The sequence below is a fragment of the Cupriavidus sp. U2 genome, assembly GCF_009663685.2.
Classification (GTDB): Bacteria; Pseudomonadota; Gammaproteobacteria; order Burkholderiales; family Burkholderiaceae; genus Cupriavidus; species Cupriavidus necator_C.
Genome location: NZ_RCOG02000022.1, coordinates 115,344 through 167,723 on the forward strand (window position 1 = coordinate 115,344; position 52,380 = coordinate 167,723).

A 52,380-nucleotide genomic window follows, 5' to 3' on the forward strand; every position below is an offset into this window, starting at 1 on the left:
CGTTACAATTTCCGCGTGTGGCCAACCGGCCGCGCAAGAGCGGGACTACCGAGGAAGGAGCGAACATGAACAAGGTCTACGCCAGCGCCGCCGAGGCGCTCGCGGGCGTCGTACGCGACGGCCAGACGATCGCCGTGGGCGGTTTCGGTCTGTGCGGCATCCCCGAGGCACTGATCGCCGCACTGCGAGACAGCGGCGTCAAGCAGCTCACCTGCATCTCGAACAACGCCGGCGTGGACGGGTTCGGCCTGGGTCAGCTGCTGGCCACCCGTCAGATCAAGAAGATGATCTCGTCGTACGTCGGCGAGAACAAGGAGTTCGAGCGCCAGTACCTGGCCGGCGAACTCGAGCTCGAATTCACGCCGCAGGGCACGCTGGCCGAAAAGCTGCGTGCCGGTGGCTCGGGCATTCCGGCATTCTTTACCAAGACCGGCGTGGGCACGATCGTCGCGGAAGGCAAGGAAACCCGCGAATTCAACGGCGATACCTACGTGATGGAGCAGTCGCTGGTGTCCGACGTGGCCATCGTCAAGGCCCAGAAGGCCGACAAGGCTGGCAACCTGGTGTTCCGCCGTACCGCGCGCAACTTCAACCCGGTGTGCGCCATGTCCGGCAAGATCACGATCGCCGAAGTGGAAGAGATCGTCGACACCGGCGATATCGACCCGGATGATGTTCACCTGCCGGGCATTTTTGTGCACCGCATCGTGCTGAACACCAGCCCCGAAAAACGCATCGAACAGCGCACCGTGCGTGCCAAGTAAGGAGATAGATCATGGCATGGACACGTGATGAAATGGCCGCACGCGCGGCCGCCGAGCTGCAGGACGGCTTCTATGTCAACCTGGGCATCGGCCTGCCGACCCTGGTGGCCAACCATGTGCCGCAAGGCATGGAAGTGTGGCTGCAGTCCGAAAACGGTCTGCTGGGCATCGGCCCGTTCCCGACCGAGGACGAAGTGGATGCCGACATGATCAACGCCGGCAAGCAGACCGTCACCACGCTGCCGGGCTCGTCGATCTTTTCGTCGGCCGATTCGTTCGCGATGATCCGCGGCGGCAAGATCAACCTGGCCATCCTTGGTGCGATGCAGGTCAGCCAGCGCGGCGACCTGGCCAACTGGATGATCCCGGGCAAGATGGTCAAGGGCATGGGCGGCGCCATGGACCTGGTGGCCGGCGTGGGCCGCGTGGTGGTGCTGATGGAGCATACGGCCAAGAAGAAGGACGGCACCGAGGACGTCAAGATCCTCAAGGAATGCAACCTGCCGCTGACCGGCCTGGGCGTGGTGAACCGCATCATCACCGACCTGGCCGTGATCGACGTGACGCCGCAAGGCCTGAAGCTCGTGGAAACGGCGCCGGGTGTGTCGCGCGAGGAAGTCCAGGCGAAGACGGAAGCCGAACTGATCTGAGCGCCGCAGCCTCAAGCACGCAGCCTCGAACAAAAACCCCCGCCGGCGCGAGCTGGCGGGGGTTTTTGCTTTGGACGGAACCGAGATGCCGACTCATCGCCGGCTCATCGTCGGCTCAGGCGCCCATGGCTCAGGTCTTCGGCTTGTTGTAGCTGGAAAAGACCGAAGCTGCGCCATCGGATTTCACCAGCAGCACGTCGAACGGCTCCTTGCGCGGACCGTACTCCATGCCCGGCGAGCCCACCGGCATGCCCGGGACGGCCAGCCCGGCGGCTTTCGGCCTGGCTGCCAGCAGCTTCTTGATATCGGCGGCAGGGACGTGGCCCTCGACGCCGTAGCCCTGGATGACACCGGTGTGACACGAGCCGAATCGCTCGGGAATGCCGTATTTCTGGCGATACACGCCAGTATCGTCCACATCGTGCGTGGCTACGGTGAAGCCGTTGTCGCGCAGGTGCTTGGCCCAGTCCTCGCAACAGCCGCAGGTCGGGCTCTTGTAGACGTCGATCGCCAGCGCCTTCGGCGCCTGGGCCACCGCCATCAGCGGCGACAGCAGCAGGGCGCCTGCGCCAAGGGTGCGCAGGGCATGGCGTCGCGATTGACTACGCTGCATCGCTGCCTCCTTATTGCGCCACCCAGCCGCCATCCATGTTCCAGATCGCGCCACGCACCTGCCTGGCCGCTTCGCTGGACAGGAACACGGCCAGCGCGCCCAGTTCCTCGGGCGTGACGAACTGGCCCGACGGCTGTTTTTCGAGCACCAGCTCGCGCTTGGCCTGTTCCACCGGGATGCCTTCCTTCTGCGCGCGGGCTTCCACCTGTTTCTGCACCAGCGGGGTCAGCACCCAGCCCGGACAGATTGCATTGGCCGTGACGCCGGTCTGCGCGGTTTCCAGCGCGGTCACCTTGGTGAAGCCGACAATGCCGTGCTTGGCTGCCACGTAGGCCGACTTCTCGGCCGAGGCCACCAGGCCGTGGGTGGACGCCACGTTGATGACGCGGCCCCAGTTTTTGGCCTTCATCGACGGCAGGGCGAGACGGGTGGTATGAAAGGCGGAGGTCAGGTTGATGGCGATGATCGCATCCCACTTGTCGACCGGGAATTCCTCGATCTTGGCCACGAACTGGATGCCAGCGTTGTTGACCAGGATGTCCACGCCGCCGAAGTCTTTCTCGGCGTAGCGCATCATGTCCTCGATCTCGGCGGACTTGCTCATGTCCGCGCCGTGGTAGCCCACCTGGATACCGCTGCCGGCACGGGCGATTTCCGCCTTTGCGCCGTCGGCATCACCAAATCCGTTGACAATGATGTTCGCGCCCTGCGCGGCCAGAGCCTGCGCGATGCCGAGTCCGATACCGCTGGTCGAGCCCGTGACCAGTGCCGTCTTGCCTTTGAGCATGTAAGCCTCCGTCGGGAGTGTCAGGATGTGCTGTGGCATTGTACTCGCAGGGCGTACAATCCGGCTTTGGCCTGGCGCCGTATTTCGTCGCGTCCTGCCCGGTGTTTCATCGTGGGCAAGAAATTCCGAAAAAACTCGCACGCCGCAGGGGATGCGGTGGCACCAGCAGGGGAGTCCCAGATGTCTTCCAGTCCGCGCCTCGGGTTCGTTCAGTGCATCAGCCCGGCGGGCCTGCATCGCATGGCCTATCACGAATGGGGCGATCCCCTGAATCCGCGCGTGCTGATGTGCGTGCACGGCCTGACGCGCACCGGCCGCGACTTCGACGCGCTGGCGCGGGCGATGTCCGACGAGTATCGCGTCGTGTGCCCGGACGTGGTGGGCCGCGGACGCTCGGAATGGCTGGCCGACCCGCATCACTACGTGGTGCCGCAGTATGTGTCGGACATGGTCACGCTGATCGCCCGGCTCAACGTCGAACAGGTGGACTGGTTCGGCACGTCGATGGGCGGGCTGATCGGCATGGGCCTGGCTGGCCTGCCGAAGTCGCCGGTGCGCAAGCTGCTGCTCAACGATGTGGGGCCGCGCGTCACCGCGCAGGCGCTGGAGCGCATTGGCGCCTATCTGGGCCTGCCGGTGCGGTTCAAGACCTTCGAGGAAGGGCTGGCGTACCTGCAGACGATCAGTACATCGTTCGGCCGGCATACGCCCGAGCAATGGCGCGAGCTGAACGGCGCCATCCTCAAGCCAGTGCAGGGCGCCGAGGGGCTGGAGTGGGGGCTGCACTACGATCCCGCGCTGGCCGTGCCGTTCAAGGAGACGCCCCCGGAGGCGGTGCAGGCCGGCGAGCAGGTGCTGTGGCACATGTTCGAGGCGGCGCCGGGGCCGACGCTGATCGTGCGCGGCGCCCAGTCCGACCTGCTGCTGCGCGAGACGGTGGCGGAGATGGTGGCGCGCGGCAAGCAGGTATCGTCCGTCGAAATCCCCGATGTGGGGCACGCGCCCACGTTTATCGATCCGGCCCAGATTGCCATTGCCCGGGAATTCTTCCTGGGTACGTAACGAATTTTTTGCTGAGAAGAATCTGATATGAGCACCAACCCCCTGAAGCGCGCCCACGTGGGCAAGCGTCTGTCCGAATACGCGGTCTACAACGGCGTGGTCTACCTGGCCGGCCAGGTGCCCGAGGTCGACCCCAAGGCCGACCTGCGCGGCCAGACCCGCGAGGTGCTCGGTCATATCGACCGCCTGCTGGCCGAGGCCGGCAGCGACAAGACGCGCATCCTGATGTGCCAGATCTTTCTGACCGACGTCACCCGCATTGGCGAGATGAACGAGGTGTGGGACGAATGGGTGCCCCAGGGCAACACGCCCCCGCGTGCAACCGTGGAAGCCAGGCTGGCCAATCCCGACTATCTGATCGAAGTGGTGGTGACGGCCGCCCTCAATTGATGCAGGCGTTGTGACATGGTGACGTCAACGGAGCTGACGGGCCAGACCGCAGGCATTCCGGATGCCGGGCTCGTCGAACGCGCCCTGGCCTTTGTGCGCGACGTGGCAGACGGCGATAACCCCGTGCTGTTGCCGACCGGCGAGAGCGTGCTGTCGCACGCCGAAGGGATGCTGCGCATCCTCGACGGCCTGCGGGTGGACGATGCCGCGCGCGCGGCGGCCTGCCTGTTCGCGGCGGCGGCCTTCGTGCCCGACGCCGAGGCCCAGATCGAACCCAGATTTGGCGAGGAGGTGGTGCGCCTGGTGAAGGGGGTGCGCCAGCTGCTGCGTATCGGCGCCATCGCGGTGACCCAGGCCGACGTGTCGGAGGCGTCGAAATCGCAGGTGGCCGCGCGCCACGAGCAGGTCGAGGCGTTGCGCAAGATGCTGCTGGCGTTTGCGCAGGATATCCGCGTGGTGCTGGTGCGGCTGGCGTCGCGCCTGCAGACCCTGCGCTGGCTGGCGCAGACCAAGACTCCGCCGCTGTCCGGCGTGGCCCGCGAAACGCTGGACATCTATGCGCCGCTGGCCAACCGGCTGGGCATCTGGCAGGTGAAGTGGGAGCTCGAAGACCTGGCGTTCCGCTTCGAGCAGCCCGATACCTACAAGCGCATTGCGAAGCTGCTGGACGAGAAGCGCATCGAGCGCGAAGGCTATATCGCGCAGGCCATCGCGCGCCTGCAGTCGGAACTGGCTTCGGCCGGCATCCGCGCGGAGGTGACGGGCCGGCCGAAGCACATCTACAGCATCTGGAAGAAGATGCGCGGCAAGGAACTCGATTTTGCCGATCTGTACGATGTGCGCGCCTTCCGCGTGATCGTCGACGACATCAAGGACTGCTACACCGTCCTGGGAATCGTCCACCATATCTGGCAGCCGATTCCACGCGAATTCGACGACTATATCTCGCGGCCGAAAGCCAACGGCTACAAGTCGCTGCATACCGTGGTGATCGGCGACGACGGGCGCGCGTTCGAAGTGCAGATCCGCACGCAGGAGATGCACCACTTTGCCGAATACGGCGTGGCCGCGCACTGGCGCTACAAGGAGGCCGGCGGCAAGGGCTACAGCGGCCAGTTTGCGGCCGACAATACCTACGACGAGAAGATTGCCTGGCTGCGGCAGCTGCTGGCCTGGAAGGACGAGGCCGACCACACCGTCGCGCACGAGGATTCGCCGTGGGAGCAGCTCAAGCATGCCGCCATCGACGACCATATCTATGTGCTGACGCCGCAGGCGCGCGTGGTGGCACTGCCCCAGGGCGCGACGCCGGTGGACTTTGCCTATTACCTGCACAGCGATCTGGGCCATCGGTGCCGCGGGGCGCGCGTGGACGGATCGATGGTGCCGCTGAACACGCCGCTCAAGAACGGGCAGACCGTGGAGATCGTGGCGGTCAAGCAGGGCGGCCCGTCGCGCGACTGGCTGAACCCCGAGCTTGGCTACCTGGCGAGCAATCGCGCGCGGTCGAAGGTGCGAGCCTGGTTCAACGCGCTCGATTCGCAGGAAACGCTGGCGCAGGGCCGGGCGCTGATCGAAAAGACGCTGCAGCGCGAGGGCAAGACGGCCGTCAACCTGGACGACCTGGCCACCCGGCTCAACTTCAAATCGACCGACGATCTCTACGCGGCCGTGGCCAAGGAGGAGTTCAGCCTGCGGCATGTGGAGCATGCGCTACGTCACCCGGAGGGCGAGGCGCAGCCGCAGTTCAACGAGGAAGAGGCCGTCACCAAGAAGAGCCGCGCCACCAGCGTGGCGCGCGGCGCCAAGAGCGGCGTACTGGTGGTAGGCGTGGATTCGCTGATGACTCAGATGTCGCGTTGCTGCAAGCCGGCGCCGCCTGACGAGATCGTCGGGTTTGTCACGCGCGGCCGCGGGGTGTCGATCCATCGTCGCAACTGCAGCACGTTCCTGCAACTGTCGGCGCGGGCGCCGGAGCGCGTGATCCAGACGGAATGGGGCAAGCGCAGCGACGCGGTGTATCCGGTGGATATCCAGGTGGAAGCGGTGGATCGCCAGGGCCTGCTGCGCGATATCTCCGAAGTGCTGTCACGGGAGAAAATCAACGTGACCGGCGTCAAGACGCTGTCGAGCAAGGGCGTGGCGCGCATGCAGTTTACGGCGGAAGTGTCCGAGGCCACGCAGTTGCAACGGGCGCTGCAACTGATCGAGGAAGTGCAGGGGGTGTTGCACGCCAGGCGAAAATAAGGTTATACTCTGCGCTTCGCTAGGCTCGTAGCTCAGCTGGTTAGAGCACCACCTTGACATGGTGGGGGTCGTTGGTTCGAGTCCAATCGAGCCTACCAACGAACATGCAGTACAACGCCGGAAGCGCACCATGAACATGACAACTCGAACTACTACCGCTGGTTAGCGACAGTAGTCGAGGTGCGCCTTCGACCCGTGCAGGATGCGGGGAAACACAGAAAAACGCGGCCTTGGCCGCGTTTTTTTTCGTCTGTCGTTTGCCAGCGTACTGCTAAGCTGCCGCGTCGCCCGAAGTTGGGCGCGGGTCAGTCCGAGAGATTTCCGTTGCCGGTGTTGTCCGATGCGCGCGTGCGCCGCATCTGGCGGCCCGGCGCCACAAAAGTTGCTTTGTCCGCCCGCCTGGTGCCCAGACGCCGGCGCGGCGGCATCCACAAGAGGTGCAATGATGATCGCAATCACGCTGCCGGACGGTTCCCGTCGCGAGTACCCCGGCCCCGTCACGGTGGCTGAAGTGGCGCAGAGCATCGGCTCGGGCCTGGCCAAGGCTGCGCTTGCCGGCAAGGTCGATGGTCGCATGGTCGATACGAGCTTCACGATCGACCGCGATGCCTCGCTGGCCATCGTCACGGACAAGGACGCCGACGGCGTCGACGTGATCCGCCATTCGACGGCCCACTTGCTGGCCTACGCCGTCAAGGAACTGTTCCCCGATGCGCAGGTGACGATCGGTCCGGTCATCGAGAACGGCTTCTACTACGACTTTTCCTACAAGCGTCCTTTCACGCCCGAGGATCTGGCCGCCATCGAGAAGAAGATGACGGAGCTGGCCCGCAAGGACGAGAAAGTCACGCGCGAAGTGTGGAACCGCGACGAGGCGGTGGCGCTGTTCGATTCGATGGGCGAGAAGTACAAGGCAGAGATCATCGCGTCCATTCCGGCTGACCAGGAAATCGGCCTGTATCGCGAAGGCAACTTCGTCGATCTGTGCCGTGGGCCGCACGTGCCGTCGACGGGCAAGCTCAAGGTCTTCAAGCTGATGAAGGTGGCCGGCGCCTATTGGCGCGGTGACTCGAACAACGAGATGCTCCAGCGCATCTACGGCACGGCCTGGGCCAGGAAGGAAGACCAGGAAGCGTACCTGACGATGCTGGAGGAAGCCGAGAAGCGCGACCACCGCCGGCTGGGCAAGACGCTGGACCTGTTCCACCTGCAAGAGGAAGCGCCGGGCATGGTGTTCTGGCATCCGAAGGGCTGGAGCGTCTGGCAGGCCGTCGAGCAGTACATGCGCGGCCGCCTGACGGAAGCCGGCTACCAGGAAGTCCGGACGCCGCAAGTGATGGATCGTTCTCTTTGGGAGAAGTCGGGCCACTGGGAGAACTACAAGGAAAACATGTTCGTCACGGAATCGGAAAAGCGCGACTACGCGATCAAGCCGATGAACTGCCCGGGACATGTCCAGATCTTCAACCACGGCCTGCGCTCGTACCGCGACCTGCCGCTGCGTTTTGCCGAATTCGGCTCGTGCCACCGCAATGAGCCGTCGGGTGCGCTCCATGGCCTGATGCGCGTGCGGGGTTTCGTGCAGGATGATGCACATATCTTCTGCACGGAAGAGCAGATCGTCGAGGAAGCGAAGGCTTTCAACGAGCTCGCATTCTCGGTGTATGACGATTTCGGCTTCAAGGACGTCAAGGTCAAGCTGTCGCTGCGCCCGGAAAAGCGCGCCGGCTCGGATGCCGTCTGGGATCACGCCGAAGATGGCCTGCGCCTGGCGCTGCGCGCCTGCGGCGTGGAGTGGGAGGAGCTGCCGGGTGAGGGCGCCTTCTATGGCCCGAAGGTGGAATACCACATCAAGGACGCGATCGGCCGTTCGTGGCAGTGCGGTACGCTGCAGCTCGATCTCGTGCTGCCGGAACGCCTGGGTGCCGAATACGTGGCGGATGACAACGGCCGGAAGCGTCCGGTCATGCTGCATCGCGCCATCCTGGGTTCGTTCGAGCGATTCCTGGGCATCCTGCTGGAAAACCATGCGGGTGCGCTGCCCGCCTGGCTGGCTCCGGAGCAGGTGGTCGTCATGAATATCGCCGAATCGCAGTCGGAATATGCCGAAAACGTCGTGCAACTCTTGCAAAAACAAGGGTTTAGGGCCAAGGCGGATTTGCGTAACGAGAAAATTACGTATAAAATCCGCGAGCACTCGCTCCAGAAGATTCCCTACCTGCTAGTGGTGGGCGACAAGGAGCGGGACGCCAATCAAGTGGCCGTGCGTGCCCGTGGCAATGTGGATCTGGGTGTCATGCCCGTTTCCGCGTTTGTGGAACGTCTTCAGAACGACGTTGCCAGCAAAGCCTGAGGGTGTGAAGCACGGCTTGTTTTTTTGTCTTCTTGAGGTAACGGAACATCGCTACAGACAAAGGTCACCGTATCAACCGGGAAATCAGCGCGCCTGAGCTGCGCCTGGTAGGGGTTGATAACGAGCAGCTCGGCATCGTCAAGTTCATGGACGCTCTGCGCATGGCCGAGGACAAGGACTTGGATCTGGTGGAGATCGCGCCTAACGCGGCTCCTCCCGTAGCCCGCATCATGGACTACGGCAAGTTCAAGTACGAGGAAGCCAAGCGCGCCCATGAGGCCAAGCTCAAGCAGAAGATCATCCAGGTCAAGGAAGTGAAATTCCGTCCTGGCACGGATGATGGCGACTACAACGTAAAGCTGCGCAACCTGCGACGCTTCCTGGAGGATGGGGATAAGACCAAGATCACGCTGCGTTTCCGCGGTCGTGAGATGGCCCACCAGGAAATTGGCGCGCGCATGCTCGAGCGTCTGAAGGCTGACCTGGAAGAACTGGGTCAGGTCGAGCAGATGCCGAAGATGGAAGGTCGCCAGATGGTGATGGTGCTGGCTCCCAAGAAGAAGAAGTAATTCCTGTGTGGGGCGGCGGCCGGGATGCCGGGGGTATCCCGGCGTCGCCCTGCGCGGAAATCGTGCGTGGTGTACGGGGTTTGCGCCCCGGTGCCGCGTACAAAAACAAGTGGATGCGGGTTTTGCAAGTGATGGCGCCAGTCATCCACCTGCATGCATGTCATAGAGCTGGAGTTATTCATGCCTAAGATGAAGACCAAGAAAAGCGCCTCCAAGCGCTTTACGGCGCGCCCGAACGGTTCGTTCAAGCGCGGCCAGGCCTTCAAGCGTCACATCCTGACGAAGAAGACCACCAAGAACAAGCGTCAACTGCGCGGCACCCAGGACGTCCATGAGACGAACCTGAAGTCCGTTCGCGCGATGATGCCTTACGCATAACCCCAACCGATAACGAAAGGAGTATTACATGCCTCGAGTAAAGCGTGGGGTCACTGCACGGGCCCGTCACAAGAAGGTTATCGACGCTGCCAAGGGTTACCGCGGCCGTCGCAATAATGTCTACCGTATCGCCAAGCAGGCGGTCATGCGTGCTGGCCAGTACGCATACCGCGATCGTCGCAACAAGAAGCGCGTGTTCCGCGCGCTGTGGATTGCACGTATCAATGCCGCGACGCGTGAGCATGGCATGACCTACAGCGTGTTCATGAACGGCCTGAAGAAGGCTTCGATTGAACTGGACCGCAAGGTGCTGTCGGACATGGCCATCCATGACAAGCCTGCCTTTGCCGCCATCGTCAACCAGGTGAAAGCCTCCGTTGCCTGATGGCCGTTCGGGAAGCGCGTAACGCGCTTCCGGGCAAGCACCGACCGCAAGGTCTGCTGAAACGGGGCTCCTCACCGAGCCCCGTTTTCATTTCGAATGCCATGCCGGACCGGGGCTTTCCCGGGCCGAGGCGGCATCCGAAATGACAATGCATCGCCGCGTGCGACCTACCGTGTATCGCGTATCGCGCCCGGCGGCAGTGCCTATCCTTCCTATGCACCATCCACGTACCGTCCACGTATAGCCGTCATGTCCCTGGATCTGGATCAAATCGTCGCCGACGCACAGGCCGCCTTCGCCGCCGCCAACGACAACGCCACGCTGGAAAACGAGAAGGCCCGCTTCCTGGGCAAGACCGGCGCGCTGACCGAACTGCTCAAGGGCCTCGGCAAGCTGGACCCGGAAGCCCGCAAGACCGAGGGCGCCCGTATCAACCAGGTCAAGCAGCAGGTGGAGGGTGCGCTGCAGGCGCGCCGCCAGGCGCTGGCCGATGCGCTGATGAACGCACGCCTGGCCGCAGAGGCCATCGATGTGACGCTGCCGGGCCGCGCCGTGGCGCGCGGCAGCGTGCACCCGGTGATGCGTACGTGGGAGCGTGTCGAGCAGATCTTCGGTTCGATCGGCTTCGATGTGGCCGACGGCCCCGAGATCGAAACCGACTGGATGAACTTCACCGCGCTGAACAACCCGGACAACCATCCGGCACGGTCGATGCAGGACACGTTCTATGTGGACGGCCGCGACAGCGACGACAAGCTCCTGCTGCTGCGTACCCATACGAGCCCGATGCAGGTGCGCTACGCCCGCATGCACGTGCAGAAGTACGCCGGCAAGCCGATGCCGCCGATCAAGGTGATCTGCCCGGGCCGCACCTATCGCGTGGACAGCGACGCCACGCACTCGCCGATGTTCAACCAGGTGGAAGGCCTGTGGATTGGCGAGGATGTCAGCTTTGCCGACCTGAAGGGTGTCTACACCGATTTCCTGCGCAAGTTCTTCGAACGCGACGATATCCAGGTGCGCTTCCGCCCCTCGTACTTCCCGTTTACCGAGCCGTCGGCCGAAATCGACATGGCCTTCGGCAATGGCAAGTGGCTGGAAATTTCCGGCTCCGGCCAGGTTCACCCGAACGTGCTGCGGAACATGGGCCTGGACCCCGAGCGTTATATCGGCTTCGCGTTCGGCTCCGGCCTGGAGCGCCTGACGATGCTGCGCTACGGCATCAACGACCTGCGCCTGTTCTTCGAGGGCGACGTGCGCTTCCTGCGCCAGTTCGCCTGATCGTCGCAGGCCGCTGCCCGCATATCGTCAAAGACATCACAGAATACCTACCGGATCAGAAGCGCCATGCAATTCTCGGAATCCTGGCTTCGCACATTCGCCAATCCTGAAAAGATCTCGACCGACGCGCTGTCGCACAGCCTGACGATGGCCGGCCTCGAAGTGGAAGAGGTTGGCCCGGTTGCGCCGCCGTTCAACAAGATCGTGGTGGCCAGCGTGCTGGCGACCGAACGTCATCCCAATGCCGACCGCCTGAACGTTTGCCAGGTGGACGCCGGCACCGGCGAGACGCTGCAGATCGTTTGCGGCGCGCCCAACGTGAAGCCGGGTATCAAGGTGCCGTGCGCGCTGGTGGGCGCCGTGCTGCCGCCGGCCGAAGAGGGCGGCAAGCCGTTCGAGATCAAGGTGGGCAAGCTCCGGGGCGTGGACAGCTTCGGCATGCTGTGCTCGGCCCGCGAACTGAAGCTGTCGGAAGACCACGGCGGCCTGCTGGTGCTGCCGGACGACGCGCCGGTGGGCCAGGACATCCGCCAGTACCTGGACCTGGACGACCAGGTCTTCACGATCAAGCTGACGCCAAACAAGGCGGACTGCCTGTCGATCCACGGCGTGGCGCGCGAGGTGTCGGCCCTGACCGGTGCCGTGCTGACGCTGCCCGAGATGTCGCCGGTGGCCGTGACGCTGCAGGACAAGCTGCCGGTCAGGATCTCGGCGCCCGACCTGTGCGGCCGTTTCTCGGGCCGCATCATCCGCGGCGTGAACGCCCGCGCGGCCACGCCGGCCTGGATGGTGCAGCGCCTGGAGCGTTCGGGCCAGCGCAGCATCTCGGCACTGGTCGATATCTCCAATTACGTGATGCTCGAACTGGGCCGTCCGTCGCACGTGTTCGACCTGGACAAGATCCACGGCGGGCTGGACGTGCGCTGGGGCCGCAAGGGCGAACAGCTCAAGCTGCTGAACGGCAATACCGTCGAGGTGGACGAGCAGGTTGGCGTGATTTCCGACGACAAGGAAATCGAAAGCCTGGCGGGCATCATGGGCGGCGACAGCACTGCCGTGTCGCTGGACACCACGAACATCTATCTGGAAGCCGCGTTCTGGTGGCCCAATGCCATCCAGGGCCGCGCGCGCCGCTACAACTTCTCGACCGATGCCGCCCATCGGTTCGAGCGTGGCGTGGACTACGCCACCACGGTCGAGCACATCGAACGCATCAGCGCGCTGATTCTTGAGATCTGCGGCGGCCAGGCCGGCCCCGTGGACGACCAGATCGTCAACCTGCCGCAGCGCAAGCCGGTGGCCCTGCGCGTGGCGCGCGCCGAGCGCGTGTTGGGTATCGAACTGTCGTCGGCCGAGATTGCCGATGTGTTCCAGCGCCTGAAACTGCCGTTCACGCGTTCGCAGGGCGCGGATGGCGAGGTGTTCGAGGTTACGCCGCCGAGCTATCGCTTCGACATCGAGATCGAGGAAGACCTGATCGAGGAAGTGGCACGGATCTACGGCTTCGAGCGTATCGTGGCCCGTCCGCCGATCGCCGAGAGCGAAATGCGCCCGACCAACGAAGGCCGCCGCTCGCAGCACGTGGTGCGCCACGCGCTGGCCGCGCGCGACTTCAACGAAGTGATCAACTTCGCCTTCGTGGAAGAGCAGTGGGAGCGCGACTTTGCCGCCAATGACAACCCGATTCGCCTGCTGAACCCGATCGCGAGCCAACTGGCCGTGATGCGTTCGACGCTGATCGGTGGCCTGGTCGACAAGGTGCGCTACAACCTCAACCGCAAGGCGGCGCGCGTGCGCCTGTTCGAGGTGGGCCGCGTGTTCCATCGCGACCCCAGCGTGGCCGATGGCGGCCTGACCGTGGCCGGCTACCGCCAGCCGATGATGGCAGCGGGCATCGCGTACGGCCCGGCATTCGAGGAGCAATGGGGTGTGGCAACGCGCCCGGTGGACTTCTTCGACATCAAGGGTGACGTGGAGGCGCTGTTCCATCCGCGCACGCCGCGCTTCGAGCCGGTGGCGCATCCCGCGCTGCACCCGGGCCGCGCCGCGCGCGTGATCGTCGATGGCAAGTCCGTGGGCGTGGTGGGTGAAATTCACCCGCGCTGGCTGCAGGAGTATGAGCTGACCAACGCGCCGGCGGTGTTCGAGCTGGAACTTGACGCGCTGCGCGACGTGGGCCTGCCGGTCTACACGGAAATCTCCAAGTTCCCGGCCGCCGTGCGTGACCTGGCCGTGGTGGTCAAGCAGCAGGTGCGCGTGCAGGACATGATCGATGCCATGCGCGCGGCGCTGGACAAGGCCGGCTCGGGCCACTTTGTCCAGAGCCTGGTTCTGTTTGACGAGTTCCGTCCCAAGGCGGCGTCGGCGTCAATTGGCGCCGACGAGAAAAGTCTTGCCTTCCGGGTAACGTTGCAAGATACTGGGGCGACCCTCCAGGACGAGACAGTCGACAGCGCGGTGCGTTGCATGGTCGATGCGCTGACAGCGGGCTTTGATGCCCGCCTGCGCGGCTGAGCCACCATCGCAGTTGGAGCGCCCGGGCACAGCTCCCGGGCGGATCGCCAGACAGATGCAAGAGAGCGATCAAGGATGAACGATCGAGACGCGATTTCCATGAATGCTGCAGACCTGGGTGAGGCAAGCGACCGGCATGCTGCCTCCTTCGACGATGCATCGCCGGAAGCCCGCGCTACCGAGGTGCCTACCCTGACCAAGGCCGAACTCGCAGAAATGCTATTCGACCAGGTTGGCCTGAACAAGCGCGAATCGAAGGATATGGTCGAGGCTTTCTTCGACGTGATTCGCGAAGCCTTGGAGAAGGGCGACAGCGTGAAGCTGTCCGGCTTCGGCAACTTCCAGTTGCGCGACAAGGCGCAACGTCCCGGCCGCAATCCCAAGACGGGCGAGATCATTCCGATCACCGCGCGCCGTGTGGTGACGTTCCACGCCAGCCAGAAGCTCAAGAGCCTGGTCGAGGAACGCGCCGACGTGGCGCTTCCGGGCTGACGACGTGGCAGCACTGACGCCCCGCGCGTCAGTTGCCTGCCGAACGATGATCGTCGCGGCGCACAGACACCTGTATCAATTTGCCACATCGGTTGGATTGCCCGGGGCGGTGGCTATCTGTATCCTGCAATGCCGCGCGCGCGTCGCGCCAACCGCGTCTGGCCCCCGAGGGGGCTGACATCAGCTTCTCCATCGCATGACGGAAAAATCCAGCGAGCGCGTCTCGCTGCCGCCGATTCCCGCAAAACGCTATTTCACGATTGGTGAAGTCAGCGAGCTTTGCGCCGTCAAGCCGCACGTCCTGCGTTACTGGGAGCAGGAGTTCACGCAGCTCAAGCCCGTGAAGCGCCGCGGCAATCGCCGCTACTACCAGCACCATGAAGTCCTGCTGATCCGGCGGATTCGCGAACTGCTCTACGAGCAAGGCTTCACGATCAACGGTGCGCGCAATCGGCTGGACGAAGGGCGTCATCATGGCGTCGGAGCAGCCGTGCCGGACGAAGCCGTCGCGGCGCAGCCCGACGCGGCAGTGCAACCGCCGGTGCTGTCGGTCGACCTGAACACGCTGCGCGGCGACCTGGTGGAAGTCCAGCATCTGCTGGCGCAACTGAAGCAAATCGCGAAGCCCGAATAAATTCACTGCAAACCACTAGCCATTACGGTCGGCTCTGATATAATCTCGTTCTTCTTCGGGGCGTAGCGCAGCCTGGTAGCGTACCTGCATGGGGTGCAGGTGGTCGGAGGTTCAAATCCTCTCGCCCCGACCAGAATAAAGCCCGCACAATCAACAGGTTGTGCGGGCTTCGTCTTTTTTGATTCCCGCCTTTCGATGCCGAATATTGGACGGTGTCCAATATGATGTCCCGTGCAGCCTATGATCGAATCCCAAATTGGTCACGTTTGAGGGTGTGATGAAAGCGGAATTGCTTCGGCCAGTCGACCTTAAACTAACGCGCGCTGCCGTTCAATTGGCTGTTCTCGCCGATTCTATGCAACGGTGGGCCGCCGGCAGCCAGTTAGCGCACAAGGGTGAGCTTCTGGATGGCCGATTGGGCTTTCGCATAACCATAGCGGAGTGGGAGGTTACGCCTCCGATCGAAGAGTGGGGCCTGCTCGTAGGCGAATTGGTGCACAACCTTAGAACTAGCCTCGACAACCTCGCCTACGCACTTGCCTGTGTGCGACAGAATCCACCGGCGCGACCATGGGAACTTGCGTATCCAATTTTCGGCGATCAGGCTGACTTTGATCGCAGAGGGCGGCGTGGACTTAACCTGTTGCCGGACGCAGCAGCTCAGTTGATCGAGCATATTCAGCCTTTTCAGCGCGAAGTGTGGCCCTGGGATGTACCAGAATTCCATCCCCTGATGATGCTGCAGCGGCTGAGCAACAGTGACAAACACCGACTTCCCAAAATTGCTGTGGTAGTGCCACAGGAAATGAAGCCCCGTTGCACTTTGGAGTTTCACTCAGACGAGGAAGCGCGCGCGCAGGATATTGAGGGTGGCACTACCATTTGGGGCGGACCGATCGAACCTGGCGTGGTGCTGTTTGAGCTTCGGACTACAGCACCGATCAAAAAAGTGGATTTTCAGTTTGAAGGGAAATTCGCTGTTTCGTTGGAAGAGGAACACCGTGCTCCCGCCCCGGAGGTATTGGGCAACATACTGAGCCATATCCACGAGGTGGTGGGCTTGTTCAGGCATCATTTCGCGTAGACCACAACAGTAATTGGGCGCTATGCCGCCGGTAACGTTAGCTTGACGGTGGACAAGGGCACGTCCCGCTGCTTAATGTACCCCTCGGTCGTTGCCCTATCGGCGTGGGCACCGGCCACCTGCAAGGCCTCAATGTCGTAGCCCGCGCGCTTCGCATCCGTCAGCGCCTTCGCCCGAATATCCTTCACCACGTAGTCCTTGTCGCCCAGCTTTGCGCGCTCCAGCGCGTCGCGCCATGCTTCGCGGCAGGCGGCCGCTGTCTTCGGCTTGCCCTGGCGGTTCACCACCACATAGTCGTCGGCCGTCAGGGTGCGCACCTTGGCCCCGCGCGCAACCGTCTTGGCGCGGCGCAGCACCCGTGCGATCTCGGGCGTGATCGGCCAGTCTACGGCTTGGCCGGTGCTTTTAGCCGTCTTGGTCGGCTTAAACCGGATCACGCCTGCCAGCTCGTCCACCTGCGACCAGCGCAGCTCTCGGATGTCGGTCGACCGCTGGCAGGTCAGGTAGCACAGGTCGACGAAGACCTGCATCTCCGGCCCGGTTGGCACCTTCGCCTCGACCTCCACCTCCTGCCCGTCTTTCATCCGTTTGTACCTGTAGACCGACAAGGCGTCACGGATGGCCACGAAGTGTGCGTGCGGGATGTACACGTCCCGGCCCTTGGGCTTCGACACCTTCACTTCCCGGCATGGGTTGGCGGTGGCATGGCGCCGGCGTACCGCCCATGAGAAGAAGGCCGACAGCCAACCCTTCATGGCTGTCTGGGTCGCTGGCTTGTCCGACCATTCGGCGATCAGGAAGTCCTCGATCACGCCGGCGTCGACCTGGGCGATGTCGTAATTCTGGAAGGCGGTGCGGCACTGCGCGCCGCGGCGCTCCCATTCGTCCCGGAACGATTCGGCGTAGCCGCCCTTGAACTGCTCGATGTAGACCTTTACCAGGCGGGACATGCTGCCCTCCAGGCCGTCCGCCTCCACCTTCCGCTTCTCGATGGTCAGGCGTTCGAGCATGCGCGTCTCGCCTTCCTCCACGCGGCACAGCTTGATCCACTTCTCGTCGGTGTTCCGGACCCAGAAATAGCTGTTGCGGCGGATGTACACCCGACTGGGCAGACCATCCAGCTTTGTGCGACGACGTGCGTTCATGCTGCCTTCCGGAGAGGGACCAGGGCGGGGCGCTGGTTGGTCTCGGCCGTCGGCAGCACGCCGGCGCGCTTCGCCTGCAGAGCTTCGAATGCTGCCCAGGTCATGATGATGCGCCGGTCTGCCCGCTGCACCGGCGTCACGCCAAAATGGCGCTCGAACCACAGCATTTGCAGCTTGGGCCGCTTCAGGCCGGTCACGTCACGCAGGTCCTGCTCGCTCATCAGTCGGTTGTCCATTTGCTGCTCCCAGAGTCGCCGGGTCGTTTCGATAATGCGCGCTGCTGTTTCGGTCAATTATTGGTTCTGAATAATTTGGGATAAAACGTCGGCCGGCACTTCGAAGAAGCCCAGGCGACCGGCCAGCGGCGTGAAGGGCAGGGGCTGGGCGCCGCGCAGGGCGAAGCCGTGGCAGCCCGGCATGTGCCAGTACGAAGTCCGGCGTTCTGGCGGCACGCAGCCGGCGACCTCGGTCATGCCGACGATGCCGCCGCGCTGCAGATCCTCCAAACGGGGGAAGTGGGCTCGGATGCCGGCCTGGTCAAACATCAGCAGCGCCGCGCTGTACTCCAGCCGGGTCATGCCCTTGGCCGCATGGATCAGCACCGGCCCACGGAACCGCGTGGCCCACGACCGGTTCTCGATGTCCTTGCGGCCGTTGACGATCAGCCAGGCCCACGGCTGGCGGATGGATAGGGCTTTGGTGGGAAGGGGACGAGCCAGCGTCATGCGATCAGCTCCATCTGGGAACGCTCTCGCTCGAGTGCGGCGGAGCATGCCGGGTTGATCCAAACCACTTCCGTGCGCGCGCGCCCGCCGTCGGCCATGTGCCGCCGCTCGTGGCGTTCCCAATCGGCAAATAGCTCGTCGTCGTACAGTGCGCTGGGGTAGCCGGATAGCACCACCATCGCAGTGCTCGCACGGAGTACTGCGGCCAACGCGCGATGGTCGTCGTCGGTCATCTCGTGCCGGTAGCCGTGGGTCTTCGCGGACCGGCCCATGATCGCGGACCTGGTGCTGTGGGCGTAGGGTGGATCCGCGTAGATCAGCGCATTTGGGTTGTCCATCCGAGCGATCACCTCGAGTGCGTCGCGATTCTCCAGCAGTACTCCCTGCAGCCGACGGGTGAACGAAGGGATTGCATCGGCCCAGCGCGACCATTCTGCCGACGGCAACCCACGGCCATCCGTCAACTTCGAGCGGAAGCCGGTGCGGCAGCCGCGCGTGGCGCTGTCGCTGCCGTGGCCGAAGAACGAGCGCACGATCATCTTGTGGGCGCTGTCGATATCGTCGACGGACGGTTCGTACGACCAGTCGAATTCATCCCGCGAGAACGGGGTTAGGGCGACGCGACGCTGTAGCTCGAGTGCTTTGCCCTGCTCGCGCAATACACGGAAGACGTTCACCACCTGGCCGTCGAGGTCGTTGTAGCACTCGGCTGGCACGCGGTCCTTCTGCAGCAGGATCCCGGCGCCGCCGCCGAACGGCTCTACGTAGCACGAGTGGGCGGGAAAGAATCCCATCACCCACGGCGCCAGGCGGAACTTGCTGCCGTGGTAGCGAAGAACGGGGCGTGTCACCGTCATGCTAGGATGCCTCCAAAAAAGGAGACCCTATGAACTGGGAGCCGGAGTTTCAGTACAACTACACGCGAACCAAGGGCGAGCGCTTCACATACGACGTCAAGATTGACGTGTCCGAGGTGGAAGGACTGTCGGGCCACTTTGTGACACGTACGTGGATATTTCGCGACGGGAACTACAAAGGCAGCGGCGTCAACTACGGGACGGTCATTGTCGGGAGCCGAACAGAGGCTGCAGATCATGCGTTCAGGCACGCGCAGCGTGACATTGAACTGCAAGTGGGCATGTACGAGTAGCATCACGCGGCCTCCCCGAACAGGCCGCGCTGGATCGGTGCCGCCATGCGCTCCCAGAAGGTCAGGGACTGCCGCGATTCAATCCGCTCGCGCATGACCGCTGCGCGCGATTCCTTGCTGGCCGGCGTGTAGGTCCCGCGCCAGGCGCTGTCGATGCCCACGTTCTGGGCGATGTTCGTGCTGTCGGCGCTGGCGAAGGGGAAGCGGCTGAAGACTTCCGGGTCAAGCATGCGCAGACCGTGCAGTTTGCAGACCGGCCGGCCGTCTCGGTCGCACACCGCGTCCATAGCCTCGGCCATGCGGGTCCACCAGCGCAGCGTGCCGATCTGGGCGAACTCGCCGGAGCTGCCGAGGCAGACGCGAGGCCACGCCAGCGACAGACGTTCCAACCGTTCCAGGCTTTCGTGCAGGTGCCAGACCGGCGCACCTACCCACGGCGCCCGCTCGCGCCACGGCCATTCCGCCACCAGGACGTCGTTCGCCGCCTCGTCGCCGTCGATAACATCAGGGATCACCGCAAAGTCGAAGGCTGGGTAGCGGTGCAGTTCGGCCACCCAGGCGTAGTACTCGCTCCAGTCCGTCACCGGCGCGCCAGAGCGCCAGGCGCTGAAGGCGCCGTTATCCACGGCGAAGGACTGGGCAACGTCCAGCACGATGCCCAATTGCTCGGGGTAGCGAAAAGAGACGAACGCGTGGCCGGAGAACACCGCCTTAGCGGCGGCCGTGGTCGGCGTGATCGGCATGCCGTGGTAATGGATCATTCGCAGAGTCCATACGACGACGAGCAAGCAGTCGGCTCGTCGAGTTGATCGAGAAGGTTGTATTGCCGGCCGCCGCGCGTGGTCTTGCTCCACTCCACCACGGAGTGGATGGTCGATGTCTGCCCGGCATGGCCTTGGGTGCCGAGATGAAAGAACGAGACCGGCGATCGCGGCCGGCATACGCCGGACACCAGGCGCTCCCATTCGGCAATGCGTTCGATGTGCTGCGGCCACCGGCGCGCGATCTCGCGCAACTCGGCCTTGCTGCAGTTGATGCAGGGCATGCACCCGACGCGTGCCTGACCTTGCAGATAGAGCGGATTGGGACGGATCCCGGCGAGTTCGTGCGCCTGGAAGACATCGGGTGCCAACCACCGAAGGATGGGCCGGTAGTTGTAGAGGCCGCCGCCGACCTCTTCGAAAGCGCTTACGCAGGCGCCAGTGCCCTGCAACAAGCGCCGCCGGCGTGGGCTCTCTTCGAGGCGAACGCCTTGCCAAGACCAGACGGCGTAGCCAGAGTCGATGATGTCGATGGCATATGCCGTCAGTGGCTCCGTCTTCAGATATTCGGTGCAGTACTGTCGGTTCAAGGAAGGGAAGCCGCCCTTGAGCAAGCACATATCCAGATATGGGATGCCTGTCGGGTGAAGCAACTCAAGCGCTCGCGCCGCTGCCTCTGGCGTCCACTGATACATGAACTTGCGGCGGCCATAGACGGCAGTCTCTGGCTCCCCTGCGGCCAACCGAGCCAGATTGGCGCGCTTCGTCGCGAATTCGTCGGTAAAGTCGGCTCTCACCACATCCACTCGGATGCCGAGCGCCTGGGGCAGATAGTCCAGCGCGTACTCGACCGTCGCTTCATGCTCGTTGCCGGTGTCGGCGAAGACGAAGCGACAGGCCTCGCGGCCATGCTGCTCGATAGCGAGGATGGCGGTGGCGGTGCTGTCCTTGCCGCCGGACATGGAGACGACGTGAATGATGCTCACGCGCCCACCTCGCCACCGCTATTCACCGCAGAATTTGCGGAGATTACGGCCGTATTCTCCGCACGGCCCTCGAACAGGGCTTCTATTTCGGTGTTTGGGGCGGTGGATATGGCGGCCATCTGGGCATCAATAGCGGCGCGGGGAGTGCAATACCACGCGCGCTGCGATTCGTCGAAGCCTGGCCAATACAGGTGATACCGCTTTTCGCCTTCACCGTTGGTGATCGTGTCAATGATCGCGCCATCCTCAAGAAGGAAGTCCAGTCGCTTCACGTCCCGCGCATCGTTCGATCCTTGTGCCGAGGCGGCGAGAATCGCGCGGACTGCAGCGATGAATGCAGGCTCTGCCTTCGGGTCGTGCCCGGGGCGGAAGTGCTGACGACCAATTGCCAGAATCTGCTCATCCGTCGGCGCCATACCGTCACCGGTGATTGCCGTCGATTCGTTGTCCTTTTGGCGATTGATGCTCTCCAGCACGTCGCTCTGCTTCCATTCCGTTTCACGGTCGAGGAAGCTACGGCCGAGCGGGTGGCCGGCGCCCAGGCCGTCGTTGAAGGCCAACTGCCAGGCCTCGTCCCACGCGGACTTGGCGACCTCGGTCAGCGCACCACGTGCGTCATTGGTAGTCATCACGGTTTCCTGTAGGGTGGGCGGGCCGGCGACTGTCCCAATCAGGAGATGGCGTCGCGCGCTGTTTTTTGGGACTCGGCGTTGTCCCGCCGCCGTCCGCCCATTGAAGGGTGGGGTACTCGCTGCACCGTCCTCACCTGAGGTGTTCCGCCTGCGGCCGACGACGCTGTGGCGGGCTCAGGATCGGCGGACGGCATCCGCTTTCCCCCGTTGATCAGTCGATGAGGTCGGCCTGCTCTTCGCCTTCATTCAGGCTGGCATGGACCTCGGTCTTCTCGATGTGGATCAGCGCGTCCATGCTGTTGTCACCCAGCAGCGACTGGAGCAGGAACTCGATCGTCGTGGACCCGCCTTCCATCGGGTGGATCACGAACTTGCTGACCTTGGCATCCGCGAACACGATGTCGTCGGCCTCGCGCACGCCCTGGTGGAAGCGGAAGTCGATGTGCTCGTGCTTGTCCTTCCACTTCAGCGGTTCGAGCTTCGGGTTCTTGATGTTCGGCAGGTGCGACGGGTCGCGGATGATGTCGCCCTGGACGCTCTCGTCCAGGTAGTAGAGCGACGATTTCAGCGTGGGCGAGAAGTGCGCCAGCACATCGTTGGTGGTGCGGTAGACGATCTTGATGTCCACGGCCGGCACGTCCTCGTCACCGTGCTTTTCGATGCGGTGCTTGACGTGGGCGATCTTGACCAGTTCTTTTTCGAAGGTGAGCATTTGCTGGGCTCCGGTGGTGGGTGAAATAGATCAGGCCGCGCGGGCCGACATGACGGCGTCGGGGTAGGCCTCGACGCCAGGCAACTTCATGGCGTCCTTCTGAGCCTTGGCCAGCTGGTTGATGGCGGACTGGTTCACGTCGAGCAGGTGCTGGTGCTCGGGGTGTGCGGCCACGAACTTGATCAGGGCCATCTTGTCGGTCAGCCGAGCCTTCCAGTTCTGGCGGGTGGAGAGGCCTGCCACCTTCGGCGCGGCCGTGGCCACCGGCACCGGCGCCGCCGTGACCATTTCCGCTTCCATGGCGATGGTCTCCGCCTGCGCGGCGCCGTCGGCGGCGGTCTGCTCGGCCTGTTGCTGCAGCTCGGCGGCCTTGGCGGCGTCTCCGGCGGCGGCAGCGTCGGCCGCTTCCTTGGCAATGCGGTCGGCTTCTTCCTGCGCCTTGCGCGCGGCCTCCCGGGCCTCGGCTTCGATCCGCTGGCGTTCCTCGCGGGCGACGCGCTCGGCTTCGCGGCGGGCCTCGTCGGCCTTGCGCTGCTGCTCGCGGTCGTAGGTGATCATGGCGCCCTTCAGCGCCGTCTCGGCCGTGGCCAGGAAGTCCTTCGGCGCGCGGAAGAGGTCGTTCACAGCCTTCACTGCCTGGTTGAGCGGGCCGGTGATGGCCGTGCGCTTTTCCTCGACGTCCTTGGCCAGCGCCTTGACCTTCTGCAGGTCGCCGGCCGCCAGCTCATACATGGTCGGGCTGTCGATGACGAACGCCTGCGCGGTGGCCAGCAGGCGCTGGGCCTTGCCCGCGAGCAAGACGGCGTCGCTGGCGTCGTAGGCGACGCTGCCCTGGGTGTTGGTGGTTTCGGTCATGGTCGGAATCTCCGGAGGAAGGCCGCGCTCAGGCGGCGTGCTTGTTCTTGAAACGGTGCAGGGCGAGGCAACCGAGGAAGACCTGCCAGTCCTCCGGGTCGGTCATCTCGTGCAGGCGGTAGGTGCCGTCGTCGCGCAGCTCGATCGCGTAGCGGCCCTCGACGCGCTTGCCGCTGGCCTTCTCGACGGCGTTCTTGTACGCAGCGGTCTGCGGGCCGTAGCTGGGAAACATGGCGCCCGTCTTCAGATCGAAGATGCAGCGTTTGCCGTCCAGCATCACCAGGCGGTCGTAGGTGCCGGCGTAGCGGTGGGCCGGGTGGAACACGCGCTCTTCCATGCCCAGGATCTCGAACGGCAGTTCAGCGCGCAGCCGGATCCAGCCATCGAGGTACGGCTGCACCAGCGGCGAGACGGTGCTTTCGTCCAGCTCGCCCAGGTCGTACAGCTCAGTGGCCTTGTGCACGGCGGTGCCGAGGTCGCGCTTGAACTGCAGCACGTCCGGCTTGATGAACGACAGGTCGTTCAGCGGCGCGAGGATCTGCGTCACGCTGGGCACGCGCACACCGTTTTCGGTGTAGGTGTGCGTCGCCTCGTCGAAGTGCAGGGCGGACATCAGCAGTTCTCCTGAATGTAGTCCTGCAGCGCCACGAAGCCGTCACGGGTCAGACCGTCGAGCGTGTCCGGGGTGGAAAGGCCCAGCGTGTCGAGCGCTTCCTGCAGCGGGATTTCTGCGCCGGCCAGCTTTGTCCGCACGTACTGCTTCTCGCCATCGGTGGCCAGGTCGGCACCATCCGCCGGCTCGCCGCCCGTCGGCGCGACGTCCTGCGCGGCTTCCTTGGCCTGCTGGCGCTGGGCCACGGGCTGACGCGTGCGCTGTGCCGGCTGCTCGACGACGTCTGCCGGTTGTGACGCGACCTGCTTTGGCCGGGCCTGCGGCATGGCCACCCGGGATGCTGGCTGCGCCACGGTCTCGGCGGCGCCCATGTCGCGCTCGACGATGCGGTCGGCCTCGTCCTCGTCGTAGATGCCGGCGAAGCCGAAGGCGATACGCGCCCCCTGGATCAGCACCTTGTGGCGCAGCATGCGTTTCGTGTGGCTCTGCCACGGACCGTTGATCTTGTTCTCGCCGCGCGGGCCCTGGTACGTCTCGTCAAGGTATTCGCGGACGATGGTCGGCCGGTCGCGGTCCTTGCGGTAGATCAGTATCTCGCACCACACCGGGCAGGCCTTGCCGGCCGCCGGCGTTTCCATTTCCTCGGAGTACCGGAACTCCAGGCCGTTGAAGGCGGGGTGCTCGTTGATGATCCGGGCCCAGCCGTCGACGCTGACCACCGGCACGATGGCGCCCTTGTCCTCGTACGCGAAGATTTCCTTCGTGAACGGGTTGAGCTTGTACTGGTCGGCCACGATCAGCAGCGCGGCCATCTGCTCGTCGGTGATGTCGCGGTTGTTCCTCTGGCGGAATGCCGTTGCCTTCAACGTGGCCAGAAGCTTGTTCGGGTCGATGTTGTAGCGGCCGGCGAACTTCGCGACCAGACTTTGGTTCGGGGCCGGGCGCTCGGCAACGGCAGTAGACATGCGGGTCTCCAGTAGAAGGCGGATTACAGGGCGCCGGCGCGCAGGGCGACGGCCAGGTACCAGACGAGGGGCGCGGCGATGACGAAGCCGGCGGCGCACGCGTATTCGATCGAGCGCTTGCGCTTCGCGAGCGCCAGCAGCTGGTTGCTGTCGGGGTCGTAGGTCATGCCAGCAACTCCCACAGGACTTCCACCAGAACGAACCCGAGGGCCAGCCAGGTCAGGTCGGCAAGCCAGTGGTTGTTGCGGTTGATGGCGGTGTCGTTGCGCGGCTTCATTGCGCCACCATCGACAGGACGGCGCCGGCCAGCACCACCAGCGGCGGCGCGACGCAGATCAGCAGGGCCGTGTAGAAGAAGTCGCGGCTCATGATTGCGCTCCCGTTGCGCGGGCGATGACGGCTGCCCGTTCGTGGAACCGGGTCGTGCCATCGCTGTCGTTGCCGCTGGCAACGTTCAAGAATGCCCAGTCGGTCCTCTGGGCTGGAGTCATTAGCGAAAGAGCGTTCCGCACAATCTCGTGTGCCAGCTGCAGCTCTCGCAGCAATTCGGCGTTGACCTTCCCTTCGGCAGTTGCGCACACGCGGCGCTCTGCGGCCGCCGATTGAGCCGGCTTGGCCATGCAGCTGCCGTCGCACTGCCCGGTCGGGTAGTCGCAGCCGGACGCCGCGTGCTTGCAGGTGCCGGCGCTCATGCTGCCCTCGCTACGCGGGTCGCCGTTTGTGCTGCGGCCTGGGCGTTGCCCAGCAGCAGGCCGGCGTATTCGATGACTTGCTCACGGTTGATCGCGCCCCAGCTGACGCGCTTCTGCGCGGCGGCCACGTAGTTCGAGAGCAGCATGGCGGCCTGCGGCTTGCGCGCCAGGTCGTCGATGAACGCGATCTCGGCGCTGGTGCCGTAGACGTTGAGGGTGTTGTCGGTCGTCGTCATGGCGTCCGGCCCTCAGTTCGAGTTGTAGTAGCGCAGCAGGCTGACCCACTCCTGGCCGTCGAGCCGGGTGGACTGCACTGCGGGCGAGCGGTACGCGTCGATGCCGTTGGCGTGCTGGCCGGCGGCCTGCTGCACGGCTTCACGGTTGGTACCGCGGAATTCGATCTCGACGATGGAGCTGCCGAGCGGGCGGCGCAGCGTGCGCTGGCGGACGCCGGCCGGCATGACCGGGCGCCGGGGCAGGGGAATGTCGACGCGCGGGGCGCCGAGGCGGATGGCGCTCATTTGCGGCTCCCGAACGGGCCGCCGCATACGCCGATGCCGAAGAACACGACGGCGACGTACAGGAAGATTGCGAGGGGCAGTGCCACTGGGACCTCCATCGGTGAGTTGATGGAGTCCATTAAACATGACGTTTAAGAAAACGTCAAACAAAATGTTTAATCACGGGCGAAAAAAATGCCCGCGCTGTGGCGGGCGTGGTCTCAGGACCGGGATTCGTACCGGGATGGCTCAGGCGGCGGTTCAGGTTTCACCGTCGTGCACCCCTTGTCATAGGCCGCGACTTCGAGCTGGTAGTACCGCTGCTGGGCGCTCTCGATGGCGGCCGAGCGAGCGGCGGAGTTGCCGATGCCGAAGTCCCCGAACGCGGCAAGGACGTCGCGCCCGTCGAACTGGCTCTGCTTGTCTACGTGCTGGGCAAAGCCCATAACCTTGGCCTGTTCCATCTGGATGTCGCTGCAACTGAGGTTCTGCCGCTCGTAGTCGGTTAGCGGAGGCTGAGTGCCGAAGTTCTTCGTTGCGCATCCCGTCAGGGTGAATGCCAAAGTCATCAGGAACAGTCGTTGCATGGTTTGCCTCACAACCTTGTTTTGATCTTGCGGGCTGGCACGGGGTGGGCCACGTAGTACATCCAGGTCACGGCGTCCGGGTCGAACGTGAAGACCTCCGGGTCGTTATAGCTGCCCAGGCGAATACCCTGGCGGCGCGATAGCAGGCGCTTGATCATGGTCTCGCCAGTGTTGAGGCGGACCAGCACGTCGTCTTCCAGCTCCGGCTCGGTGCCCGGCTCCACGAGCGCAAATTCCCCTGGATTGAAGCGCGGAATCATCGAGAGCCCGACCACGGGTGTCAGAAAAGCGAGCGGGTCGGCGCTGGCCGCTTCCGCGAACTGCTGTGTTGCTTCCACCGGATAGTCTCCATCCGTCCAGATCCGCTCCGGCAGGCCGCCCTGGGCGCGCCCGATTACCGGAATCTCACGGTACTTTGCCACGTTGGCCTGGTAGGTGAGAGGGGTAGCGTCTGCTGGTTCGGGATCTTTCTTTTTCGGTTTTGCTGTCTTAAGCGGTACGGGGCGTGGACGCGGGTCATCGTAGACCGCAGCGCGGGGCAATCCCTTGCCCATCACCAACCACACGGCGTTGAAGCCGAACGCCTCCTGGATGCCCACCGCCTGATCCAGCGAGATCGTCTTGATGCTGCCGGATTGCCATTGGCTGACTGTCTCTTGCGTCACCCCTGCAGCCTTTGCCAACGCGGCAGGGCGTACGTCCGGCTCTTGAAGCAAGAGGTTGATGCGCTCACTCAGGCCATCGGCCGAGTCGTTCGCGGTCCGGATTGACTCGTCGTAGGTCATCGACCCCTTGCCAGTCTGCAACCAGGTCGCGCTGCAGCCGATGTGCTTCTGCGCCTCGATCATGCCCGGCCGCGACATGCCGCGGCGCTCCCAGTTGTTCACGGTCTGCTGGGATTGGTTCAGCGCCCGGGCGACGTCGGTAGGCGTCTCAAGGTTCTTGAGGGTACGTGCGGCCTCGTAGAGGCGGACCATGGTTGGATGCATGCGCGCGATGGTCTCACAGGTAAACGGCCCGTTGATAAACAGGGTGTTTGCCTTTTCGTTAAACGTAGTGTTTAATGTGGTCATGGAACCCGACGCCTCTATCGCTATGGACCGTGAACTCATTGATCGCCTTGGCGGCCCCGCCAAGGTTGCTGAACTGCTTGGCTTCGACAAGAAGGGAGGCGTTCAACGCGTCCACAACTGGAAGGAGCGGGGAATTCCTCCTGCCGTGAAGCTGGCCTATCCGGACATCTTTCTAACTCCGCCGAAGGCCGACGAGCCAGCCGTCCAGGTTTGATCCAAAGGCGTCTTCTCGACGCCTTTATTTGAGTCTTCCGCCAACTGTGGAAGCAACTGTGGAATCGATTGAATTTTCCAATCAGGAGAAGAAGAAATGCGGGTAGCCGAACAGCCGGGAACCGGCGCCGGTATTGGGTCTCAGGGATTTTTCGATAGTGGCAAAGGCCGCTTTCTGTCCGATGCCGAGATTGCTGGCTGCGGAACCTTCCGCGATGCCTGCGCGCTGGCCTGGGATCGCCGCGCGCAACCCGGCCTGACCCTCCAGGCGCTGGCCGCTCTGGCCGATCTGTACCCATCCCACGTCAGTGACTATTTCCAGCGCGAGGCCCTGAACGCGAAGGGCAATCCGCGTCGCTCCCTGCCGGCCGAGAAGATTGCCGACGTCGAGCGCGTGCTGGGTAACCGGGTCCTGAGCCAGTACCTCATGCACCGCGGCGCGCTGACCATTTTTGAAGCGATTGTGGCAGCGAGGGGTGCATGACGTATTTGGAAGCGATCGAAGTGGCCACGAAAGCCATGCAAGACGCGGTGGGGAAGAGCGGGGGAGACGACATCCAGCTGACCAAGGCCATCGCCGAGGCGCAGCAGGACCCGCACATCGCTGAGGCGTTCGCGACGGTGGGTCTGCACGACCTGCTGGCCGAACAGAACACGCAGCACTGAGGCAACCATGGACACACAGCAGGCACTCCAGGCCCAGCGCGCCTACGTCAACGAACTGCTGCACCGGATCACGGTGGCCGAGACGCGCGGCGCCCGGCTGCACCTGGTGGCCGAGACGAAGCGGGCGATCGACGAGCTGGAGCGCATGCTGCTGGCGCGCGCAGCAGGGACGCACCCATGAATTTCTACAAGCGCCATATCGGCGACTACATCAAGGACGCTGCGCACCTCACGCTGCTCGAGCACGGAGTCTACGCGCGCTTGATGGACGTCTACTACACGCGTGAGGCTGGCATCCCCGATGGCCAGGCCGCGCGCCTCATCGGTGCCCGTTCGAAGGACGAGCAGCAGGCCGTGCAGAACGTGCTGGTCGAGTTCTTCCACCTGACCGATGGCCTCTGGCTCCAGAACCGCTGCGAACGTGAGATTGAGGAAGCCAACGCACAAGCGGACAAGAACCGAGCCAACGGTAAAAAGGGTGGTCGGCCAAAGCGAAACGAAACCGAACAAAAACCCACTGGGTTTTCTTTGGGTTCCGATTCGGAAACCCAAAAAAACCTTAGCCAGACACCAGACTCCAGACACCAGACTCCAGAAGAACCCATAACCACCACTGACGTGGTGGTCGTCGACAGCGCTCCCGCTGCCGACCTGCTGGACGCCAGACCGGCAAAGCCGGGAAAACCCGACTGCCCGCACCAGGCCATCGTGGCGCTGTACCACGAGCTGCTGCCGACATGCCCGACCATCCGTGACTGGACGCCGAGCCGAGCACAGGCGCTGCGAGCCCGATGGAACGAAGACCCGATGCGGCAGGATCTGGGCTACTGGCGCAGGTTCTTCGCCTACGTTGCCGAGTCCGAATTCCTGACCGGGCGGAGTGCCAGCGCCGGCCGCAAGCCCTTCTTCGCCAGTCTGGACTGGATCGTGAAGGCCGAGAACTTCACAAAGATTCGTGAAGGCCGCTACCACGAGCAGGTGACCGCATGAACGCGCCCGACGACTTTCCGCAGGCGCGCGTGCTGCACAGCATCGAGGCCGAACAGGCCGTGCTGGGTGGCCTGCTGCTCGACAACGATGCGATCGACCGCATCAGCGGGCTGGACGCCGCGCACTTTTACCGCGACGACCACCGCGTGATCTACGGCGCCATCGTGCGCCTGGTGTCGGCGAACAAGCCGGCCGACGTGCTGACCGTGTTCGAGCAGCTGCAGGTCGAGGGCCGCGCGGAGCGGGTGGGTGGGCTGTCGTACCTGAACGCCGTGGCGCAGAACACGCCCAGCGCGGCCAACATCGCCCGCTATGCCGAGATCGTACGCGACCGCGCGCTGCTGCGTGACACCGCCGCCACCGCGCGCAAGGTGCTGGAGCTGGTCGAGACGCCGGGGCCGATGAAGGGCGCCGAGATCGTCGACAAGGCACAAGGCCTGCTGGGGCAGCTGACCCAGGTCGGCGTGCAGCGCGGTCCGAAGATGCTGTACGACCTGATGACCGATTTCGTGGAGCGCGTCGACGAGCGGTACCACAGCCGCGTCGAGCCGGGCGTCCCCACCGGCATTGGCTCGCTCGATCGCGCGCTGAACGGCGGGTTCCACGACGGCAACCTGATCATCGTGGCCGGCCGCCCATCGATGGGCAAGACGGCGCTGACCACGGACATCGGCCTGAACATGGCCGACGCCGGCCGCAGCGTGCTGCTCGATTCGATGGAGATGTCCGACCAGGAGCTGGTCGCCCGCGCGGCGGCGAACCGCGGCGGGATTCACCTGTCGGCGCTGCTGAGCGGCCGGCTGGGCGACGGTGACTGGCCGCGCCTGACCCACGCCATCCAGCTGATGGGCGACATGCGGTTCGCCATCGATGACACGCCGGCCATGACGCTGCTGGAGGTCCGGACCAAGGCCAAGGCGCACAAACGCAAGTTCGGCCTGGACGCCCTGATCGTCGACTATCTGGGCCTGATGTCCGGCGGCGAGGAAAAGATGCGCACCCAGCAGATCGGCGCCTACTCGCGCGGCCTGAAGTCGCTGGCCAAGGAACTGAACATCCCGGTGATCGCGCTGGCGCAGTTGAGTCGCAAGAACGAAGAGCGGCCGGACAAGAAGCCGATCCTTTCCGACCTGCGCGACTCGGGCGACATCGAGCAGGACGCGGACGTCGTGATCTTCGTGCACCGCCCGGAGATGTACGACCCGAACAACGACGAGCTGAAGGGCTACGCCGAGCTGCTGATCCGCAAGAACCGGAACGGCGCGCTGTGCGACGTGCCGCTGCTGTATCGCGGCGCGGTGACGAAGTTCGACGAATGGACGGGCCCGCTGCCGATGCTCAGCCACGGCCCAGCCGTCCGCAAGCGCGGCATCGCCGCGGACCTTTGATTCGAAACGGAAACCACACGCAGCAACGGGTACGCCATGACCAAGATCGTTCTGACCCTCCCATACCCCGTGAGCGCAAACCGCTACTGGCGCACGTACATGCCGAAGGGCTTCAAGGCGCCGGTGACGACGCTGAGCGCCGAGGCCAAGGCCTATAAGTCCGAGGTGGGCTGGCTCGCCAAGGCCGCCGGCATCCGCGCGCCGCTGGTAGGCCGCGTGGCGGTCGCCTACACGCTGTACCCGAACCGGCCGCAGGACTGGCAGAAGCGCATGCGTCGAGACGGTGCCGCCTGGGACGACACCGTGCAGTGCATCGACCTGGACAACGCGCAGAAGGTGCTGATGGATGCACTGAAGGGCGTCGTGTTCGAGGACGACCGCTGGGTGCGCCGGATCACGGCGGAGCGGGCCGAGCCGGATGGGGAAGGGCGCCTGGTCGTGACGGTGACGGCGATCGAGTCCGATCTGGTGCAGGCCGGCTTGTTCGCGGAGGCCTGAGCCATGGCCGCACGCTGGACACCCGAAGAGGTCGAGAAGCTGCGCGAGCTGTGCGCCACCGGCCAGTCCTACCGCATCATCGGCGCGCACCTCGGCCGGTCGGCCGACACCGTGTTCCACAAGGCCAAGGCGCTCGGGCTGGGGCCGAAGCCGCTGACCACCGAGCGGTCGACCACCTGGCTGGCCATCCAACGCGTCTGCGCCGACGGCGTTGCGCGAACGGTGCACGAGCTGGCGGCCGTGACCGGCGCGTCGCGGCACACGATCGATCTGTTGCTGGCGGGCCGGCAGAAATCCGGCCAGGCCCACGTGAAGCGCTGGCGGACTGGCCACGGCGCGCCGGCGCCGTACTGGCTGACGGTGCCGGGCAAAAGCGCGCGCCGGCCGAAGCCGCTGACCCGGGCCGAAATGTCGAAGCGCTTCCGCGACCGGCTGCGCGAGAGCGACCCGATTGCATACCGCGTCTACCTGGCGCGCAACACCGCGCGCGCTGCGCTCAAGGCTGGCAAGCCAAAGCGCCAGCACGATGTCGTGCGCGCGCTCTTCGGAATGGGAGGGACCACATCGTGATGAGCGACTGGAACGGCTACTGCATCCGCTGCGGCGGCTTTGGGCACCGCGCGTCGAGCTGCACGCGCTGGAAGGGCGTCCGTCTGGCGAGGCCGGCATGAGCGCGCACCCGAACGGAAACTGCCTGAGGTGCCGGAAGCCATGCCAGGTGTTTGGCTGTCGGTGGTGCGCGGCCTGCTACTACCCCGGGATCGATGAAACCTATCGGCGCTACCGCGACATGATCGAGGAAGGCTATACCCGCTACCAGGCCAAGGTTCAATCCGGCTGGGGCGATCCGGACGAGGCGCGGGAGGACTGACCGATGGCGCTGTACCGCGAGTTCACTCTGAAGTCGCCGGGCATCTGGCCCACTGTGCTGGCCTTCATCAAGGCCAATGCCGCGGCCTGCGCGGAGAAGGGCACGCCCATCCGGCTGATCGTCACGTCGGAAGAGCGCCGCCGGACGAAGGAGCAGAACGCCTACTACTTCGGCGTGGTGCTGCGTGACATCGCGGAGCAGGCCTGGGTGGACGGCGAGCAGTTCGGCACGGCAGCGTGGCACGAGCACTTCGCCGAGCAGTTTGCACCGCGCGAGGAACTGCGCCTGCCCAGCGGCCGGCTGGTCACCCACCGCAAGTCCACGAAGGATTTCACGGTGGCCGAGTTCGGCGAGTACCTGACCAAGGTTCAGGCCAGCGCGGCAAACGAGTTCGGCGTGTCGTTCGATGGGGTGCACGGGTGATGGCGGCACAACCCATGCGTTGTAAAGCGGGAATACAACCGATTCGTTGTGAGGTGATCGCATGACGCTGCCGGCCTACATGTACCGCGACCCGGCCGAGGTCTACGAACAGAACGAGGCGCGCAGCTGCAAGGGCTGCATCTACGAGAAGACCGCCCGCCTGATGGGCACCACGCACACGGTATGCACGAAGCTGCTGCCGGGCGGGAAACGAAGGAATCACGGCAAGAGATGTCCGTCTTACGGGGAAAAGCAATGAAGGTATCTGAACTGGAAGGGGCGCTGCTCGATTACTGGGTGGCCAAAGCTGAAGGGTATGAGGCAGAGCTCTGCAGGGACGACCAAGGATCGTTCTGCGTCCGGACGAAGCGCTATGCCGGCGAGGGTGGGCAGTTTCGCGGGCCGTTCTTCCCAAGCAGGGAGTGGGCTGACGGCGGTCCTATCCTCGCGCGAGAGCGTATCGGCTTGATGCCGGCCATTGAAGGCCGTAGGGAGTTTTGGATTGCGGCCCATCCGAGTTATTCGTGGCCCAGGCGGGGAAACACGCCGCTGATCGCGGCGATGCGTGCATACGTCGCGTCCAAGTTCGGAGCCGAAGTCCCGGAGGTCGCCCATGGATAAGCCACTGTTCGCAGACGTCTCGCACGCGCTGCACGTCTCCTACCTGGTGCTGTCCCTGCCGCCGCGCCAGAAGGCACCGTTCCGCAACATGCTGATCCAGCTGCTTGAGGCGCTGGACGAGCCGACGCTGGCCCAGGAGCGCTGGCTGGTGGAACTCCGTGGCGAGGTCTCGGAGCGGGGCTATGGCGGAAGCCTGTCGATGGACGAGTACCGGGCCCAATGCGCCATGATCACCGACGCGGTGAAGACCCGGCTGCCCAGTCCCGAGTATGCGGCGGTGCTGGCGCGCTTTGGCCACGGGCCCGAGAAGTTGGCTGGGTGCAAGCGCCTGGCGACCTACGCGCGCCGCTCCAGTGGGATTACCGCGCTGACGCTGCTGCTTGACCTGACCGCCCGGCATTACCTCCCCAAGCAGCAGCGGCAGGACCTGACATTCCGCGCCCTGGCCGACAAGCACGGCGGTTCGCCGGCAACGCTGTTCCGCGCCGCCCGGTGGATGGACCAGAATTTTCGGAAGCTGGAGGCGCTGGCCATCGAGCGGCTGGAGCCGTCGTTCGTCGCCCACGGCGTCGTCCCGGACCGTACAGCATGCGATTCGGCGCAATCTGTTGCTGCGTAAGGACTGGCGGCTTTTCCGACCTTGCTTTCTTGAAACAAGTGCGCTAAATTCACCTCATGCTACGGCAAGCCCCGCCCGGATCACTCCCGGCGGGGCTTTTTCATGGACATGCGGCCTTACTCTTCTGCAGGATCTTCGCCCATTGCGCTGGTGAAGGCTTCGGCCGTAGCAAATATCTGCTCGACCGACTTCTCAAATGCCAACTGCACTTTGATCCACTCGGGGCCAACGTTCTCGACACCTGGCGGCACAAACTCCAGCACCTGAGCTATGAGGGCGTCGCGCATGTCGGGGAGTCCGCCGGGGCGTCCCTTGACCGCGCGGTACGACCAAGCAACTGCCATGGCCATGCATGACCGAAGCGCCAGTAGTTCGCCGGTAGTTTTCAGATGTTGTTCGTCCATATCACTTCTCCTAGATGATGTGGCGATTATGACACCGGCTGTATGCCGCGGATTTCCAGCCCTCCAACGGAGCCTCCCATGTCGTCGAAGATCATGAACGCCCAGGGCAACCCGTTTGTGCTGGCACTGATCGATGCGCTTGGCCTGCCGAAGCACACCATTTCCTTCGAGATGCGGTGCGCGGTGGACGAGGTGGTGACGATCCGGTGCGCCTACCACCCTCAGGCCGACGCCGCTGAGGGCTTCGACGCCCGGCCGCTCCTAGCGAACTACAAGCTCGTGCCAGCCAGCGCCGTCACGGCGGGTGACCCGGCGGAGGCATTCGCTGATGAAGGTCCCGGCGGCGCTGTCAAGGTGGTCCAACACATCAATTTGGCGCCCGGCACCGATGCCGCCGCCATTGCTGAAGTGATGCGCCAAGCGAAGGACGTCGCGGTCGCAGATATCAAGGCGAACCTTGCGCGGCCTGCTGTTCCCGACCCGCGCCCGTTCATTCCCCAGCCGCAGCCGCTGCGAGACCGGACAGCTATCTCTGCTGCCGCTATCGGTTGGGGCGTCTTCGGTATGGCGTGCGCTGGCGCTGCACTGGCCTACGCCTTCGGGTTCCTGCCGTGACCAAGCGCGGGCGCCTGCCTACCTTGGGCGCCAGGGTGGCGCAGGCCGGCAGCCGTACGCCCACCATGCAGCCTGGCTCGTGGCGCACCAGTGCCCAGACCAGCAGCCAGCGTGGGTATGACTACCGCTGGCAGAAGGCTCGGGCGGCCTTCCTGCGTGACCACCCGTTCTGTGTGTACTGCCTGCGCGAGCGGCGGATCGCCGCCACGTTGGTGGCCGAGGTGATCGTGGAGTGCGCGGCGCGCGGTATCCCGCTGCCCTACGGCAACGTGGTCGACCACATCGTGCCGCACCGGGGCGACCGGACGCTGTTCTGGGATAAGGCGAACTGGCAGACCTGCTGCGCCACGCACCACAGCCGCGACAAGCAGCGGCAGGAGAACGCACCATGATGCCGCCCCTGAAGACCAACCACACCAACGTCATGCTCGGTGCCCCAGTGGACTGGGACCCGGCAGTGCATGGCGAGTGCATTGGCTTGCCCGTGCACCGTGACCAGCAGCAGGGCGTCTGGCTCTCGTGGTACCAGCCCACCGAGCAGGACATTGCCAACATCCTGGCAGGCATGCCCATCCGGCTGTCCGTGTTCGGTAATGGACACCCGCCCGTCGCGATCTCGGTCACGGCAGGCACCGAACCCCTGTGAAAGTGCGCGTTTCGGCGCTCATTGCTCAGAAAATGGGCAGAAATGGGCCGAAACGAGCACAAGGGAGGGGTGGGTCGAAAGTCTAGGTGACCTTTTCGGCCTAGACCGCCCGTTCCCCCACGCAGAGGTTTTTTTCCTCCGGCGGAATTTCAGCCCGACCGGGTTATTGCGCAGAATTCGAAATATGGCGAGACCGACATACAAACCGACCGTGGCGACGCGGCGGAAGGTCGCTATTGCCGCCGGCGCAGGCATGTCGCACGAGGAAATCTCCATCGGCTTGGGCATTTCCCGCAACACGCTGGAAAAGCATTTCGAGGCCGAGCTGTCGCATGGCGCGTATGCCAAACGGCTCGAAGTCCTGGTGGCCATGCACGCCGCCGCGAAGAAGGGCAACGTGGCGGCGCAGAAGGCGTACACCGCAATGCCCATGCCGCGTGCCGCTGCTACGCCGCTGCCGCCTGACGAAGCAGGCGCGCCCAAGCCGAAGGCACCGACCAAGGGCAAGAAGGAGCAGGCGCAGGCTGAAGCGCTGACGGCGCAGGCCGGCACCGACTGGCAAGACTTGCTGCCAGGCTCGGCGGCGCTGCAATGACGTGGGATCTGTCCTGCCCCGACTGGGAAGACCGCCTGCGCACCGGTCGGCCGCTGGTGCCGGACCTGCCGCTCAACCAGGCCGAGGGCGACCGGGCGGTGGCCGTACTGAACAAGCTGCGGCTCGCGGACGTCCCGGGCACGCCGACGCTGGCAGACGCCACGGGCGACTGGTTCCGCGACCCCACCAGGGCGCTGTTCGGCTCGCTGGATCCTGTCACGCAGGCGCGGCGCATCCGCGAACTGTTCCTGCTGGTGCCGAAGAAGAACAGCAAGACGACGAACGGCGCGCTGCTGATGCTGACGGCGCTGCTGCTGAACCGCCGGCCGCATGCCTCCATGATCATGACGGCGCCCGTACAGGACGTCGCAACCCTCGCGTTCGACGCGGCCCACGGTGCGATCGAACTGGACCCAGTGCTGCAGAAGAAGCTGCACGTGCGCGAGCACCTGAAGAAGATCGTCCACCGGGAGACGAAGGCCGAACTGGAGATTATGTCGTTCGACCCGTCGGCGCTGACCGGCCAGAAGCCGGTGGCGGTCCTGATCGACGAGTTACACGTGGTGGCCAAGATGAGCAAGGCCGCCAGCGCCATCCGGCAGCTGCGCGGCGGGATGCTTCCATTCCCGGAAGCCTTCATGGCGTTCATCACCACGCAGAGCGAAGAGGCGCCGGTGGGCGTCTTCAAGGCCGAGCTGATGAAGGCCCGGGCGATTCGGGACGGCCGCCAGCGCGGCGCCATGCTGCCGGTGCTGTACGAGTTCCCGCCGGCGATGCAGAAGGACCCTTCGCAGTGGCAGAACCCGGCGAACTGGCCCATGGTCACGCCGAACAACGGCAAGTCCATCACGGTCGAGCGCCTTCAGGAAGAGTTCGAGACTGCCCGCAACACCGGCGAAGAAGAGCTGCGCGCGTGGGCGTCGCAGCATTTGAACGTCGAGATCGGCTTGGCGCTGCGGTCTGACAGCTGGGCCGGCGCCGAGCAGTGGGAGAAGCAGGCGGCGCCGAAGCGCTGCACTCTCGCTGCGTTGCTGCGCCGCTGCGAAGTGATCGACGTGGGCGTGGACGGCGGCGGCCTGGACGACTTGCTCGGGCTGGCTGCCGTGGGCCGATGCCGGGAAACCGGGGACTGGCTCGCGTGGTGCAAGGCCTGGGCGCACCCGATTGTGCTGGAGCGCCGCAAGTCGGAAGCCGCGAAGCTGCTCGACCTGGCCGGTTCCGGCGACCTGGTGATCGTCGACGCGATCGGCGACGACGTCGAGCAACTGGCGCAGGACGTCCTGCAAATCTACGAAGCCGGGTTGCTGGACAAGATCGGCGTCGACCCGAGCGGCATCGGCGCGGTGCTGGATGCGCTGTCCGCCGCCGGCATCCCGGAGAAGAACGCCAACGGCGAGGACATGATCGTCGGCATCACGCAGGGCTACAAACTGAACGGCACGATCAAGACGACCGAGCGAAAGCTGGCCGAAGGCACGCTGTGGCACGGCGGCAGCGAGCTGATGAACTGGTGCGTCGGGAATGCGAAGGTGGAGCCCAAGGGCAACGCGATCCTGATCACGAAGCAGGCCAGCGGCACGGCGAAGATCGACCCGCTGATGGCGCTGTTCAGTGCGGTAGCGCTGCTCTCCCTCAATCCCCAGCCGGCTGACGACCTGGCCGACTTTTTGGCGAATCCGATCATCGTATGAACCAGACCAAGCAGAAACCGCCGGGGCGGGTGAAATCCGCCATCGCGGGAGCGCTCGCTGGTTGGATTGGCGTGCCTCTCGGCCTCGAATCGTGGGCATTCTGGGCTGCCTGGTTCGGTGGGCGCAATTTCACCGGGGAATCGGTGACTGTGAACTCGACGCTACAGCTCAGCACCGCCTGGGCCTGCGTCCGCCTGCTGGCCGATACGCTGTCCACGCTCCCGCTGAACGTCTACCGGGAAAGTGGCGACACCAAGACCCTGGCGAAGGATCACGAGCTGTACAGGTTGCTGCATACCCGCCCCAACGCCGACATGACGGCAGCCGTTTTCTGGCAGGTGTATGTCGCGTGCCTGATGCTCTGGGGCGCGGCGTACGTGGAAAAGCGCCGGAACGTGACCGGCGGCCTGACCGCCCTGGACATCCTCCAGCCGGCGTGCATGAAGCCGCCCCGCGTGCGCGAGGACGGCAGCGTGGAATGGCGGTATGCCGATCCTGTCCTGAAACGCGAGCGCGTCATCCCCGAGGACGACCTGTGGTACCTGCCGGCGTTCACGCTGGATGGCCTGAACGCCCTGTCGCCGGTTCAGATGGGCGCAAACGTATTTGGCGGCGCCATTGCTGCCGATCGGGCCAGTGCTGCGACCTTCAAGGACGGCATGAAGTCGGCCGGCCTGGTCACGATGGATGCGGTGCTCAAGCCGGGCCAGCGTGATGACATCCGCAAGCACGTGAAAACCGTCAGCGACGAAGGCGGGTACATGGTGCTGGAGAAGGGGGCAGGCTTCCAGCAGCTGAAGATGAATCCGCAGGACGCGGAGCTGCTGGCCACGCGCGGCTTCAACGTGGAAGAGATCTGCCGGTGGTACCGCGTGCCGCCCTGGATGGTGGGCCACACCGAGAAATCGACGTCGTGGGGGACTGGCATCGAGCAGCAGATGATCGGGTTCGTGACCTTCAGCCTGCGGCCGTGGGCGGTGCGCATCGAGCAGTCGATCAGCAAGGACCTGGTGCGCGTCCCCGAGCGTGACGTGGTATCGGCGGAATTCGCTCTGGAAGGCCTGTTGCGCGGCGACAGCGCGTCCCGTGCCGCCTTCTACTCGCAGATGACGCAAAACGGCATCTACACGCGGGACGACTGCCGCAAGAAGGAAAACATGCCGCCGATGGGCGGGAATGCGGACGTGCTCACCGTCCAGTCCAATCTGGTGCCCATCGACAAACTGGGCGAGAACAATCCGGCCACCACGGCGAAGGATGCCTTGGCCGCCTGGCTCACCTCGGAGAGCAGCGATGCAACGTAAATCCGCCGCGTTCAAGACACGCGCGTTCGAATGGGACACCAAGGCCGTCAAAGATGACGGCCTTTTTTCTGGCTACGGCTCCGTGTTCGGTGTGGTCGACAGTTATCGCGAAGTGGTGGCGCCCGGGGCCTTCAAAGCCAGCCTGGCCGACCTCGATGCGAAGGGCCGATCCTTGCCGATTCTGTGGCAACACCGCACCGGCGAGCCGATTGGCGACTGGACTTCGCTCGTCGAGGACAGCACCGGCCTGAAGGGGGACGGCGCCCTTTGGCTGGACGACGCGCCGTACGCAAAGATCGCCTATCGGGGCATGAAGGCGAAAGCCATCACGGGCCTGTCGATCGGCTACTACGTGCGCGACGACAGTTTCGACGAGAAGACCCGGGTGCGGACGCTGAAGGCGGTGGACCTGGTCGAAGTGTCGATCGTGACTGTGCCGGCCAACGACGCCGCGCGTATCGACGCCGTCAAGTCGGCCATCGCGCACGGCGCCCTCCCATCCCTTTCCGACTTTGAAGGGCTCCTGCGCGAGGCAGGCTTTTCGAAGTCACAGGCTGCGGTCATCGCCAATCGTGGCCTGAAACACCTGCTCCAGAGCGAGTCTGGCAGCACGGCGAACGATGTAAATCGGCTGCTGGACAGCCTCAAATCCCTATCCTTCTGAGGACACGATGATGAAACGAAACTATCTGGGCACTTTCTGCGCTGTCGCCGGCGCGCTGATGGCGTCGATGCTGACGATCGACGCGCACGCCGCGACGACCGTGGTATCGAGCGTGCTCAACCACGCCGACATCCTCGGTGCGCTGAGCGATCACGGTCTGGGCCTCGCTGGTCTCGGCGCGGCGGGCACCGTTGCATCGATGGCACGCAAGAGCGGCACGGGCGGCGATCCGTCGCCCGAGCAGGTGATGGAGCAGGTCACCGCCGAGCTGAAGCGGATCGGCGACGAGGTCAAGAAGTCGGGCGAGCTGGCGCTGAAGGAAGCCAAGAGCGCTGGCGAGGTGAGCGCCGAGACCAAGGAAGCGGTCGACAAGCTGCTGGTGAAGCAGGGCGAACTGCAGGCGCGCCTGGACGACGCCGAGAAGAAGCTGCTGCGCCGCGGCTCGAACGACCCGGAAGGTGCCAAGTCGGTCGGCTCGGAGTTCGTCGAATCGGAGGGCTACAAGGCCTACGTGGCCGAGGGTAACTACAAGAAGGGCTTCAGCCACCAGGTGAAGGCCGTGGTTACCATCACGTCGGACCCCGCTGTCGCAGGCGACACCATCGCCCCGGACCGCCTGCCGGGCATCCAGACGCCGCCGCAACGCCGCCTGACGGTGCGCGACCTGCTCACCCCGGGCCGCACGGCATCGAACCTGATCCAGTACGTCAAGGAAACCGGCTTCCAGAATATGGCCGCGACGGTCGCGGAAGGCGCGAAGAAGCCGCAGTCGGACCTGACGTTCGACCTGCTGGCCCAGGCGGTGGTAAAGATCGCGCACTTCGTGAAGGCATCGACCGAAATTCTGGCCGACGCCCCGATGATGCAGAGCTATATCGACGGTCGCCTGCGTTACGGCCTGGCCTTCAAGGAAGAAGCCCAGCTGCTCAACGGCTCCGGTGTGGGCAACAACCTGAACGGCATCTACACGCAGGCCACGGCCTACGTGGCGCCGATCACCATCGCCAACCCCACCCGAATTGACGTGCTGCGCCTGGCGCTGCTGCAGGCTGAGCTGGCCGAGTACCCCTCGACCGGCATCGTGCTGCACCCGTCCGACTGGGCCGCGATCGAGCTGACCAAGGACACCACCGGCGCATACATCTTCGCGAATCCGCAAGGCATCGCGCAGCCGGCGCTGTGGGGCCGTCCGGTGGTGGCGACGCAAGCCATGACGGTGGACACGTTCCTGACGGGCGCGTTCAAGCTCGGCGCCCAGATCTTCGACCGCCAGCAAGCTTCGGTGATGGTGGCCACCGAGAACGAGGACGACTTCGTGAAGAACATCGTCACGATCCTGATCGAAGAACGGCTGGGCCTCGCTGTGTACCGTCCGGAAGCCTTCGTGAAGGGCGACATCACGCCGGCGTAACAGCGCCGTCCGCAACGCCCCCGGCTACGGCCGGGGGCCACGGAGACCCATCATGATCACAGTGAAAGCACTGACCCGCTTCGTGCATCACGACATCGACGCACATGCCGGCGACGAGGTGCAGATGAGCGAAGCGCTGGCCAAGGACCTGGGCAAGGTCGGACTGGTCGAAGCCCCGAAATCGACGTCGACCGACAAGCCGGCACCGGCCGAAAAGGCCGCGCCGACGCCCGCGAACAAGAAGGCGCCGGACCCGAAGAACAAGGGAGCCTGACATGCCGATCCTCGCTCTCGACATGGTGAAGTCGCACCTGCGGGTCACGTGGGCGGACGAGGATCAGCTGATCGGCCTGTACCTGGCAGCGGCTGAAGGCGCCGCCGCGTCGTTCCTGAACCGTCAGTTCTACAAGACCACCGAGGAAATGGCTGCGGCCGTCCTGGCGGGCACGGCCGGCGACGACCCGATGGTGGCCAACGCCGAGATCCAGGCCGCCGTCCTGCTGACTGCTGGCCACCTGTACAGCAACCGCGAGGACGTTGTGGTTGGCGCAACTGTCGCCGAGCTGCCGCGCGGCGCCCGCGACATGCTGCAGCCCTACCGCGTGGGGCTGGGTGTATGAGGGCCGGCCAGCGCAGCGAGCTGGTGCAGATCCAGCGCCCCGCCGACGGCCAGGACGATCTCGGCCAGCCTACCGTTGGCTGGGCCACGGTCCGGCCGGTGTGGGCCAACATCCTGCACCGCTCCGGCATCGAAGCAATTCGCGCGGACGCGCCGGCATCGATCGTGCAGGCCAGCGTGCGGATTCCGTGGCCTGCGGCTGACGGCGTGACCACGGCCATGCGCGTCCTGTGTGCCGACGGCACCGCATACGGGATCAAGGCGATCTTGCCGGACCGCGTGAAGCGCCAGTTCGTGGACCTGGTGTGCGAGACAGGGGCGTCCGATGGCTAATTCGGCAGAAGCGATTGTCGTCGGGGCGCTGAAAACCATCACCGGCCTGAAGATATTTCCAGACGTGGCGCCCACGGGAACGGCCGGGCCGTACGTCACCTATCAGGCCGTCGGCGGCCAGGACGTGAACGGGCTGGACGGTCCCGCCGACCTCGAGAATCAGCGCATGCAGATCACGGTGTGGTCCGCCACGCGCTCGGCGACGGTCGACACGATGCGCGCTGCCCGCGCGGCTCTGGTGGCTGCCGGGGGCATCCCGATTGGCGCTGCCGTGAGCCAGTACGAGGAAGACACCAAGCTGTACGGCAGTCGGCTGGATTTCTCGGTCTGGTTTCGGCCCTGATTCACTGATTTTCCCTCGCCCGCCCTGCGCGGGCTTTTTCATCTGAAGAGGTCAACATGCCATCTACCGCAATCTCCGCGCAGGGCTCGAAACTGGAAATCTCCAGCACCGCTGGCTCGGCGAAGACGCTCACCGCCATCGCGCTGGGCTTCCCGACCATCCTGACGTCCGCCGCCCACGGCCTGACCAACGGTGACGTCGTGACCCTGGCCGGGCTGACCGGCGCTGATGCCGCTCTGCTGAACGGCCTGACGTTCGTGGTCAAAAACAAGACCACTAACACGTTCGCAATCGACGTCGACACGACCGGGAAGACGGTGACGGCCGCCGGTACTGCCACGCCGCTGAACTGGGTCAAGATCGAGAACTTCGTGTCGTTCAAGGGCTTCGATGGTCAGGCCAGCGACATCGACGTCACGGATCTGGATTCGACCGCGAAGGAGTCGATCAGCGGCCTGCAGGACTGGGGCAACTTCAGCTTCGACGTGAACAAGGACTTCACTGATCCGGGCCAGCTGGCGCTCGACGCGGCCAAGCGCGCGAGCCAAAAGAAGACCTTCAAGCTGACCCTGCCTAACCTCAAGACCAAGACGTTCGACGGCAACGTCAAGAACACGCCCCTGGAGGGCGGCGTCGACCAGGTGCTGAAGGCCACGGGCGTGAACATCAAGATTTCTGGCGACGTGGTGGACGCATAACATGCCGATTCTCTCCAAAAAGGCGATTCTCGAAGCGGCGGACCTCGAAACCAAGGATGTCGAGGTCCCCGAGTGGGGCGGTAGCGTGCGCGTGGCTGTGATGTCTGGCCGCGATCGGGACGAGTACTACGCGCGCCAGGGCGAGGGCAAACTGCCCTACAGCCTGTTCTCGGCGAGCATCCTGGTGGCCACAGTGGTGGACGAGGACGGCAAGCCGCTCTTCACCGCCGAAGACATCGATCCGCTGCGGGCGAAGAGCCAGGCAGCAATGGATCGGGTGTTGGCTGTGGCGCTCAAGATCAACGGGCTTGGTCCCGGCGCCATCGAGGAAGCGGAAAAAAACTCCGACGCCGCCCCGAGCGGCGATTCTGGTTCCGCCTCGCAGCTCTCCTCGGCTGCCCAGTAGCCGAAGCGCAAATGCGGGTCTCGGCGGCGGAGTTCGTCGAGTGGATGGCCTTCTATAGCATCGAGCCGTGGGGCAGCCACTACGACGATCTCCGAGCCGGCACGATCGCATCGATGATCGCCAACGTGAACCGCAACCCGAAGGCTGCGCCAGACCCATTCAGGGCATTGGACTTCATTCCATGGAATGACAGCTCGGGCGCCCGCGAGCCGGAGCCCGAGCCGGTGCTGCTGGACGACCCGGAGGCGCAGTCGAGGCTGATCGAGCAGGTGATGTTCCCGAAGAGATCGTGATGGCATCCCGCAAAAACTTCGAAGTCGTGAATGGTGACGCGCTTCGGAACGTCCTGCTCGCCGCCGAAGAGGTGGCCAGCGAGTCCGTTCTGCGCCAGGCAGCTGTCGCCGGCGCGCGCGTCATCCATGCCGAGGTGCAGCTGCGCGCGCCGGTGGCAACAGTCCTGTTCGAAGGGCGGAAGCGGAAGCATCCACCCGGGTTCCTACGCAAGAACATCATCATCGCGTATGACGACGATGAATCGGTCCCCGGAAAGCTTGCGTCCTACTTGGTCACCTGGACAAAGGAAGCGTACTACGGCCGATTCGTTGAATTCGGCACGTCGAATATGGCTGCTCAACCGTTCCTGCGGCCCGGGTTCGAAGCGAAGAAGAGGGCGGCGGCAGCTGCTGTCGACGAGGTCATCCAGAGGAAGGCCAAGGAGCTGATGAGTGGGAACCGCTAACAACGAAACCGTCGTCCGCGTCAGTGCAGACGCCAGCGGCTACAGCGCAAGCCTCGAAGCCGCCAAGCGCAGTGTCGATAATTTCCTGAATGCCCAGGAAGCTGCCGCGCGCCGGACCAAGGCAGCGCAGGACGCGATCGCCGAGGCGGCGAAGAACGGTTCGGACGCCAGCGCGCGCGCCATCAACACGTTCGTGCAGCAGGTCGCCCGCATGTCCGATACGGCCGGCAAGACCCGGTCGCAGTTGCTCGAGCAGAAGGCCGCGCAGTTGGGTGTCACCGAGGCGGTGTCCGATTACCTAAACAAGCTGAAGGAGGTGGAGCGCAGCGCGGCCGGCGGCAGGAAAGTGCAGGAATCGCTGGATGCAGTCGGCGTGTCCGCGCGCCAAACCGCTGCCGCCATGCGCATGGTGCCCGCGCAGATGACGGACATCGTCACGCAGTTGGCTGGCGGACAGAGCCCTCTTCTGGTCCTGACGCAGCAGGGTGGCCAGCTGAAGGACATGTTCGGTGGCATCGGTCCGGCGATCCGAGCAACGGCAACCTATGTCGGCAGCCTGATCAACCCGCTGACGCTGACGGCGGCAGCAGCTGCGGCCCTGGCATACGCCATGTCGCAGGGTTCGAGCGAGTCGAAGGCCTACAACCAGGCGTTGATCATGACCGGCAACTACGCCGGCACGACCTCTGATCAGTTGGCCACTATGGCGGCCACTGTCAGCCGCAGCATCGGGACGCAGGGCAAGGCGGCCGAAGTGCTGGCAGAGATTGCGGCCACGGGCAAGATCGCCGGCGACCAGATGGTTGCTATCGGTGTCGCGGCCGAGGCAATGGAGAAGGCCACCGGGACAGCGGTCAGCAAGACCATCGACCAGTTCGTGTCCCTGGCCGACGAGCCAGTGAAGGCTTCGCTGAAGCTGAACGAGCAGTATCACTACCTGACAGCGGCTGTCTACGACCAGATCGTCGCGTTGGAGGAGCAGGGCAAGAAGGATCAGGCGGCGGCATTGGCCCAGCAGACGTACGCTGAGCAGATGAAGGCACGCGCCGACAAGGTGATTGCGAACCTGGGCTACATGGAGCGCGCGTGGAATGCAGTCACCGGCGCTGCAAAGGGCGCTTGGGACGCCATGCTCGGGCTCGGTCGGGCCGCTACGCTGGATGACATCCGCGGCGCGATCACGCGTACCCAGCAAGAGATTGCAAAGCTGGAAAGCTCTCCCACAGCAAAGGAGGGCGGAAGCAACTTCAATCGTGCGGCCCTGACACGTCTTCGCCAGAACCTCGAACAGCTGCAGGCCCAAGCGAAGACGCTGGAAACGTCGAACGGACAGCAGACCGCCAGCGGGGAGCAGCAGCGCCAGCAGGATGCCATGATTGCGGCCAAGACACGCCTGGATGCGCAGGCTAAGGCAACGCGATCGCGGGCCGAGCAGCGCAAGGACGAGATCGACCAACTGAAGCGGGATGCTGCAACGGTTGGCATGGCCGCCGACGAGTACAACAAGCGCGCCGCTGCGATCGAGGAAAGGTACAAGGACCCGAAGGTCGCCAAGCCGAAGAAGGAAAAGGCGTACCAGGACGACGCGGCAACCCGGTTCCTGCAGCAGCTGCGCGACCAGGACGCCGCCACGCGCACTGCGTTGGAATCGTCGGAGAAGCTGACCGGCGCCGAGAAGCAGCAGGCCGAATTCCTGCAGAAGATCGCCGACCTGAAGGGCAAGGACATCCTGACGGCGGACCAGAAGAGCCTGCTGGCGAATCAGGACGCCATCAAGACCCAGCTCGCGCAGAACGTCGAGCATGAGAAGGCGCTGAAGTACAAGGAAGAGATCGCCAAGCTGGAAGAGCGGTCCGCCGCGGTGAACGCCCAGATCGGCAACTACCAGAAGTCGCAGGCCGAGCAGTACCAGCGCCAGCTCGATGCCATGGGGCGGGGCAGCGACGCGCAGCGTCAGGCCGAGCAGGTCAAGTCGATCTACACCCAGTACCAGAACCTGCAGTTGCAGCTGGAAAAGGCCACGCCAGACGCCGCGCGCGGATCCGAGAAATACCTGAAGGCGCAGCAGGACATCCGGGACGGTCTGCAGCAGTCGTTGGCCGACTATGACACCTACTACGCGACGCTGAAGGAGAAGCAGGCGGACTGGGTCAACGGCGCGACCGAGGCCATGGCCAACTACGCCGATTCGTCGCGCAATGCCATGGCGCAGGCCAGCAGCGCTGCGACGAACGCGTTCAAGCGGATGGAGGACGGCATTGTCGCGTTCGCCACCACGGGCAAGTTCAACTTCGGCGACTTCGCCCAGGCGGTGATTGCGGACCTGATCCGGATTCAGGCTCGCGCGGCGCTGTCGGGCCTGTTCTCGCAATTGGGCGGCCTGATCATGGGGGCGGTCGGCGGCGCGGCCGGGGCTGATACCGGCACGGCTGGGATTTCGAGCACGTCACCGGTCGACATGTCTTCGGTGCAGGGGATCGAACTGCGCGCGGCGGGCGGGCCGGTGAGTGCCGGACAGCCGTACATCGTCGGCGAGGTGGGCCCTGAGCTGTTCGTGCCTCCGGCCTCGGGCAGTATCGTGCCGAACCATGCCCTGGCTGGCGCTGGTGCGGCCGGTGGCGGCGATGTCACTATCGTCCAGCACATCAACGTCGACAGCCGCTCGGATCAAGCGTCGATCGTCCAGGCGATGAAGGCGGCAAAGGACGCGGCCGTGGCCGAGGTGAAATCGAACATGGCCCGCGGTGGCGACCTGAGCCAAATGGCCAGGAGGTAATTGATGGCAACAATCGATTGGCCAGAAAGTCTGGTTCCGGCGAAGGCGACGTGGGGATTGCAGTCCAATACCGAATCCTTCACGTCGCCCCTGAACCGGACGGTTCAAACGGTCGAGCGTCCAGGCGCCCGCTGGAAGGCGAACCTGGAGTTTCCCCCGCTCGACATGATCCAGGCAGGCCGCCTACAGGCATTTCTTGCTTCTCTCGGCGGCATGGCCGGCCGGTTCACGCTGTGGCCACATGGTCGGCCGGGGCAGTCATCCTTTGCGCCGCTGGTGAATGGTGCCATGACGGATTACCGGATTCTCCCCACGAGATCCTGGCCAGCAAGCACGCTCGTGCTCCGGGCTGGTGACTACGTGGCGGTGGGCAGTGAGTTGAAGATGGTGACGGCTGACGTCACGAGCACTGCAGGCGGGCTCGCCAGCGTCCCGGTGGCCCCGCCGTTCCGAAACGCCCCGGCCGACGGCTCGGCGCTGACACTGAACAAGCCGCGCGCCACCATGATGCTGTCGTCCGATGAGTTCGCGATCGCCACTGTCCCTGGACGCATTGCCGAAGCGGTCGTGATCAGTGCAGTAGAGGTGCTGCTATGACGATCCGGCCGATGGACGCGGGCACGGCGGCGGCCGTGATTGCCGGACACGTTCCGTACATCTTCTTCGTGCGTCTCGACTTTTCGCAACCGCTGTGCGTGTGTAGCGCCGCTTACAACGTCTTCTGGTACGGGATCGAGTGGACGGGCCTCGGCAACCTTGGCGGCATGGAGCCGCTGCAGGAGCAGGCCGGGCTCGAAGCGATCGGCGTGCGCCTGACGCTGTCTGGCGTGCCGAGCGAGATGATTGCGCTCACCCTGGGCGAGCAGTATCAGGGCAAGCCATGTCAAATCTGGTTCGCGCCACTCCGAGATGATCTCCGACTGCTGGTGGACCCGGTCCGGCTGTTCTATGGCCGGATGGACACGATGAACGTCGAGGTCGGCGATACGGCGACCATTACGGTGTCCGCTGAATCACGGATGGCCACGTGGGACCGCGCGAGGGTGCGGCGGTACAACAACGAGGACCAACAGAGCCGGTATCCCGGAGACAAGGGCTTCGAGTTCGTGCCGCAGATGGTGGAGAAGAACCTGCAATGGGGACGGTAATGCAGCGCTTGCCTGACTGGCCGACGCGCCTGGCCGCGTTCATCGAAGCCCGCCGCGAGCGGGCTTTTTCATGGGGTGATTCGGATTGCTGCCTCTTCGTCTGTGACGGGATCGAAGCAATGACTGGAACGGACCCCGGCGAGCGTTGGCGGGGGCTGTACCAGTCGGAGCGGGGCGCCCGTCGCGTGCTGCGCGACAACGGCGGCGTTTCTGGCCTAGCCACCCTGATCCTCGGGCAGCCCGTGCAGTCGGCTTTGGCGGGGCGTGGGGATGTGGTGCTGATCGATACGCCAGCGGGCGAGGCGCTCGCATTGTGCGTCGGAAACACGATCGCCGCACAGGGCGGCCCGGGAATCGAGTTCCATCCGAACAACGCGGCAAAGGCCGCATGGAAGGTATAGGAGAGCCAGATGCCAGCAGCAGCTGCAGCCGCAGTCGCCACCGCCATTCTGGCCGCTGGTTCTAGCGTCGCAGTGGCAACCGCTGTGGGGATGCTTGTCTACGCGGTCACGGCGTTTGCGATCTCGTTCGCCATCGGCTCCATCATGGGAGCCATCTTCAAGCCGAAGTCGAACAACGGCTTTGCCGCCGAGGCGCAAGGGCGGGCGCAGGTTGTGCGTTCCAATGTCCAGCCGCGCAACCTGATCTACGGGCGCGCCATGACCTCCGGCCCGCTGGTATTCGCTGAGAGCACTGACGGAAACGGCAAGAGAAACCAGTTCATGCACCTGGTGATCGCGCTGGCCGATCACGAGTGCGATGCGGTCGAGGAGGTGTTCATCGGGGAGTCTCCAGTCGGCCCACTCGACGCGAATGGGTATGCGCTGGCCGCGCCATACAAGAAGATCAAGATGGTGAACCGGCGGTTCTCCGCCGCCCCTTCCGGGCAGACCCTTGTGCTCGCGCCAGGCGAGGCGATCCATCGCATCATCTCGATTACGTCGTCCGGATTGGGGGAAAACTTCGGCGGAGGGCTGAATTACTCGTTTACGCCGGATTCCATGTCGGTGACGGTGACGGACATCGAGGCGAACACGACATTGGTGACGATGGAGTACGAGGCCGAGGTAGGAGACGCGCTGGTGCGGGTGAGGGCCCATCTCGGATCGCCCTATCAGGAAGCCGATCCCGTCATGGTGTCCGAGATCCCGGGCTGGACGTGGGCGCATCGGCTGCGCGGCGTCTGCTTCATCTACGTCCGCCTCCAGTACGACTCAGACGTGTTTCCCAACGGTCTGCCCAATATCAAGGCGATGGTGCGGGGCAAGAAGGTGCTGGACCCGCGCACTGGCCAGACTGCCTGGAGCGACAACTGGGCGCTCTGCGTGAACGATTACCTGCGAGACGAAAGGGGGTTCGGCTGCGCTGACTCAGACATCGACGCGGCCACCATTAACGCCGCGGCGAATCTCTCCGACGAGTATGTCGAGGTCTTCCCCCTGCGGTACCACCAGCGCTATCGCTGCAATGGCGTGGTCATGCTCGACAAGTCGCCGCGCGACAACCTCGCGGAGATGGTGACAGCCGGCGGCGCCACGGTGACCATCACCGGGGGTGTGTTTCGCGTATTCGCGGGTGCCTACGACATCCCGACCGTCACGCTCACGGAAAGCGATCTGCGCGGGCCTGTGAAGGTTCAGGCACGCACGGCAAGAAAGGACCTGTTCAACCGGGTCAAAGGGACGTTCATCAACCCTTCGAACAACTGGCAGCCGAGCGACTTCCCAGCCGTAGAGAATGCGCTGTACGCAACGCAGGACGGGGAGGTGATCGACCGCGACATCGAGCTGCCATTCACCACGGATGTTCTCCAGGCCCAGCGTCTGGCGAAGATCATCCTGGAGCGATCGCGGCAGGGCATCGTGGTCGACTTCCCGGCCAAGCTGACGGCATTCCCCTTGACGGCCTACAGCACGGTCAAGGTGACGCTGGCGAAGTTCGGGTGGAGCAACAAGGTCTTCCGCGTCATGTCGTGGAAGATGTCCGAGGACGGCGGGATCGACCTTGTGCTGAACGAGGAAGCCGCTGCGGTCTACGACTGGAACTACGGCAACGCCACGGTGATCGATCCAGCGCCCGACACCAACCTGCCGAACCCGTTCCTCGTGGAAGCGCTCGGGGCGCTGGTGCTCGACTCTGGCGAAGACCAGCTGGTGCTGAGTGGCAGCGGACAAGTCGTGTCCCGAATTTTGGTGACATGGCCACCGGTGTCCGACGCGCTGGTGGCCGGTACCGGGCAGATAGAACTCGAGTACCGGAAGATTCAGGCCGAGGCCTGGACTCCCTTGGCACCGGTCAGTTCCGGGACGACTGGCGCGTACATCTCGCCGGTGGAGGACGGTGAGGTCTACCTGGTCCGTGGGCGCATCGTGTCGGCTATCGGTGTGAGAAGCAGGGAGTGGACCTACTCGGCGCCGCATATGGTCGTGGGGAAACTGGCCCCGCCGGCGAACCTTACGGGCTTGTCGCTCGCAGCGATCAACGGCTTTGCCAACCTGACTTGGGACGCGTCCGACGAACTGGATGTGCGGGTTGGCGGCCAGGCGCGCATCCGCCACACAACCGATACCGTGCAACCTAGTTGGGGAAGCGCCATCGACATCGGTGGGTACATCTCCGGTGCCGCGAATTCCGCCCAGTTGCCGCTGCTGACCGGCGTGTACTTGGCCAAGTGGATCGATTCGACGGGCCACGAATCGCCGGCAGCGACCTTGGTCATCACCACGGCGCCATCGCTCGATAGCCTCAATGTGGTTGCGGAGATTGCCGAGCAGCCGACATTCGCAGGCGCGAAGACCAACGTCGTGTTCGACCCAGCGCTGAACGGAATAAAGCTGATCGGGAGCGGACTGATCGATGACCAGGGGCTCATCGATGCGAGCGGACTCTGGGACACCCAGGGTCTGATCGACAGCCTTGGGCCGATCGATACGGTCGTCGGCGCCGGCGGTTGGGGGCTGATCGATTCTCTTGGCGGCATCGTCAGCAGCGGCGCCTATCAATTCGCCGGAGCGCTGGACCTTGGTTCTGTCGAGAAGTCGCGCCTGACGGCCACGATCGACGCGGTGTCGTTCGACATAGGAGACACCATCGATGACCGGTTCGAGTTGATCGATTCATGGCAATCCATCGACGGCACCTTGATCAGTGACACCGCCGTCACGCTCTTTGTCCGAACCACCAATGATGACCCGGCCGGTGCACCGACCTGGACGGAATGGCAGCGGTTTTCGGTGGGGGACTACGAGGCTCGCGCCTTCCAGTGGAAGGTGACGCTGGAGAGCGGGTCACCGACGCACAACATCGTCGTGACCGGGCTCTCGGTGTCCGTTGATATGCCTGACCGGCGGGAATCCGGACGCGACATCGTGTCGACCGCCGGCGCCATGCAGATCACCTACGGAAAGCCGTTCCGCGTCAGCCCCAACCTCGGAATCACCGCGCAGAACATGGCCCAAGGGGACTACTTCGTCATCACCGAAAAGCTGCCGTCGGGTTTCAAGATCACCTTCCTCAACTCTGCCAGCACGCCGGTGTCCCGCAAGTTTGACTGGGATGCCGTCGCATACTAATCCGGAGAGAAAAGCATGTCTCAACATGACATGGACGTCGCCAACCAGGCGGGCGCCGCCTTTCGTGCTGATCTGAATGCCGCGCTTCAGGCTATCGCCTCGCAGCAATCGGGATCGACCCAGCCCCCTGCAACCTTCGCCTACCAGCTATGGGCTGACACCAGTGCCGGTGTGCTGCGTATGCGCAACGCTGCCAACAATGCCTGGATAACAGTGGGTGTGCTGGGCGTGGCTAACCTCGGCCATATCTTGCCCGGGACGGTTGCCTATTTTGCCGCCAGTTCCCCACCTGCAGGCTACCTGAAGACAAATGGGGCCGCTGTGTCGCGCTCCACGTATTCCGATCTCTATGCTGCTATCGGCACACTTTTCGGCGCTGGGGATGGATCGAACACCTTCAACGTGCCTGATCTGCGTGGTGAGTTCTTGCGCGGCTGGGACGACGGACGCGGGCTCGACGTTGGCCGTGGCCTTGGCACACTCCAGCAGGAAATGGTGGGTCCGCATACCCACAATACTGTGACGGCA

At 64.3% G+C, this 52,380-nt stretch carries 70 protein-coding genes and 2 tRNA genes (1 of these 72 cut by a window edge); 52 read left to right on the forward strand and 20 right to left on the reverse strand.

Annotated elements, in window-relative coordinates:
• The first annotated feature begins 65 nt into the window (after positions 1-65).
• On the forward strand, positions 66-764 hold the full coding sequence (locus tag D9X30_RS16940; RefSeq protein WP_153948351.1) for a CoA transferase subunit A: 699 nt from the start codon (positions 66-68) through the stop codon (positions 762-764).
• An 11-nt stretch (positions 765-775) separates the two neighbouring features.
• Positions 776-1,414 (forward strand): CoA transferase subunit B, encoded by a 639-nt coding sequence (locus D9X30_RS16945; protein ID WP_153948352.1) that lies wholly within the window; start codon positions 776-778, stop codon positions 1,412-1,414.
• A 130-nt stretch (positions 1,415-1,544) separates the two neighbouring features.
• Here D9X30_RS16945 and D9X30_RS16950 read toward each other — a convergent pair whose 3' ends face one another.
• On the reverse strand, positions 1,545-2,027 hold the full coding sequence (locus D9X30_RS16950; protein ID WP_153948353.1) for a DUF411 domain-containing protein: 483 nt from the start codon (positions 2,025-2,027) through the stop codon (positions 1,545-1,547).
• Positions 2,028-2,037: 10 nt separating this feature from the next.
• Positions 2,038-2,814, reverse strand: a complete 777-nt coding sequence (locus D9X30_RS16955) for a 3-hydroxybutyrate dehydrogenase (protein ID WP_153948354.1) — start codon at positions 2,812-2,814, stop codon at positions 2,038-2,040.
• A 180-nt stretch (positions 2,815-2,994) separates the two neighbouring features.
• Here D9X30_RS16955 and phaZc point away from each other — a divergent pair, with 180 nt between their 5' ends.
• The 14 genes from phaZc (at position 2,995) to D9X30_RS17025 (ending at position 16,203) form a co-directional block, all read left to right on the forward strand.
• Positions 2,995-3,876, forward strand: coding sequence for a 3-hydroxybutyrate-oligomer hydrolase PhaZc (gene phaZc, locus D9X30_RS16960; RefSeq protein ID WP_153948355.1), 882 nt, complete (start codon positions 2,995-2,997; stop codon positions 3,874-3,876).
• Between the two features lie 27 nt (positions 3,877-3,903).
• Positions 3,904-4,266 (forward strand): RidA family protein, encoded by a 363-nt coding sequence (locus D9X30_RS16965; RefSeq protein ID WP_153948356.1) that lies wholly within the window; start codon positions 3,904-3,906, stop codon positions 4,264-4,266.
• A 15-nt stretch (positions 4,267-4,281) separates the two neighbouring features.
• Complete coding sequence (locus D9X30_RS16970; protein WP_153948357.1) at positions 4,282-6,513, forward strand: RelA/SpoT family protein; 2,232 nt, start codon at positions 4,282-4,284, stop codon at positions 6,511-6,513.
• A gap of 21 nt (positions 6,514-6,534) precedes the next feature.
• A tRNA-Val gene (locus D9X30_RS16975) sits at positions 6,535-6,611 on the forward strand.
• Between the two features lie 347 nt (positions 6,612-6,958).
• Positions 6,959-8,866: a threonine--tRNA ligase gene (gene thrS / locus D9X30_RS16980; protein ID WP_153948460.1), complete on the forward strand. Its 1,908-nt coding sequence runs from the start codon at positions 6,959-6,961 to the stop codon at positions 8,864-8,866.
• A gap of 47 nt (positions 8,867-8,913) precedes the next feature.
• Positions 8,914-9,435: a translation initiation factor IF-3 gene (gene infC, locus D9X30_RS16985; protein WP_092595869.1), complete on the forward strand. Its 522-nt coding sequence runs from the start codon at positions 8,914-8,916 to the stop codon at positions 9,433-9,435.
• Positions 9,436-9,615: 180 nt separating this feature from the next.
• Positions 9,616-9,813: a 50S ribosomal protein L35 gene (gene rpmI / locus D9X30_RS16990; protein ID WP_006575466.1), complete on the forward strand. Its 198-nt coding sequence runs from the start codon at positions 9,616-9,618 to the stop codon at positions 9,811-9,813.
• A 28-nt stretch (positions 9,814-9,841) separates the two neighbouring features.
• A complete protein-coding gene (gene rplT, locus D9X30_RS16995) occupies positions 9,842-10,198 on the forward strand; it encodes a 50S ribosomal protein L20 (RefSeq protein ID WP_092595867.1) in 357 nt (118 codons plus the stop codon).
• Between the two features lie 255 nt (positions 10,199-10,453).
• Positions 10,454-11,479, forward strand: coding sequence for a phenylalanine--tRNA ligase subunit alpha (gene pheS / locus D9X30_RS17000; protein ID WP_194946536.1), 1,026 nt, complete (start codon positions 10,454-10,456; stop codon positions 11,477-11,479).
• 66 nt (positions 11,480-11,545) lie between these two features.
• A complete protein-coding gene (pheT, locus tag D9X30_RS17005) occupies positions 11,546-13,993 on the forward strand; it encodes a phenylalanine--tRNA ligase subunit beta (protein ID WP_153948360.1) in 2,448 nt (815 codons plus the stop codon).
• Between the two features lie 75 nt (positions 13,994-14,068).
• Positions 14,069-14,485 carry an integration host factor subunit alpha gene (locus D9X30_RS17010; protein WP_066738541.1) on the forward strand — a complete coding sequence of 139 codons (417 nt, stop codon included), beginning with the start codon at positions 14,069-14,071 and terminating at the stop codon, positions 14,483-14,485.
• A 196-nt stretch (positions 14,486-14,681) separates the two neighbouring features.
• Positions 14,682-15,119 carry a MerR family transcriptional regulator gene (locus D9X30_RS17015; RefSeq protein ID WP_153948361.1) on the forward strand — a complete coding sequence of 146 codons (438 nt, stop codon included), beginning with the start codon at positions 14,682-14,684 and terminating at the stop codon, positions 15,117-15,119.
• A 56-nt stretch (positions 15,120-15,175) separates the two neighbouring features.
• Positions 15,176-15,252, forward strand: a tRNA-Pro gene (locus D9X30_RS17020).
• 144 nt (positions 15,253-15,396) lie between these two features.
• Positions 15,397-16,203 carry a hypothetical protein gene (locus D9X30_RS17025; protein WP_153948362.1) on the forward strand — a complete coding sequence of 269 codons (807 nt, stop codon included), beginning with the start codon at positions 15,397-15,399 and terminating at the stop codon, positions 16,201-16,203.
• 20 nt (positions 16,204-16,223) lie between these two features.
• Here the strand turns inward: D9X30_RS17025 and D9X30_RS17030 are convergent, their stop codons facing one another.
• From D9X30_RS17030 to D9X30_RS17045, 4 genes are read right to left on the reverse strand one after another with little or no spacing between them, the layout of a single operon-like run.
• A complete protein-coding gene (locus tag D9X30_RS17030) occupies positions 16,224-17,348 on the reverse strand; it encodes a tyrosine-type recombinase/integrase (RefSeq protein ID WP_153948363.1) in 1,125 nt (374 codons plus the stop codon).
• Positions 17,345-17,584, reverse strand: coding sequence for a DUF4224 domain-containing protein (locus D9X30_RS17035; protein WP_153948364.1), 240 nt, complete (start codon positions 17,582-17,584; stop codon positions 17,345-17,347). Before D9X30_RS17035 ends, D9X30_RS17030 begins: the two co-directional genes overlap by 4 nt.
• Positions 17,585-17,641: 57 nt before the next feature.
• Positions 17,642-18,073, reverse strand: a complete 432-nt coding sequence (locus D9X30_RS17040) for an ASCH domain-containing protein (protein WP_153948365.1) — start codon at positions 18,071-18,073, stop codon at positions 17,642-17,644.
• Positions 18,070-18,930 (reverse strand): DNA adenine methylase, encoded by an 861-nt coding sequence (locus D9X30_RS17045; RefSeq protein ID WP_153948366.1) that lies wholly within the window; start codon positions 18,928-18,930, stop codon positions 18,070-18,072. Before D9X30_RS17045 ends, D9X30_RS17040 begins: the two co-directional genes overlap by 4 nt.
• A 29-nt stretch (positions 18,931-18,959) precedes the next feature.
• Here D9X30_RS17045 and D9X30_RS17050 point away from each other — a divergent pair, with 29 nt between their 5' ends.
• Complete coding sequence (locus D9X30_RS17050) at positions 18,960-19,223, forward strand: hypothetical protein (protein WP_153948367.1); 264 nt, start codon at positions 18,960-18,962, stop codon at positions 19,221-19,223.
• 2 nt (positions 19,224-19,225) lie between these two features.
• On the opposite strand, the gene D9X30_RS17055 is transcribed toward D9X30_RS17050, so the two are convergent.
• From D9X30_RS17055 to D9X30_RS17115, 13 genes are all read right to left on the reverse strand, one after another.
• Positions 19,226-19,984, reverse strand: a complete 759-nt coding sequence (locus D9X30_RS17055; protein ID WP_153948368.1) for a hypothetical protein — start codon at positions 19,982-19,984, stop codon at positions 19,226-19,228.
• A complete protein-coding gene (locus D9X30_RS17060) occupies positions 19,981-20,946 on the reverse strand; it encodes a phosphoadenosine phosphosulfate reductase domain-containing protein (RefSeq protein WP_153948461.1) in 966 nt (321 codons plus the stop codon). The genes D9X30_RS17055 and D9X30_RS17060 overlap by 4 nt, the downstream gene beginning before the upstream one ends.
• A 20-nt stretch (positions 20,947-20,966) precedes the next feature.
• Complete coding sequence (locus D9X30_RS17065; RefSeq protein WP_153948369.1) at positions 20,967-21,599, reverse strand: hypothetical protein; 633 nt, start codon at positions 21,597-21,599, stop codon at positions 20,967-20,969.
• Positions 21,600-21,813: 214 nt separating this feature from the next.
• Positions 21,814-22,314, reverse strand: coding sequence for a hypothetical protein (locus D9X30_RS17070; protein WP_153948370.1), 501 nt, complete (start codon positions 22,312-22,314; stop codon positions 21,814-21,816).
• A 30-nt stretch (positions 22,315-22,344) separates the two neighbouring features.
• A complete protein-coding gene (locus D9X30_RS17075; RefSeq protein WP_228770953.1) occupies positions 22,345-23,169 on the reverse strand; it encodes a hypothetical protein in 825 nt (274 codons plus the stop codon).
• 28 nt (positions 23,170-23,197) lie between these two features.
• Entirely contained in the window at positions 23,198-23,782 is a 585-nt protein-coding gene (locus D9X30_RS17080) for a PD-(D/E)XK nuclease family protein (protein WP_153948371.1), read from the reverse strand.
• Positions 23,782-24,747 carry a phage recombination protein Bet gene (gene bet / locus D9X30_RS17085; protein WP_153948372.1) on the reverse strand — a complete coding sequence of 322 codons (966 nt, stop codon included), beginning with the start codon at positions 24,745-24,747 and terminating at the stop codon, positions 23,782-23,784. The genes D9X30_RS17080 and bet overlap by 1 nt, the downstream gene beginning before the upstream one ends.
• 23 nt (positions 24,748-24,770) lie before the next feature.
• Positions 24,771-24,914 (reverse strand): hypothetical protein, encoded by a 144-nt coding sequence (locus D9X30_RS17090; RefSeq protein WP_153948373.1) that lies wholly within the window; start codon positions 24,912-24,914, stop codon positions 24,771-24,773.
• A gap of 198 nt (positions 24,915-25,112) precedes the next feature.
• Positions 25,113-25,439 (reverse strand): hypothetical protein, encoded by a 327-nt coding sequence (locus D9X30_RS17095; protein WP_153948374.1) that lies wholly within the window; start codon positions 25,437-25,439, stop codon positions 25,113-25,115.
• Entirely contained in the window at positions 25,436-25,675 is a 240-nt protein-coding gene (locus D9X30_RS17100; RefSeq protein ID WP_153948375.1) for a hypothetical protein, read from the reverse strand. Before D9X30_RS17100 ends, D9X30_RS17095 begins: the two co-directional genes overlap by 4 nt.
• Before the next feature lie 12 nt (positions 25,676-25,687).
• Complete coding sequence (locus D9X30_RS17105; RefSeq protein ID WP_153948376.1) at positions 25,688-25,960, reverse strand: hypothetical protein; 273 nt, start codon at positions 25,958-25,960, stop codon at positions 25,688-25,690.
• Between the two features lie 200 nt (positions 25,961-26,160).
• Positions 26,161-26,526, reverse strand: coding sequence for a hypothetical protein (locus D9X30_RS17110; protein ID WP_153948377.1), 366 nt, complete (start codon positions 26,524-26,526; stop codon positions 26,161-26,163).
• An 8-nt stretch (positions 26,527-26,534) separates the two neighbouring features.
• Complete coding sequence (locus D9X30_RS17115; protein WP_194946532.1) at positions 26,535-27,599, reverse strand: S24 family peptidase; 1,065 nt, start codon at positions 27,597-27,599, stop codon at positions 26,535-26,537.
• Between D9X30_RS17115 and D9X30_RS17120 the strand changes: the two genes are divergently transcribed.
• The 13 genes from D9X30_RS17120 to D9X30_RS17180 all read left to right on the forward strand — a co-directional run bounded on the left by D9X30_RS17120 (position 27,598) and on the right by D9X30_RS17180 (position 33,888).
• Complete coding sequence (locus D9X30_RS17120) at positions 27,598-27,813, forward strand: hypothetical protein (protein ID WP_153948379.1); 216 nt, start codon at positions 27,598-27,600, stop codon at positions 27,811-27,813. The two genes, D9X30_RS17115 and D9X30_RS17120, sit on opposite strands and share 2 nt — an antisense overlap.
• 96 nt (positions 27,814-27,909) lie before the next feature.
• The gene (locus D9X30_RS17125; protein WP_153948380.1) at positions 27,910-28,296 is read left to right on the forward strand and encodes an XRE family transcriptional regulator; all 387 of its coding nucleotides are present in this window, start codon (positions 27,910-27,912) and stop codon (positions 28,294-28,296) included.
• The gene (locus tag D9X30_RS17130; RefSeq protein WP_153948381.1) at positions 28,293-28,478 is read left to right on the forward strand and encodes a hypothetical protein; all 186 of its coding nucleotides are present in this window, start codon (positions 28,293-28,295) and stop codon (positions 28,476-28,478) included. The genes D9X30_RS17125 and D9X30_RS17130 overlap by 4 nt, the downstream gene beginning before the upstream one ends.
• Before the next feature lie 7 nt (positions 28,479-28,485).
• Entirely contained in the window at positions 28,486-28,659 is a 174-nt protein-coding gene (locus tag D9X30_RS17135; protein WP_153948382.1) for a hypothetical protein, read from the forward strand.
• Positions 28,656-29,468: a YdaU family protein gene (locus tag D9X30_RS17140; protein ID WP_228770954.1), complete on the forward strand. Its 813-nt coding sequence runs from the start codon at positions 28,656-28,658 to the stop codon at positions 29,466-29,468. Before D9X30_RS17135 ends, D9X30_RS17140 begins: the two co-directional genes overlap by 4 nt.
• Positions 29,465-30,856 (forward strand): replicative DNA helicase, encoded by a 1,392-nt coding sequence (dnaB, locus tag D9X30_RS17145; protein ID WP_153948383.1) that lies wholly within the window; start codon positions 29,465-29,467, stop codon positions 30,854-30,856. The genes D9X30_RS17140 and dnaB overlap by 4 nt, the downstream gene beginning before the upstream one ends.
• A gap of 36 nt (positions 30,857-30,892) precedes the next feature.
• On the forward strand, positions 30,893-31,354 hold the full coding sequence (locus D9X30_RS17150; RefSeq protein WP_153948384.1) for a RusA family crossover junction endodeoxyribonuclease: 462 nt from the start codon (positions 30,893-30,895) through the stop codon (positions 31,352-31,354).
• 3 nt (positions 31,355-31,357) lie between these two features.
• Positions 31,358-31,924: an SANT/Myb-like DNA-binding domain-containing protein gene (locus tag D9X30_RS17155; RefSeq protein ID WP_153948385.1), complete on the forward strand. Its 567-nt coding sequence runs from the start codon at positions 31,358-31,360 to the stop codon at positions 31,922-31,924.
• Between the two features lie 148 nt (positions 31,925-32,072).
• Positions 32,073-32,225, forward strand: a complete 153-nt coding sequence (locus tag D9X30_RS17160) for a hypothetical protein (RefSeq protein ID WP_153948386.1) — start codon at positions 32,073-32,075, stop codon at positions 32,223-32,225.
• 3 nt (positions 32,226-32,228) lie between these two features.
• Entirely contained in the window at positions 32,229-32,648 is a 420-nt protein-coding gene (locus tag D9X30_RS17165) for a recombination protein NinB (protein WP_153948387.1), read from the forward strand.
• A gap of 61 nt (positions 32,649-32,709) precedes the next feature.
• Complete coding sequence (locus D9X30_RS17170; RefSeq protein ID WP_153948388.1) at positions 32,710-32,907, forward strand: hypothetical protein; 198 nt, start codon at positions 32,710-32,712, stop codon at positions 32,905-32,907.
• Entirely contained in the window at positions 32,904-33,269 is a 366-nt protein-coding gene (locus D9X30_RS17175) for a phage protein NinX family protein (protein WP_153948389.1), read from the forward strand. The genes D9X30_RS17170 and D9X30_RS17175 overlap by 4 nt, the downstream gene beginning before the upstream one ends.
• Positions 33,262-33,888, forward strand: a complete 627-nt coding sequence (locus D9X30_RS17180; RefSeq protein ID WP_153948390.1) for a hypothetical protein — start codon at positions 33,262-33,264, stop codon at positions 33,886-33,888. The genes D9X30_RS17175 and D9X30_RS17180 overlap by 8 nt, the downstream gene beginning before the upstream one ends.
• Before the next feature lie 116 nt (positions 33,889-34,004).
• On the opposite strand, the gene D9X30_RS17185 is transcribed toward D9X30_RS17180, so the two are convergent.
• The gene (locus D9X30_RS17185; protein ID WP_153948391.1) at positions 34,005-34,292 is read right to left on the reverse strand and encodes a hypothetical protein; all 288 of its coding nucleotides are present in this window, start codon (positions 34,290-34,292) and stop codon (positions 34,005-34,007) included.
• A gap of 78 nt (positions 34,293-34,370) precedes the next feature.
• Here D9X30_RS17185 and D9X30_RS17190 point away from each other — a divergent pair, with 78 nt between their 5' ends.
• The 22 genes from D9X30_RS17190 to D9X30_RS29815 all read left to right on the forward strand — a co-directional run.
• Entirely contained in the window at positions 34,371-34,907 is a 537-nt protein-coding gene (locus D9X30_RS17190; protein ID WP_153948392.1) for a hypothetical protein, read from the forward strand.
• Entirely contained in the window at positions 34,904-35,299 is a 396-nt protein-coding gene (locus D9X30_RS17195) for an HNH endonuclease (protein WP_502799644.1), read from the forward strand. The genes D9X30_RS17190 and D9X30_RS17195 overlap by 4 nt, the downstream gene beginning before the upstream one ends.
• Positions 35,296-35,553: a hypothetical protein gene (locus D9X30_RS17200; protein WP_153948393.1), complete on the forward strand. Its 258-nt coding sequence runs from the start codon at positions 35,296-35,298 to the stop codon at positions 35,551-35,553. The genes D9X30_RS17195 and D9X30_RS17200 overlap by 4 nt, the downstream gene beginning before the upstream one ends.
• A gap of 253 nt (positions 35,554-35,806) precedes the next feature.
• Positions 35,807-36,148, forward strand: a complete 342-nt coding sequence (locus D9X30_RS17205) for a hypothetical protein (protein WP_153948394.1) — start codon at positions 35,807-35,809, stop codon at positions 36,146-36,148.
• Positions 36,145-37,839, forward strand: coding sequence for a terminase large subunit (locus D9X30_RS17210; RefSeq protein WP_153948395.1), 1,695 nt, complete (start codon positions 36,145-36,147; stop codon positions 37,837-37,839). The genes D9X30_RS17205 and D9X30_RS17210 overlap by 4 nt, the downstream gene beginning before the upstream one ends.
• Positions 37,840-37,910: 71 nt before the next feature.
• Complete coding sequence (locus tag D9X30_RS17215) at positions 37,911-39,143, forward strand: phage portal protein (protein WP_349632233.1); 1,233 nt, start codon at positions 37,911-37,913, stop codon at positions 39,141-39,143.
• Positions 39,133-39,807, forward strand: a complete 675-nt coding sequence (locus D9X30_RS17220; RefSeq protein ID WP_153948397.1) for an HK97 family phage prohead protease — start codon at positions 39,133-39,135, stop codon at positions 39,805-39,807. The genes D9X30_RS17215 and D9X30_RS17220 overlap by 11 nt, the downstream gene beginning before the upstream one ends.
• A gap of 199 nt (positions 39,808-40,006) precedes the next feature.
• Positions 40,007-41,218, forward strand: coding sequence for a phage major capsid protein (locus D9X30_RS17225; RefSeq protein WP_153948464.1), 1,212 nt, complete (start codon positions 40,007-40,009; stop codon positions 41,216-41,218).
• A 52-nt stretch (positions 41,219-41,270) separates the two neighbouring features.
• The gene (locus tag D9X30_RS17230; protein WP_153948398.1) at positions 41,271-41,492 is read left to right on the forward strand and encodes a hypothetical protein; all 222 of its coding nucleotides are present in this window, start codon (positions 41,271-41,273) and stop codon (positions 41,490-41,492) included.
• Between the two features lies 1 nt (position 41,493).
• Complete coding sequence (locus D9X30_RS17235) at positions 41,494-41,838, forward strand: head-tail connector protein (protein ID WP_153948399.1); 345 nt, start codon at positions 41,494-41,496, stop codon at positions 41,836-41,838.
• Positions 41,835-42,170 (forward strand): phage head closure protein, encoded by a 336-nt coding sequence (locus D9X30_RS17240; RefSeq protein ID WP_153948400.1) that lies wholly within the window; start codon positions 41,835-41,837, stop codon positions 42,168-42,170. The genes D9X30_RS17235 and D9X30_RS17240 overlap by 4 nt, the downstream gene beginning before the upstream one ends.
• Positions 42,163-42,513: a tail completion protein gp17 gene (gp17, locus tag D9X30_RS17245; RefSeq protein WP_153948401.1), complete on the forward strand. Its 351-nt coding sequence runs from the start codon at positions 42,163-42,165 to the stop codon at positions 42,511-42,513. Before D9X30_RS17240 ends, gp17 begins: the two co-directional genes overlap by 8 nt.
• A gap of 56 nt (positions 42,514-42,569) precedes the next feature.
• Positions 42,570-43,211: a phage tail tube protein gene (locus tag D9X30_RS17250; protein WP_153948402.1), complete on the forward strand. Its 642-nt coding sequence runs from the start codon at positions 42,570-42,572 to the stop codon at positions 43,209-43,211.
• 1 nt (position 43,212) lies between these two features.
• A complete protein-coding gene (locus D9X30_RS17255) occupies positions 43,213-43,617 on the forward strand; it encodes a phage tail assembly chaperone (protein ID WP_153948403.1) in 405 nt (134 codons plus the stop codon).
• A gap of 11 nt (positions 43,618-43,628) precedes the next feature.
• A complete protein-coding gene (locus D9X30_RS17260; protein WP_502799645.1) occupies positions 43,629-43,910 on the forward strand; it encodes a phage tail assembly protein T in 282 nt (93 codons plus the stop codon).
• Entirely contained in the window at positions 43,910-44,356 is a 447-nt protein-coding gene (locus D9X30_RS17265) for an HK97-gp10 family putative phage morphogenesis protein (RefSeq protein ID WP_153948405.1), read from the forward strand. The genes D9X30_RS17260 and D9X30_RS17265 overlap by 1 nt, the downstream gene beginning before the upstream one ends.
• Positions 44,343-47,132: a phage tail tape measure protein gene (locus D9X30_RS17270; protein WP_153948406.1), complete on the forward strand. Its 2,790-nt coding sequence runs from the start codon at positions 44,343-44,345 to the stop codon at positions 47,130-47,132. The genes D9X30_RS17265 and D9X30_RS17270 overlap by 14 nt, the downstream gene beginning before the upstream one ends.
• 3 nt (positions 47,133-47,135) lie before the next feature.
• Entirely contained in the window at positions 47,136-47,729 is a 594-nt protein-coding gene (locus D9X30_RS17275; RefSeq protein WP_153948407.1) for a hypothetical protein, read from the forward strand.
• Positions 47,726-48,280, forward strand: coding sequence for a hypothetical protein (locus D9X30_RS17280; protein ID WP_153948408.1), 555 nt, complete (start codon positions 47,726-47,728; stop codon positions 48,278-48,280). The genes D9X30_RS17275 and D9X30_RS17280 overlap by 4 nt, the downstream gene beginning before the upstream one ends.
• Entirely contained in the window at positions 48,280-48,681 is a 402-nt protein-coding gene (locus D9X30_RS17285) for a DUF6950 family protein (RefSeq protein WP_153948409.1), read from the forward strand. Before D9X30_RS17280 ends, D9X30_RS17285 begins: the two co-directional genes overlap by 1 nt.
• Positions 48,682-48,690: 9 nt before the next feature.
• Entirely contained in the window at positions 48,691-51,852 is a 3,162-nt protein-coding gene (locus D9X30_RS17290; RefSeq protein WP_153948410.1) for a phage tail protein, read from the forward strand.
• Between the two features lie 15 nt (positions 51,853-51,867).
• Positions 51,868-52,380, forward strand: the 5' portion of a protein-coding gene (locus D9X30_RS29815; protein WP_153948411.1) for a phage tail protein. It continues 162 nt past the right edge of the window; the window shows 513 of its 675 coding nt (coding positions 1-513); the start codon lies at positions 51,868-51,870; its stop codon lies beyond the right edge, outside the window.

What these genes read in the sequence shown, in the direction of transcription:
- D9X30_RS16940 (WP_153948351.1), top strand. Translation starts at nt 66, where the DNA reads ATGAACAAGGTCTACGCCAGCGCCGCCGAGGCGCTCGCGGGCGTCGTA.
- D9X30_RS16945 (WP_153948352.1), top strand. Translation starts at nt 776, where the DNA reads ATGGCATGGACACGTGATGAAATGGCCGCACGCGCGGCCGCCGAGCTG.
- D9X30_RS16950 (WP_153948353.1), bottom strand. Translation starts at nt 2,027, where the DNA reads ATGCAGCGTAGTCAATCGCGACGCCATGCCCTGCGCACCCTTGGCGCA.
- D9X30_RS16955 (WP_153948354.1), bottom strand. Translation starts at nt 2,814, where the DNA reads ATGCTCAAAGGCAAGACGGCACTGGTCACGGGCTCGACCAGCGGTATC.
- phaZc (WP_153948355.1), top strand. Translation starts at nt 2,995, where the DNA reads ATGTCTTCCAGTCCGCGCCTCGGGTTCGTTCAGTGCATCAGCCCGGCG.
- D9X30_RS16965 (WP_153948356.1), top strand. Translation starts at nt 3,904, where the DNA reads ATGAGCACCAACCCCCTGAAGCGCGCCCACGTGGGCAAGCGTCTGTCC.
- D9X30_RS16970 (WP_153948357.1), top strand. Translation starts at nt 4,282, where the DNA reads ATGGTGACGTCAACGGAGCTGACGGGCCAGACCGCAGGCATTCCGGAT.
- thrS (WP_153948460.1), top strand. Translation starts at nt 6,959, where the DNA reads ATGATCGCAATCACGCTGCCGGACGGTTCCCGTCGCGAGTACCCCGGC.
- rpmI (WP_006575466.1), top strand. Translation starts at nt 9,616, where the DNA reads ATGCCTAAGATGAAGACCAAGAAAAGCGCCTCCAAGCGCTTTACGGCG.
- rplT (WP_092595867.1), top strand. Translation starts at nt 9,842, where the DNA reads ATGCCTCGAGTAAAGCGTGGGGTCACTGCACGGGCCCGTCACAAGAAG.
- pheT (WP_153948360.1), top strand. Translation starts at nt 11,546, where the DNA reads ATGCAATTCTCGGAATCCTGGCTTCGCACATTCGCCAATCCTGAAAAG.
- D9X30_RS17010 (WP_066738541.1), top strand. Translation starts at nt 14,069, where the DNA reads ATGAACGATCGAGACGCGATTTCCATGAATGCTGCAGACCTGGGTGAG.
- D9X30_RS17015 (WP_153948361.1), top strand. Translation starts at nt 14,682, where the DNA reads ATGACGGAAAAATCCAGCGAGCGCGTCTCGCTGCCGCCGATTCCCGCA.
- D9X30_RS17025 (WP_153948362.1), top strand. Translation starts at nt 15,397, where the DNA reads ATGAAAGCGGAATTGCTTCGGCCAGTCGACCTTAAACTAACGCGCGCT.
- D9X30_RS17030 (WP_153948363.1), bottom strand. Translation starts at nt 17,348, where the DNA reads ATGAACGCACGTCGTCGCACAAAGCTGGATGGTCTGCCCAGTCGGGTG.
- D9X30_RS17035 (WP_153948364.1), bottom strand. Translation starts at nt 17,584, where the DNA reads ATGGACAACCGACTGATGAGCGAGCAGGACCTGCGTGACGTGACCGGC.
- D9X30_RS17040 (WP_153948365.1), bottom strand. Translation starts at nt 18,073, where the DNA reads ATGACGCTGGCTCGTCCCCTTCCCACCAAAGCCCTATCCATCCGCCAG.
- D9X30_RS17045 (WP_153948366.1), bottom strand. Translation starts at nt 18,930, where the DNA reads ATGACGGTGACACGCCCCGTTCTTCGCTACCACGGCAGCAAGTTCCGC.
- D9X30_RS17050 (WP_153948367.1), top strand. Translation starts at nt 18,960, where the DNA reads ATGAACTGGGAGCCGGAGTTTCAGTACAACTACACGCGAACCAAGGGC.
- D9X30_RS17055 (WP_153948368.1), bottom strand. Translation starts at nt 19,984, where the DNA reads ATGATCCATTACCACGGCATGCCGATCACGCCGACCACGGCCGCCGCT.
- D9X30_RS17060 (WP_153948461.1), bottom strand. Translation starts at nt 20,946, where the DNA reads ATGTCCGGCGGCAAGGACAGCACCGCCACCGCCATCCTCGCTATCGAG.
- D9X30_RS17065 (WP_153948369.1), bottom strand. Translation starts at nt 21,599, where the DNA reads ATGACTACCAATGACGCACGTGGTGCGCTGACCGAGGTCGCCAAGTCC.
- D9X30_RS17070 (WP_153948370.1), bottom strand. Translation starts at nt 22,314, where the DNA reads ATGCTCACCTTCGAAAAAGAACTGGTCAAGATCGCCCACGTCAAGCAC.
- D9X30_RS17075 (WP_228770953.1), bottom strand. Translation starts at nt 23,169, where the DNA reads ATGACCGAAACCACCAACACCCAGGGCAGCGTCGCCTACGACGCCAGC.
- D9X30_RS17080 (WP_153948371.1), bottom strand. Translation starts at nt 23,782, where the DNA reads ATGTCCGCCCTGCACTTCGACGAGGCGACGCACACCTACACCGAAAAC.
- bet (WP_153948372.1), bottom strand. Translation starts at nt 24,747, where the DNA reads ATGTCTACTGCCGTTGCCGAGCGCCCGGCCCCGAACCAAAGTCTGGTC.
- D9X30_RS17090 (WP_153948373.1), bottom strand. Translation starts at nt 24,914, where the DNA reads ATGACCTACGACCCCGACAGCAACCAGCTGCTGGCGCTCGCGAAGCGC.
- D9X30_RS17095 (WP_153948374.1), bottom strand. Translation starts at nt 25,439, where the DNA reads ATGAGCGCCGGCACCTGCAAGCACGCGGCGTCCGGCTGCGACTACCCG.
- D9X30_RS17100 (WP_153948375.1), bottom strand. Translation starts at nt 25,675, where the DNA reads ATGACGACGACCGACAACACCCTCAACGTCTACGGCACCAGCGCCGAG.
- D9X30_RS17105 (WP_153948376.1), bottom strand. Translation starts at nt 25,960, where the DNA reads ATGAGCGCCATCCGCCTCGGCGCCCCGCGCGTCGACATTCCCCTGCCC.
- D9X30_RS17110 (WP_153948377.1), bottom strand. Translation starts at nt 26,526, where the DNA reads ATGCAACGACTGTTCCTGATGACTTTGGCATTCACCCTGACGGGATGC.
- D9X30_RS17120 (WP_153948379.1), top strand. Translation starts at nt 27,598, where the DNA reads ATGGAACCCGACGCCTCTATCGCTATGGACCGTGAACTCATTGATCGC.
- D9X30_RS17115 (WP_194946532.1), bottom strand. Translation starts at nt 27,599, where the DNA reads ATGACCACATTAAACACTACGTTTAACGAAAAGGCAAACACCCTGTTT.
- D9X30_RS17125 (WP_153948380.1), top strand. Translation starts at nt 27,910, where the DNA reads ATGCGGGTAGCCGAACAGCCGGGAACCGGCGCCGGTATTGGGTCTCAG.
- D9X30_RS17130 (WP_153948381.1), top strand. Translation starts at nt 28,293, where the DNA reads ATGACGTATTTGGAAGCGATCGAAGTGGCCACGAAAGCCATGCAAGAC.
- D9X30_RS17135 (WP_153948382.1), top strand. Translation starts at nt 28,486, where the DNA reads ATGGACACACAGCAGGCACTCCAGGCCCAGCGCGCCTACGTCAACGAA.
- D9X30_RS17140 (WP_228770954.1), top strand. Translation starts at nt 28,656, where the DNA reads ATGAATTTCTACAAGCGCCATATCGGCGACTACATCAAGGACGCTGCG.
- dnaB (WP_153948383.1), top strand. Translation starts at nt 29,465, where the DNA reads ATGAACGCGCCCGACGACTTTCCGCAGGCGCGCGTGCTGCACAGCATC.
- D9X30_RS17150 (WP_153948384.1), top strand. Translation starts at nt 30,893, where the DNA reads ATGACCAAGATCGTTCTGACCCTCCCATACCCCGTGAGCGCAAACCGC.
- D9X30_RS17155 (WP_153948385.1), top strand. Translation starts at nt 31,358, where the DNA reads ATGGCCGCACGCTGGACACCCGAAGAGGTCGAGAAGCTGCGCGAGCTG.
- D9X30_RS17165 (WP_153948387.1), top strand. Translation starts at nt 32,229, where the DNA reads ATGGCGCTGTACCGCGAGTTCACTCTGAAGTCGCCGGGCATCTGGCCC.
- D9X30_RS17170 (WP_153948388.1), top strand. Translation starts at nt 32,710, where the DNA reads ATGACGCTGCCGGCCTACATGTACCGCGACCCGGCCGAGGTCTACGAA.
- D9X30_RS17175 (WP_153948389.1), top strand. Translation starts at nt 32,904, where the DNA reads ATGAAGGTATCTGAACTGGAAGGGGCGCTGCTCGATTACTGGGTGGCC.
- D9X30_RS17180 (WP_153948390.1), top strand. Translation starts at nt 33,262, where the DNA reads ATGGATAAGCCACTGTTCGCAGACGTCTCGCACGCGCTGCACGTCTCC.
- D9X30_RS17185 (WP_153948391.1), bottom strand. Translation starts at nt 34,292, where the DNA reads ATGGACGAACAACATCTGAAAACTACCGGCGAACTACTGGCGCTTCGG.
- D9X30_RS17190 (WP_153948392.1), top strand. Translation starts at nt 34,371, where the DNA reads ATGTCGTCGAAGATCATGAACGCCCAGGGCAACCCGTTTGTGCTGGCA.
- D9X30_RS17200 (WP_153948393.1), top strand. Translation starts at nt 35,296, where the DNA reads ATGATGCCGCCCCTGAAGACCAACCACACCAACGTCATGCTCGGTGCC.
- D9X30_RS17205 (WP_153948394.1), top strand. Translation starts at nt 35,807, where the DNA reads ATGTCGCACGAGGAAATCTCCATCGGCTTGGGCATTTCCCGCAACACG.
- D9X30_RS17210 (WP_153948395.1), top strand. Translation starts at nt 36,145, where the DNA reads ATGACGTGGGATCTGTCCTGCCCCGACTGGGAAGACCGCCTGCGCACC.
- D9X30_RS17220 (WP_153948397.1), top strand. Translation starts at nt 39,133, where the DNA reads ATGCAACGTAAATCCGCCGCGTTCAAGACACGCGCGTTCGAATGGGAC.
- D9X30_RS17225 (WP_153948464.1), top strand. Translation starts at nt 40,007, where the DNA reads ATGGCACGCAAGAGCGGCACGGGCGGCGATCCGTCGCCCGAGCAGGTG.
- D9X30_RS17230 (WP_153948398.1), top strand. Translation starts at nt 41,271, where the DNA reads ATGATCACAGTGAAAGCACTGACCCGCTTCGTGCATCACGACATCGAC.
- D9X30_RS17235 (WP_153948399.1), top strand. Translation starts at nt 41,494, where the DNA reads ATGCCGATCCTCGCTCTCGACATGGTGAAGTCGCACCTGCGGGTCACG.
- D9X30_RS17240 (WP_153948400.1), top strand. Translation starts at nt 41,835, where the DNA reads ATGAGGGCCGGCCAGCGCAGCGAGCTGGTGCAGATCCAGCGCCCCGCC.
- gp17 (WP_153948401.1), top strand. Translation starts at nt 42,163, where the DNA reads ATGGCTAATTCGGCAGAAGCGATTGTCGTCGGGGCGCTGAAAACCATC.
- D9X30_RS17250 (WP_153948402.1), top strand. Translation starts at nt 42,570, where the DNA reads ATGCCATCTACCGCAATCTCCGCGCAGGGCTCGAAACTGGAAATCTCC.
- D9X30_RS17255 (WP_153948403.1), top strand. Translation starts at nt 43,213, where the DNA reads ATGCCGATTCTCTCCAAAAAGGCGATTCTCGAAGCGGCGGACCTCGAA.
- D9X30_RS17260 (WP_502799645.1), top strand. Translation starts at nt 43,629, where the DNA reads ATGCGGGTCTCGGCGGCGGAGTTCGTCGAGTGGATGGCCTTCTATAGC.
- D9X30_RS17265 (WP_153948405.1), top strand. Translation starts at nt 43,910, where the DNA reads ATGGCATCCCGCAAAAACTTCGAAGTCGTGAATGGTGACGCGCTTCGG.
- D9X30_RS17275 (WP_153948407.1), top strand. Translation starts at nt 47,136, where the DNA reads ATGGCAACAATCGATTGGCCAGAAAGTCTGGTTCCGGCGAAGGCGACG.
- D9X30_RS17280 (WP_153948408.1), top strand. Translation starts at nt 47,726, where the DNA reads ATGACGATCCGGCCGATGGACGCGGGCACGGCGGCGGCCGTGATTGCC.
- D9X30_RS17285 (WP_153948409.1), top strand. Translation starts at nt 48,280, where the DNA reads ATGCAGCGCTTGCCTGACTGGCCGACGCGCCTGGCCGCGTTCATCGAA.
- D9X30_RS17290 (WP_153948410.1), top strand. Translation starts at nt 48,691, where the DNA reads ATGCCAGCAGCAGCTGCAGCCGCAGTCGCCACCGCCATTCTGGCCGCT.